The following is a 57,671-nucleotide window of genomic DNA, read 5'->3' on the forward strand; positions in this document are numbered from 1 at the left end:
TGATGATAGAAGGATCGCAGATTGATCACGGTGGTCATAGCAATAATTTGAAACAGGTAATTACCGAGAACAGCGATTTTGACCGGATGGTTGGCGATGCCCTGCGCTTTGCCGACGAAGATGGCGAAACACTGGTTATTGTTACTGCCGATCATGAAACGGGCGGTTTAACCCTGCTGGATGGCAATATCGGCAAAGGATACGTTTGGGGCGATTTTAGTACCAATGACCATACCGGAACACCTGTACCCATATTTGCCTACGGCCCGCACTCGCTTGATTTTAGAGGCGTTTTTAACAACACGGAAATTTTTAATAAGCTGAAGGCGTTGCTGAAATAGGGGATTGGTTACAAGAAAAAAGCCGCTGCATATGTTGTTATGCGGCGGCTTTTTTTATGGTTTAAAATTATTTTGCAAATGTTAAACAGTAGCTGTTTGCGTCTGGGTATCACTTTCATTAGTTTCCGCAACAACCTTAACCGGCGGTACTTCGCAATTGAAGCCAAATAAGCACCGGTTTTTTATCATGGCGGCTACCTCGTTAGGTACATATTCTTCCCATCCCGCAGAGCCTTGTTTTATGAGCTGGAGCACGTTGTCGGTATCAACATGCAGGTTACCTTCGTTATAGTGCCTGATATCTTCAATCTTGTTGTTGGCAATCAGGTAGCGGTACAAATCGATAAGATGTGGCGGCGGGTAAAATTTAAGGCAGTTCCAGATTACGCCATCTCGCAGGGTGGGGTATATGAACAGTTTTACCTTACGGCTAAATAGCGTAGCAAATGACTCAAGGATACCGCCCGGAAGATCCTTGTAATGTTCTTCCGAAAAGATGTACTCCAAATTAGGGAAGCCCAGCACCATCCCTATTTTTAACCGGGTGATTTTTGAAAGGTAAGCCACCAGTTTATAATACTCATGAAAATTACTAATCATAACCGTTTGCCCAAGCGAGCACAGGATATCTACCCGGTCAAGAAAGTCTTTTTCATCAATATCGGCATTCAGGTCGGCGTTTCGCTCTTTCAAAGCTTGTAGGGTAAGCTCGGTAACTACTACCACCTTGGTGTTATCAACATCGGGTTCCTGTAAAAATTGCTTAACGCCATTATTCAGCATATCCAAATGCACGTTAATAATTGGGCGGAAACGGCCGCGGATCACCACAATGTGCTTTTTATACAACGCTTCGGTAGGCTGCATGTTTTTGCCATCGGGCCCAAATACGGCAGCGTCAGAAAAACCATATTTTACCAGGTGCAGGCTCATCAGTCTGTTGTCAACTTTGGTAAAATCAGGCCCTTCAAAGCGGATCATGTCAATCTGAATCCTGTCTCTTGATAGGTTATCCATCAGCGACAACAAAAATACCGGCGGAATTTCGTTGTAGTAAAAGCAGGCATACATCAGGTTTACCCCCAAAATGCCCACAGCCTGCTGCTGCAGGTTAGTATCGTTATCCAGCAGTTTTACGTGAATAACCACATCATTAAACGCGCCGTTTGGCTGTAGCTGAAAGCGTACCCCCATCCAGCCGTGGCCGTCGTTGGTTTTATTGTAATTTAAAGCTGAAACGGTATCAGAGAAAGCAAAAAACGTTGTGGAATCGCCACGTTGTACGGCCAAACGTTCAATTAGCAGCCCGTATTCATGGTCAAGCATGGATATTAAGCGGGCTTCGCTTACATAGCGCCTTGATTGTTGTACGCCATAAATGGCATCGGAGAAAACCATATCATAAGCCGACATGGTTTTGGCTATAGTGCCCGATGATGCGCCGGCCTTAAAAAAGTTGGCTGCAACATCCTGTCCTGCGCCAATTTCGGCGAATGAACCGTATATTTTAGGATCAAGGTTAATGGCAAGTGCCTTTTGTTTGGTCCCTATATCCTTGTTGTGAATGGCATTCATACCCTTAGTTAATTATAGTTTATTGTTGCCAATATGATGATCTGAAAAGACGCCTTAAAAATACGGTTTTTTAATTTACTTAAGATCATGTATTAGTAAAAAGGCAAGGAAACCGCATTTGTTTTTTGATTTAGATAGTAAGCGTGGCGTAAGGTTTAATAAATTGTTAACAAATGCTAAATTCGCTCATTTGAAGATCATGATATTATTCCCGATGCTTTTTTCGTATTTTATGTTACATAAACGCATCCATCTGTTTTATTTTGGTTAGATACCGCGCCTGTCGAAAAATTGTCCGAAACAAGCGGCTTAAGGAAAATTATTTTACATGGGCTGTTGGCAGTTCCCCAAAAAAGATTGAAAAAGTGGTTCATTTCAGGAAGAAATGATTTTTGAAAAGGATTTATCCCTTTGTGTTGATAAACTGTGTGTACCGCTTCGGGGCGAGACAGGGTGAAACGCCCTGAAACACCCTGGTACGCCCTGAAACACCCTGGTACGGGGTGAAACACCCTGGTACGGGGTGGTACGCCTGGCAAATACTAATCCGGCAACTACTTTACTGGTTGGGCCTGTTTTAAAGCTAACCGGGCATATCCAAGCAATATCCCCAGTTTACCGTAAGTACCTGGAAATTTGATGGAGGCATTAATGGCCCGGGTAATTGTTTTATTGCCCGGTGTAAATTTTTCACACTTATTTCGCCTGCTTTTTATAACTTACAGCTTTGTAAATAAACCTCGATGCTTAATAAAGCAGTAACTTTTTGTGGCAAACCTTATTCATACCTTAAGCTAATCATAAAAGGCTTTTTCAGTACTGTAATTTTGTTTTTATTGCCGGCTGCAGGTTTATATGCCGAGGGCAGTAAAGAACTTACCGCCAATGGAGGATACCGTGCTTACCTGTTTTCGAGTACTGTAATTACCAATACATCCTTCCCGTTCCCCACTTTAGGTACTGTTAAGGTTTACGTTAAAGCCGGCGAAAGTATTTACGTAGGCTCAAGCGCCCAGGGGATTGCCGGCGGTACCATTAACCTTCGGGCGCCCGACGGTAACAATTATACCAGCGGTACAAATGCCAATACCGGTAATATTCATAGCCGCGCCCAGGAAGTTGCAGGCCCGTTGCCTAATGTAGGTGGATTTACGCCGTTTATTAAAACAGTAGGCGCAGGCCAGGATGGGGTTTGGGAAATTGATTTTGTGGCCGAAAACCCCGGAACGGTATTAAACGGTAATCCGCCTACCATTCCGGCCAATGCCAACTGGACACAGCCGCAAGCCGAATATATTACCGCCTTTGATGTATCGGTACGCAATGCTTCAAATTCGGGCTTTATAAATGGCAGGGTGTATACCCAGGTATTTTCGGGAATACTGGGTACGTTTAACGTGGGCTTTAACGCCATATTCCACATCCTGACAAAAGACGGATATCAATACATATTAAACAACAATGGCCAGGCCGGTAATGGCTTTACCTTTTTTGTAAATAACAAGGGCTTTAGGGGCGCGGATGGAAAGGCATCATACAAAAGTATCGACGGGCTTAGCGCCAGCGTTAACGTTCAGGACCCACGCGTGGCCGATACTCAAACCGATATAACCCAAAAAATATTTTTTAATATTCCGGCTACCGATATGCCGGCTGTAGCCAATACGCCGGGCGCGGCAACAACCTGGCTTTTAAATACTCCGGTAGTACCTGCAATAACTAACGTTACTTTCACAGGCGCCGAAGGAACTATTGGTAAAGCAGGAACCAATCCGCTGGGCGGCAATTTTAATTTTAATATAACGGGCAACGGTAATTATGTAATAGGGATTGATATAAACCAAAACGGTTTGTACACCGACGCTATCGACCGTAAATTAACCGGCCAGGCGACCACAGGAGGTAACCAGGTTTATTGGGATGGACTTGATGGCCTGGGCACCAAAGTAGCCGGCAACAGCAGCTTATCGTTGCAGGTAAATATAACTATAGCCACTACTGCCGGCGAAGTCCATTTTCCGTTTTTTGATGTGGAACGCAATGTAAACGGCCTTTTACTTACGCGCACAAATGGCACATACGCCCCGGACGATTCCTTGTATTGGGACGATACGCCTATCAGTATAGTAGGCACATCATCAAACCCGGTAAAGAACCTTACAGGATTAAGCAGCGCCATAAACGGGCACAAATGGGGTACCACTACCAGCATATCCACCAATGATGCCGATTTTGGCAACAATAAATCTATCGATACCTGGAGTTATATAAAAAGTAAACCGGTAACTACTTCGCTAAGCTTTGTAATGCAGGAAGCCGATCTTTCCGTTGAAAGTATAACGGCTGCGGCGGCTTGTTCAGGCCAGCCGGTTATATATAAAGTGGTGGTAAAAAATAACGGCCCCGACGATGTTAAGGGAGGCGGTTTCAGCTTTAGTTTTCCTAATGATATCAGCGGGGTGGTAGTAACAAGTGCTGCTACAACCGGCAGTTCGGCAACCTCAGGTGGTACTGTTGCAGCAAATGCCTACCATGCTAACCTCGATATAGCAAATGGGGCTGTGCGCACATTTACCATTGCAGGGAATGTAGCACTGGCAACAAACGGTAACCTTACGGTTGAGGCCGCTGTGTTAAGGCCGGCGGATGTAACAGACCCGGATGCCACTAATCCGGATGCTGCTGTACCTGCCGACCCAAATAACGAATGTGATGCTTCCCCATCCGGTGTAGGTTGTAATAATGTTAAAACCAACACGGTAAATATTACGCCGGGCCCAAATGCAGGTGCCGATCAAACCGTATTTGAGTATGCTCCGGCCACTGTGGCGGCAACCGGTACCGGTGTATTTACCCAGGTTGCCGGAGATCCGCTGCCGGCGACTATCACTACCCCCGCAAGCAATACAACTACCATAACCGGGTTGGATAAAGTTGGCTTATATCATTTTGTATTTACCAACGCTAATGGTTGTGCCGATACTGTGGTGTTGAAAGTGATCCCGGCCGATTTGCAAATCCCCAATGTAATAACACCCAACAATGACGGCAAAAACGATGCTTTTAAAATTGTTGGGTTAGAGAGCTATCCCGGTTCGCAGCTCAGGGTGTTTAACCGATGGGGCAACGAGGTTTACCGTTCTGATAATTACAAAAACGATTGGAGCGGCAGCGGCCTTGCCGAGGCTACCTATTTTTATGTATTGAACCGGAAGGAGCATACAGGTGAATTTACCCCGGTTAAAGGCTGGGTATTTTTAAAACTGAGTAAATGATGCGGGGCTTTAAACTATGTATCCTAACAGCCGGCCTGGTTTTACTCATCGTAAAATTGCAGGCCCAGCAAAGCATACAATTTAGCCAGTATATGTTCAATGGCCTGGCGGTAAACCCGGCCTATGCAGGCTATAAGCAGGACTGGACACTTAACTTAAGCAGCCGTATCCAATGGGTGGGTATTAATGATGCGCCTAAAACAGGCACAGTATCTGTTGATGGCCTAACCAACAGCACCAACCAGAATATGGGCTTAGGGTTGATAGCTACTTTTGATAAGCTTGGGCCCGAGAGTACATCATCGGTATATGTAAACTATGCCTATAGGCTAAGGCTTGATGAGGATGATACCAAACGTTTAAGCTTTGGCCTTGGCTTCGGCGCCATACAGTATCGCCTTGATGGCACTAAATTTAACGCTACTGATGATGGGGATGCCAATATACCCGCCGGAACGCAAAGCAACGTTACGCCCGATTTTCGTTTCGGGGTTTATTATTATTCGCCAACTGTATATGTTGGCGCATCAGTGTTTAACTTGCTTTCGGGTTTGGGTAACAGTATCGATCATTTGCAACAGTATAAGCAGGCCCGTACAGTTTACTTAACCGGCGGAGCAATGGTGCCATTAAATGAAGGCATGGATATTAAACCATCGTTTTTGATAAAAGAGGACTTTAAAGGCCCCACCAACCTTGATGTAAGCAATTACATAGTATTTAACAAAACCATTTGGGTAGGTGCATCATACCGGACCGGGATAAAGCTGTGGAAAAAAAGTAACCTGCAAAGCGGACTTGATAAAACTGACGCCGTAGCGGCGATGGTACAATTTTATGTAAGCGAAAACTTCAGGATTGGCTATTCATATGATTTTACTACAAGCAGGCTGGCAAGTTCGCAAAGTGGGTCGCATGAATTGTCGTTGAGTATAAGTTTTCCGGGCAAAAGCCCAAGAGTGGTTAGTCCGAGATATTTTTAGGCAGATGAAAAAGTTAATATTGATTGGTTTATTGATGACTTTGCTGGCAAAGATTACTTTGGCGCAGGAACAATTGTCGGTACAACAACGGGCCGATAAACTTTTCGATCAGTATGAATATTTCAAAAGCCTTAAATTTTACCTGAAACTGGTTGGCCACAAGCCCGATATTAAATTGGTTGAGCGTATTGCCACCTGTTACCGCTACATTAACCAATACCAGGATGCCGAAGATTGGTATGCCAAAGCCCTGAATGATCCCAAAGCCGCCAAACTCGATCATTATTTTTATGCCGAAGTGTTGTTTCGCAACCAAAAGTTTGACCAGGCCAGGCAACAGTACCAACTGTATTTTACCGATGATGCAGGCGCGTTAGCCCTAAAACTGGCCGATGTGGATTCGGCAATGGTGTGGATGAAGCAACCATCGCAGTTTAAGGTTAATAACGTTGGCGGCGTAAACACCCCGTCATCTGATTGGGGGGCCGCCTATGGTGGCCAGACAACTATTATATTCACATCCGACCGCGAAACCGAAGATGGCAAAAAAGATAACCGCACCGGCAACGGCTGGTTTAAGCTATACACCTACGATTTAAATACTAAAGAAACAAAACAACTGTTTTTAGATCCCGGTACCAGCAACGAGTTTAAAGATGCTTACCATGTAGGACCTATGGTGTTAAACAACAAAGGAGATACTGCCTATATTACCCTGACTACCGAAGTTGCTGCTAAAAACTTACCCATAGACCAACGTAGCGGCAAAAATAACACCCGGTTTTATACCCGCCGGCTGCAATTGGTTACTGCCGTAAAAAAAGATGGCGGGTGGGTTATTTCGGGTAGTTTTCCGTATAATAACGTGCAGCAGTATTCTGTAGGTAACGCAGCATTATCAAAAGATGGCAGGCTGATCTATTTCAGTTCGGATATGCAGGGCGGGCAGGGCAAAACAGATATCTGGTATTGCGAAAAACAAAGTAACGGAAGCTGGGGTAAACCGGTAAATTGTGGTAAAACCATCAATTCCAAGGAGGAAGAAAGCTTTCCGTTTGTAGATGAAAACGGTGTGTTATACTATGCTTCCAAAGGGATGCCTGGTATGGGAGGGTACGAAATTTATGTTGCCCATGGCCAAAAAAACAATTGGGATACCCCAAAAAACCTTAAGTATCCTATAAACTCCACCAGTGACGATTTTAACCTGGTAACACGCGATGGCCAAAGCGGCTACCTGTCGTCCAATCGCGATAACGGCCAGGGCAGTGACGATATTTATGCTTTTACCCGCATAAAAGATTCCATTTTTGTAAAACCAATAAGTGGTAGTCCGCAAACAATTATTGCAACCGGAAAACCGGGATCGCCAGATTCTTCCAACCCTCTTTCGGGGGCATCCCGTCCCGATTTCAATATCGGGCCTATTTATTATGATCTTGATAAATCATTCATACGGCCCGATGCAGCCATAGAACTGGATAGGCTGGCTGGTATTTTAAAGCAATATCCGGCGTTAAAAATAGCATTGGCATCCTATTGCGATTCAAGGGCATCGTATTTATACAACCTTGCACTATCTAAGCGCAGGGCCAAATCTGCCGCAACTTACCTGGTAAAAAAAGGCATAGCCCCAACCCGCATGGTAGCCAAAGGCTATAGCAAAAGTAACCCCGTAAATCAATGTGCCGATAAGGTTAAATGTTCAGAAGCTGACCATCAGCTAAACAGGAGAACAGAAATTAAAGTGCTGCCGGGCGGTAACTGATCAAACGTTTATATAGTTATGGCTGATTATGAAAATGTATAATCAGCCACAAGTGTATTTAAAAAGTGAGTTATGGCTGAGTATGTTATTGAGTGCTTGGCGCACCTACTACAAGTAAAGTTCTATCTACCCTGATTCACTTTGTTTTTCATTTTGATATTGCTACCCTTTCAAAATGATAGGTTTTTTAAATGCCTAAATGTGCCTGCGCAATCAAATTAGCCGGTTTAAAGTGTTTTTAACTGCTATAAAGCATTTTAAGCGTTTTTTGGCATGCCGATAGTGATCAAGGCTGTAATTGATATACACTAAAAAATTAAGTCATGACATCATTTTATATCGTACTGGAAGTAATAGCTTTTATTGCAGTAATTGTAATACCAGTTGCCGGCCCAAAAGCAAAGAAAAATTTACCTGTTGCAACTACCGGTAATCTGGCGGTTAACACCCAGGGGTTCCTGGAACCAATTCCTGCAAACCAACAAGATCATCATCCGGTGCATTAATTTAAAAAACCATTTTAATTAAAAATAAAAGCCTTTCATTTTGAGAGGCTTTTTTTATGCAGGTATGCAGCTTTACTTATTACCATAAAATGTTTATCTCTTTTCTGTTTATGGAATTTATAGGATAATATTGCCGGTGAATACTAAACAAGATTTGTATTCGCCGCTTATGATGAATTGGGAAACTTTACTATCGGCCAAGCGCTGGGGATACGAGGATAAATATATTGCAAGCCAGGTTGATGCCCGGTCGGAGTTTCAGCGGGATTATGACCGTATAATATTTTCGTCGCCCTTCAGGAGGCTGCAAAATAAAACCCAGGTATTCCCTTTGCCGGGGAGTATTTTTGTGCATAACAGGCTTACGCACAGTTTAGAGGTAGCCAGTGTTGGCAAATCATTAGGCCGCATCTTTTATAACAAGCTTAAGGAAGAAGACCCCGGGATTGATACCCGCCTGCCACTGATGAGTGATATCGACACCATCATTTCGGCGGCATGCCTTGCGCATGATCTTGGCAACCCGGCATTCGGCCATTCGGGCGAAGCCGCTATTTCACATTATTTTATTGAGGGTGATGGCGCCGGCTATCAAAAAAGTATACCCGCTGAGCAATGGGCCGATTTGATTAATTTTGAAGGTAATGCCAATGCTTTGCGCATCCTTACCCATTCTTATTCGGGCAAGGGGAACGGAAGTTTTGCGCTTACTTATGCAACTATAGCGGCTATTGCCAAATACCCCTGTGCTTCCATTATAGGCGGAAATAAAGCGAATATCCACACTAAAAAATACGGGTTCTTCCAATCGGAACAAGCGGGATTTAAGAAAATAGCCGACGAACTGGGACTAAACAAAGTGCAGGATAGTCCGCTGATTTACAAGCGTCATCCACTGGTTTACCTGGTAGAGGCTGCCGACGACATCTGCTATAATATTATTGACATTGAAGATGCCCATCGCCTCAAGATATTATCTTATGATGAAATTGAAGCCCTGCTGCTGCCCCTGTGTAACGATCCTAAAATGAAGGCGCGGCTGGATGATATTGACGATGATGACGCCAAGGTTGGTTACCTGCGTGCCCGCTCAATAAACACACTGATACAGCAATGCTCCAAACTGTTTTACAATCAGCAACAAACTATCCTTGCCGGAGATTTCAATACATCGCTGATAGATATGATAGATGAACCCTATCGCACTATCATGAAAAACATCGAAACCTTGTCGGTAAAAAAGATATACAATTATTCGTCGGTTGTGCAGATAGAAGTTGCCGGTTATAAAGTTATGGGCGGTATCCTGGAAGAATTTATCCCGGCGTACCTGCAAAACACATCCAAGTATCATAAAAAACTGGTAGAGCTTATCCCCAAGCAGTTTTTAACCAAAAACCAGGATGATTACTCCAAAATTCAAACCGTACTCGATTTTGTTTCGGGGATGACAGATTTATATGCGGTGGAGTTGTTCAGGAAGATCAAGGGGATTTCGTTCCCTACGTTGAGTTAGAAACCCGAAAATGATATTCTATATTTTAACGTACTAAACCCCAATTTTGATAATAATTAAATCAGATAAATGGCTTAATAACGGCTAATTATTACAATATTAGCGTAATAACAAAATTGATAATAGCCAAAACGGAAAAATACCCGGACAAGATTTATCCTGCTTCTGAAATTTCATCAGAATATAATTGTTAGTTAATCGATTTATTGCCAAGGCCAACCGGTTAAATTTTTAGTGTTATAAATACAATTAATTATATTGCCCTATATTTGAAATAATAAATAATATAAACGGGTGAGAAAAAAACTATCGATTGTTGATATCGCAAATGCTTTAAACGTATCAAAAACTACCATATCATTTATTTTAAACGGCCACGCACAGGATAAACGGATAAGTGCCGAAGTAATTGAAAAGGTGATGAAATATGTAGCCGAAGTAGGGTATAAGCCAAGCTCGCTGGCCAAAAGTTTACGTACCGGCAAATCAAATACCATAGGGCTCATGGTAGAAGATATTTCGAACCCTTTTTTTGCCAGTATAGCACGTTTAATTGAAGACCGGGCCTACAAAAACGGATATAAAATTATTTATTGCAGCACCGATAATGATACCAATAAAACGCGCGACCTCATTAGCATGTTTCGCGACAGGCATGTGGATGGTTACATTATGGCCCCACCGGAAGGAATTGAACAAGATATTGAATCGCTTAAAAGTGATGGCATGCCCGTGGTTTTGTTTGACCGGCATTTACCCAAGGTTAAAACAGACTATGTGGAGATAGATAATCTTTTCAGTGCTTATAATGCTACCCGGCATTTGGCCGAACAGGGATTTGTAAATATTGCTTTTGTTACTTTTTTATCGCCCCAAACACAGATGGTTGACCGGGTAAAAGGTTACCATGAGGCCATTAAAAATAGTAAACTTAATGGAATTGTTGAGGAGGTAGTATTTAGCCAGGATGATGAACTGATTATGCAGGCGCTGCGCGATTTTTTAACAAAACACACCAGTGTAGATGCCATACTTTTTGGTAATAACCACATAGCTACCTGCGGCTTAAAGGTAATGAGAGAATTTGGTTTAAAATTGCCTGGCGATATTGCTGTGGCGTCTTTTGATGATCATGATGTTTTTAAACTTCATACACCGCCGGTTACGGCCATAGCCCAACCCGTTGAGGATATTGCCGATAACGTGATTACTGTTTTGTTAGCGAAACTGAACGGTGGTTCATCGGCCACCAAACCGCAATCAATTATTTTGAAAACCGATCTGAAGATCCGGGATTCGTCGAAAAAAAGCAGTTGAGTTTTTTGCATGAGTCCAAAAACACATCTCTTTTTGTTTTGGGTGGAATACTTATCTTGCTTAAAATTTTAACAAACTAATGGGTACCTGGAATACTGCTATCGACGGCAATGATACTTTTCTCGATATCTATTCAAATTTTTTCGACTTATATAATCAGGGACAGAGTCCGATCTATATTTCTACTCAGCTTGTTAAAATATTTGTTGGCGAGTTTGAAGACGAGGATACCCGTAATAACGCGCTATTTGCCCTTGCTTTTGCACAATGGGAAACCAAGGCACAAGCCCCTGACTTATTAAAAAGCGTACAAGATATTATTGCTACCGGCAATGATCTTAATGTTTGTGCAAACCTTGGAGCTGATGAAGAAACACTTGCTCAAAGAGCAATCACTCTTGACGAATTTCTCAAAAAGATAGCAACACCTATAAGCAAAGCCAAAAGAAGGATTAAAGTAAAGTTTGATTTTAAACTTGTTCCCCTTATAAAAATAATAGCCCCAGATGGTTTAAAAGAGTTTACCGCGAGTGAAGAATATGTTAATGGTAAATATGTTCATACAAGCGCTATGTTGATGTGGCATTCTGGGGGTGGAGGCTCTGTTTGTTATTTTGCCGATCAAGGTAAGGCATTGCAGGCAAAGTGGATTGATAGGCAAACATTAGAATTGACGCATGAGAAAGATATTGTTTTTGCCAAAAAAGCGGTTGAATGTTACTACTATGGAGACGGCGTCAAAATTATTTACAAAGTAATGTAATCGACACCTCCCAACCTTATATTTCTCTACCCCGATCTGTGTCCTCACAAATCGCAATTCGTACGCGTACGACAAACCGATGGCTTACCAGGACTATGCCTGGGAGGACACAGTTATCGGGGACTTGTAATTTACTTACTATTATAATGTCCCATTGCAGATATCACAAAGACGGTGACAACATCTTCTTCTACTTTGTATATTAACCGGTCTTTTTGGTTAATCTTTCTCGACCAAAATCCAGAAAGCTCATATTTTAAAGCCTCTGGGTTTCCAATACCGTTATATGGCGTTTCTGTAAGCTCGATAAGTATTTTTTCGATCTTTTTTATACTTGCTTTGTCTCCGGATTTTAAGTGTCGCCTTATATGCGATTCAGCTAATTCCTCTATTTGGAGTTTAAACTGCCCCATATATCAGCCACATCAATAGTTTTATAATTACCTCGTTTTTCAGCGTCTTTTACCATCGCCACAAAATCAGGATCGTAAGGGCTTTTCTGAGTTTCAACAGTAATCTTCAAGGCTTTCGCAATAGCTTTTAAAGCCAATAGCTGTTCCTTATTCTTCGGGTGCATGATTAGCGTTTCCATAAACAAATTTATTAATTTATGCGCGAAATAAAGAGGTTACAAATTAATCCGCTAAAAATATATTATAAGTCTGTTAACCGTCCCCAAGTCTTTGACTCCTGATTCTTAACTCTTGATTCTTCTTAAGAATAATTCTAAATAACACAAACCACCTGTAATAAACATTATTAGCATTACGTTTTGTATTTTTGCAAAACGATTTTTATTTTATAAACCGCAGATGAAAAAAAGTTCAATTTTTGGTCTTGTTGTTATAGCTATAGCTATAGCGGTTATCATAAGTGTATACGCTAACACAAGCACATATGGTTCTTTTGGCGATGCCGAAAAAACCAGCAGCGAGCTGCATATTGTTGGTCACCTTAATAAAGCAAAAGAGTTATATTTTGATGCCACTAAGGATGCCAACTACTTTTCTTTTTACGCGAAGGACAATAACGGCTCGGAGCGCAAGGTAATATTGAAAGGCCCCAAGCCTGAAGATTTTGAGCGCAGCGAGCAGTTAGTGCTTACCGGTAAAATGGTTGGCAGCGAGTTCCATGCATCAAGTATCCTGATGAAATGCCCGTCCAAATACACGCAGGATAAGTTAGAAACTAAAGAAGTTAAGGCCAAATCAGCCAGCATATAAACCCATTTTAATGGATATTCAATTTAAAGGTGAACACCTTTTACCGGGCCAGATAGGCCAGTTCTTTATCGTCCTTTCGTTCGGTGCCGCGCTTTTATCATTTATCAGTTATTATTTTGCCACTACCGACGATGCCGGCAAGCAAAACAGTCTTTGGCAAAAATTGGGCCGCGCGGGCTTCCTGGTAAACTTAGCTTCTATTATAGGGATAGGCGTATGCCTGTTTACACTCATTTATAAGCATTATTTCGAATATCATTACGCCTGGGCTTATACCTCGCGCTCGTTGCCTATTTACTATATCCTTTCGGCCTTTTGGAACGGACAGGAGGGAGGCTTCTTGCTTTGGTTATTCTGGCAGGCTGTTTTAGGCACCTTCCTTATCTTCCGCTCCAAATCATGGGAGCGCCCGGTGATGACGGTTGTGGCCATGTCGCAGGTGGTATTAGCAGCTATGGTTTTAGGTGTCGAAGTTTTTGGTCAGCGGATAGGCAGTTCGCCGTTTTTGCTGTTAAGGCAATCAATGGAAGCGCCCATCTTCTCGAACCCCAATTACCTGGAGTTTATTAAAGACGGGCAGGGCATGGTGCCATCGCTTCAAAATTACTGGATGATTATTCACCCGCCAACCTTGTTCCTGGGCTTTGCATCAATGGTAGTGCCATTTGCTTACGCTGTAGCGGGGCTTTGGCAAAAAAAATATAAAGAGTGGGTAGCCCCTGCAATTCCTTACGCCCTGTTTGCCTGTATGATATTGGGCACCGGTGTGGTTATGGGATCTTTCTGGGCGTATGAGTCGCTTAACTTTGGCGGTTTCTGGGCCTGGGATCCGGTTGAGAATGCTTCTATCTTCCCCTGGATTGTACTTGTAGCAGGCCTGCACGTATTAATCGTATTTAAAAACACCGGCCATTCGTATTTTACAGCAACTTTTTTGGTGCTGTTAAGCAATGTGCTCACCTGGTACTCATCATTTCTGAACAGGAGCGGTATTTTGGGCGATACATCAGTACACTCCTTTACCGACCTGGGGATGTTTTGGCAATTGGTGATCAGTATTTTTATATTCCTGGGGATAACTATATGGTTGTTGGTATCCCGCTGGAAAGAGCTGCCTATCACCAAAAAAGATGAAGATACTTACAGCCGCGAATTTTGGATGTTTGTAGGGGCCGTATTCATGGGCCTGTCGTGCTTCCATCTGCTGGTGGTTACTTCGGTGCCGGTTTGGAATGCTATTTTCCATACCAAAATGGCGCCGCCATCTGATATTATTAAGCATTACAACGTTATCCAGTCGTCGTTTGTATTTGTTATCGTTTTAGTAACCGGCTTCAGCCAGTTTTTAAAATACAAAAAAACAGATGTTACCAAATTCTTTGTAATAACAGGTTCATACCTGCTTATCGCCGCCGCGCTCACAGCGCTGATTGCTTATACATCGGGTGTGTACAAACTCAATTTTGTGTTTGTGCTGGCTATGTGGGGTTCGGTTTATTCGGTATTGGTTAATGGCAAAGTTTTGGCCGATGCTTTCAAAGGCAAGTTTAAACTGGCCGGCTCGGCAGTGGCGCATATTGGTTTTGGTTTGCTGATGATAGGCGCGCTTATTTCGGCCGGTACCAGCAAAGTAATATCTATAAACAACACCGGCGAGGCTTATAACGCCGAATTTGCTAAAGAAGAAAACCCGCGCGAAAACGTAACGGTTTACCGCAACCAGCCAACAAAACTGGGCGATTATACCGTTACCTACATCGGCGACTCGATATCATCTCCAAACCACTGGTTTAAAATCAACTACAAAAAGATGGATGCCGGCGGTAAAATTACCGAGGAGTTTACATTGAAACCTAAGGTACAGGTAAGTAAAGGTACCATGTCGGCTTCGCCGGATACGCGCCATTACCTGTTTAGCGATATCTACACACACATTACGCTAACCAACGCTATTACGCCTACCGAAGCAGGTACCGAAAGCGCCGAGGCTGCCCACGATGCTGATAACGACGATAAAAATTACGATGCTCCGGTAAGCCACGAAGTAAAAACCGGCGACACCATCAGGTACCGCGATGGATATATTGTATTAAAGGGATTAAATAAGGAAGCTAAAGTGGAAAATATTCCGCTTACTGATAGTGACGTAGCTATTGGTGCACAGTTGGAAATTGTATCTAACGGTAATAAATACAGCGCCACACCGGTTTACATGATCAAAAACGGTAACGTGTTTGATTTTGCCCGAAAGGTTGATGACGCCGGTTTAAAACTGCGTTTCAGCAAGGTAATACCCGAGCATAAAACGGTAGAGATTGTTGTTTATCAGCAGCCCGAAAGCAAGAAGAAATTCGTGGTAATGAAGGCCATTCAGTTCCCTTTTATCAATTTCTTTTGGGCGGGTACTATCATTATGGTGATTGGTTTCTTTATGTCGATATTGCGCCGTAAAAGCGAATTAAAAACGGTTTAAACCCGGCCGGCTGTGGTAATAACACAACAGGACAATATTTTAAACGATGGTTTTGCCATTGTAAATGATATTTACACCCGGGCAGAGGTTAACAGCATTATAACTGCGATTGAAGCGGCCGATCAGTCGAACCCCGCCTTCCGTAAAACCGACGATCTGTTTGCCATCAGGCAATTTTTAAAGGAACTGGCGCAGGTGGTTCCTTTAATTTTTAACCCAAAGCTAAAGGAACTCATCCGGGAGTTGTTCGGCGATGGGTACTTTGTTACCAAATCCATTTACTTTGATAAACCCGAACTAAGCAACTGGTTTGTAGCCTGGCACCAGGATTTAACCATTGTGGTTGATAAGAGGACCGATACTCCCGGCTACGGCCCCTGGACGGTAAAACAAAACCAGTTTGGCGTACAGCCGCCCTTAACTATCCTGCAAAATAACTTCACCATGCGCATTCATCTCGACGATACCAACGGCGAAAACGGTGCGCTAAAGGTTGTACCCGCGTCGCATCAAAAAGGCGTGTATCGCCCCGAAACCATTAACTGGGACCTGGAAACTGAAACCACCTGCAATGTAAACGCCGGCAGCGTGATGATTATGCGCCCCTTGCTGCTCCATGCGTCAAACCGTACTACCAATAATAAAAGAAGACGAGTAGTACATATCGAGTTTAGCCGCGCTGAACTGGATGGTGGATTGAACTGGGCGGAGCGGCTTTCAGTTTAAAGGATTGATCGTCGTTCCACGTCATGCCTTTTTTTATGCCAAATCTGATGTTCAAGCTTTTAAAGTATCTTCTTAGGAGTTCATATTTTTGAGTACACTCGGCACCTACATCTAATTTGTCCGACTTTGAGGAATAGTGTTGGCAGGCAAAGCAAATTTCAAGGTAATCATAAATTTCACCCTTTTTATTAATAAATACAAACGCGTTGCGTGGTTCATAACACGATGCCCCTCCGGTTATGTTATTGCCGGTGTGTTTAAAGTTTATATTGAAAATGATGTTGGTTAGTTCGCTGATTTGTGGTTTGCTCAGGGTTTTGCATTCCAATATAGTTGACAGGTCAAGCGTATCCGCCCTGATTTTAAAGCCACCACGCAGCAATATATTTTTTGGCGACATGAAGCCAGGTGCTAAACTGTCATTTTTTTGGGGTGATGGTACCTCTAATGAATGATAAGAAATAGCTAATATTTTGGCCGCATTTGAAAAGGGATATTTTTGCAATCGTTTTTGTACGCTATATCGGTTTGTGAATGCGCAGTCGCTATACCAGGGTTTAAACATCCGCCTGGCTTCTTCGGGCGATTTTGGCGGTAATGGATACGACGATTTTTTTAATGAGGTTGCGCTATGTTTGGTGGTATCGATGCCCAACATGTTGTTACCCTCCGCAGAACAGTGTAAGGTAGTAAGGATCGACAGCAGCACTATCAACTTCAATTTCATGACGATTAGGTTTTGTTGCGATTAATCTGACGGTACTTTGTTATCCGCTCCATATCTTACTCCTGCTTTAATAAAAAACCGGGCAAGCATATCGAATTTTTGAGCACAGTTTGCCCCTATACTTAAATTCTTTGAAGTGGATTCATAATTGTTACAGTGGAAACAAATGTCAAGATGGTCAAATATTTTCTCGTTTTTATCAAAAAATAAAATCGAATTTCTTGGCTCAAAACACGCTGCAAAACCTGTAACTGTGTAGTTTTTCATACCGGCAAAGTCATAGTTGAAAACGATATTGGTAAGTTCTTCAACCTGTTTACGGTTTAAAACTTTTGTTTCTATCAGTGTCGAGTAATCCAATTTTTTATTCTTGATAACTAAGCCTAAGTAATGCTTGTCCTGCTTGTGAGCTGTTGGTATAGGAGCAGTGAAAGGCGAATCGATTTTAATATCCTGATTTGGTTGTCCGCCACCGTAATATGATACCAACATGATTTTAATTGCCGCCGAGTACGGGTATTTCTTTAGCCTGTTAGCTACAGTGTACTGGTTGGTAAAAATGCAATTATCAAAGCCCGGCCGATAACCTTTGATCGTTTCCCTGGTTATCGTTATGCGTTTTTTAGCCATTCTTCTTGCTTGTGCAATAGTATAGCTGGTATCTTTTTTTAAAGGAGGAGTGTTTGCATAACAACTAAAACTCAGCAATACAAAAAGGCACAGTAGTAATTTAGGTTTCATTGGCTCAAGTTAGTTAAAAGCGGAAGCTTTTTAGAGTCAGTAAAAATGATACGATTTAACTAACTATTGATACGTTGATATTCAATAGTTTCGCTGTAAATAAAGTTATTTGCTTGCTTATTAAGCAAACCATCAAGTGCGCTTATAAACACCAATTTATAAACAATAACTATCGCTTAACATCTTATTGAGTTAACCCGAATTTGTTCTGCAATGCGGATACCGGTCGTTTTCGCTTCTTTATAAAATGAGGGGGGGATGGTTTGGTGTGCCGGTAAAACGACGGTTTGGGTACCTGACGTTATGATGCGAAGCTGTATTGCATGAATGCTAACCAATAACCTATAATATGAAAAACAAGTTTCTGATCCTATCGGCCATCGCGTCGATGTTATTATTTAACAGTTGCCAAAAAACAAAAGCCAACTTAAAAAGAGCAGCGGCTGCCGATTCAAGTCAATCGTCGAAATCCAAAACCAACAGTTTGTCGGCCATTTTTACCAATGCGCTGCCCTCCATCGATAACGGCAGCTATTATGATCCATGGGTGATACGCGTTGGCAGCTATTACTATTACTGCGGATCGGATGGCGGCCGGCTTTGGGTAGCCAAATCATCAGCCCTGCAAAGCATCCTTCAGCAAACCAAAACCTATATTTTTACTCCGCCGGCGGGCACCAGCTATTCGAGCGATTTGTGGGCGCCCGAGCTGCATTTCCTGGGTGGGCGCTGGTACGTATACTTTGCGGCCGATGATGGTAATAACAACAACCATCGCATGCATGTGCTGGAGGGGGGCGCCGATGCCAATGATCCCCTGAACGGTGGGTACAACTACAAAGCCAAACTGGCTGCCACTACCGATAATTGGGCAATTGACGGCTCTCCGTTTGTGTATAACGGGGTAACTTATTTTATATGGTCGGGCTGGGAGGGCACTACCAATGTGTCGCAATACCTGTACATAGCTACCATGAGCAATCCTTATACCATCAATAGCCAAAGGGTCGAGATCTCGCGGCCCGATTATGCCTGGGAAAAGGTAGGCACGCCAACCGTAAACGAAGGCCCCGAAACACTGGTAAGCGGCACAACGGTAAGCGTTATCTATTCGGCAAGCGGCAGCTGGACTAACGATTATTGCCTTGGCCGCCTTACCTGTACTAACGGCAACTTAATGTCAAAAGCATCGTGGACAAAGCAGTCAACCCCGGCATTTGCCAAATTTGGTAATGTATTTGGTCCGGGGCACGCGTCGTTTGTAAAATCGCCCGATAATATCCAGTGGTGGATTGTGTACCATGCCGCTAATGCCGATGGCTCGGGCTGGGACAGGAGGATTATGACGCAACAATTTGCCTGGGATGGCGATGTACCCTTTTTTGGGTACCCTATTGAAAAAGGTATCCCAATTCCTGCGCCCGCTATTGGTACCAGCTATAGCATGCCTATCGCCAATGGCACCTATCGCATTAAATCAAAAGTTACCGGGCAATGCCTGGACGTGCCGGGCGGCTCGACTACACCCGGCACACAGTTACAGGAGTGGACAGATAACGGCAACATAGCGCAAAAATGGGTGTTTACCAGTTTAGGTAATGGTTATTATAAAATCAAATCGGCTGCAAGTAATTTGTGTTTGGATGATGCCGGCAACTCGTTAAGCGCGGGTAATATTTTGATAGAATGGAACGATGTGGGCGGCAATGCGCAGGAGTGGCGGGTTCAGGATATGGGCAGTGGCTATTTCAAGATCATTAGCCGCCGCAGCTTATTGGCGTTAAATGTGCCCAACAGCAACACGACCCCTGGTACTAAACTGGAGCAATGGTACGAAAATCAGTACGATGCCGAGTTGTGGAGCATAGTGCCTTAACGGTTATACTTCAATCATATGATATTAAAAGACCGGTTTTCGATATTGAAGCCGGTTTTTTAATGTTAAACTCACTCTATCGCGGGCTTTGCAACGCCAAACCAATTAACAATCACTATCCCTGTTTTAAAAACGAAACAATTTTTGGGTTTACCAAATCGGGTTTTTCTAAAAAAGGCAAATGCGCGGCATCGGTAACCGGGAAAAAGCTCACTTTCAAAATGTTGCGTATGGTGTCGCTGTAGCCGAAAGGTACGGTTTTATCGTCTTTGCCCCATATAAGTAAAACCGGTTTATTGGCGCCATTAAGGCAAACGTAACTTTGGCGGCCTTGGTTTTCATAATCATAAAGCGTTGAAATCAGCGCATTCCGGAAACCTTTGTACTGCATTTGCGGCAGGTATAATTTTTTCCACCCGGGGTGCTGTTTAGGATATTTAAAATCGGTAACCTGCCCGGCCGCCCGCTCGTCGGAGTTTACAGCTTCGTTATACATGGCTAAATATTTAGGCGCTTTTGGCCTCTGCTGTTCGTATACCGGGTCAATAAGTATAACTTTGTTCACTATATCAGGATGCTGGCAGGTAAAGTCGGTTACAATTTTGCCGCCGAATGATACGCCTGCAAGGTTTACTTTGCCGGCCTGTAACTTTAGCTGGCTTATCAGTTCCAGCAGTTGATTGGTATATAGTTCTTTATTATAAGTAACGTCAGGCCTGTCAGAATAGCCCCGGCCATAGGTATCATATCGTAATACTTTATAGCCTTTATTAATAAGATATTCATAAGTTCCGTCCCATATATAATATGGTACGCTAAAGCCGTGTACAAGCACAATAACTTCGCCATTTTCGGGACCTTTTAATTCATAATGGGTAACGCCCTGGCTTAATTTGATAAAACTGCCGGCAATGTTTTTACGGTCGGCATCGGTTAATATTTTTTTCTCTTTATTATTATATTTATAAAAACCATATAGTATTAAAGTAGCCGCACCGACCAGAAATATTATAATTATTATGCTTGCTTTGAGTATTTTCATGAGGTATTAGGATGATGATTACTAAAATACACAAATATTTAATCGGTAGTTAACCGATTTTTACATTAAATGTAAAATTTATATGCGCTTAACATTTATCGGATCGGGCAACGTAGCAACCCACATGGCTGCGGCATTTAAAAATGCCGGGCATCGTATAGTGCAGGTTTACAGTCCTAACATGCACAATGCGGCCCTGTTGGCTTACCATGTTGGGGCTGCAGCCATAAACCAGCTTACTGAGATCAGTTCCGAAACTGATATTTTTATTATTTCGATAAAGGATGATGCTATTGCCAAAATTGCCGAAGCATTGGCCGTACATCAAAAATTAATTGTACATACATCAGGCTCAACCAGCCTTGATGTTTTATTAAAATACACTAATAAGGCAGGTGTGCTTTATCCCCTGCAAACATTTAGCAAAATCCGCGAAGTTAATTTTTTAACTGTGCCCTTGTGTATTGAAGCCGCAAATGATAGCATATATGCTGATATTAAGGAACTTGCAGCCACCGTTAGCAATAGCATTTATAGCATTAACTCGGCCGGGCGCAAAATATTGCACCTGGCAGCAGTATTTGCCTGTAATTTTCCTAATTATTTATACGGTGTGGCACAACAGTTGCTTGCCGGCCATGACATGGACTTTAATTTGCTGAGACCCTTGATTTTAGAGACTGCTCAAAAGGTGCAACAACAACTCCCGGCCAGTGTACAAACCGGCCCCGCGGTACGTAACGACCAAACTACAATGGCCGCGCACCTGCAAATGCTTGAGGGGCAGCCGCATTTGCAGGCAATGTATACATTATTAAGTCAGGGTATTATCAAAAACAACAATGGTGGGCATGAGGATAAGTAATTTTGTTACTTTTGCCTAAATGAACATTTTTAAAGTAAAGATAAACTTCGAGGAGAAGGGGCACGAAACGGTTGAGCTGCCAATAGCCGAGGGAGAATCTGTTTTGGACGTATGCCTGGAGAACGGCATTGAACTACAGCACAATTGCGGCGGCGTTTGCGGATGCAGCACCTGCCATGTTTACGTAAACAAAGGGATGGATAACATCCAGGAAATATCAGATAAGGAAGAAGATTTTATCGACAGGGCTGTAAACCCGCGTATAACATCGCGCCTGGGCTGTCAGTGTGTGACCATTGATGGTGATATAGAAGTTACCATACCAGATCAATCGGCATTTATGGGGCATTGATGACCTTTAAAGTTTGTGAAGCTTTACGTGGGACGTTTTACGTTGTACGTGAAGAAGCCATGCAGATAATTATTAAACCAAATAAAAAACGTATCACGTAAAACGTATTACGTACAACCTATAAAAGATGAGCGATAATAAATTTGCCTTACCCATTCACTGGAACGATTACGAAGATATTGCCATGGAGCTTTACGAAAAATTTGGCGATGATTTTGGCGAATCAAAGATATACCGCATCCGCTTTACTGAGTTGCTGGAGTGGGTTTTAAGCCTGCCTAACTTTGCCGGTAAACGGGAAGAATCAAACGAAGGCCACCTGGAGCAAATTCAATCGGCCTGGGTATATGAATGGCGGGATAATCAATAGAGTGGTGAGTTGTGAGTAAAGAGTGGTTATATGTTTTTATCAGTAATCAGTTTACAATTCAACAATCAATCTAATCGGTGTAATCACCTAAAATCAGTGTAATCATAATAGATGGAATCGTTCCTGAATAAATTAAAAGATATAACCACGTTTATTTTTGATGTGGATGGTGTGCTTACTGATGGATCTGTTTTTGTAACGGATAGCGGCGAGCAAAGCCGTGCCTTTAATATTAAAGATGGTTATGCTTTACAGCTTGCCGTAAAATGTGGATATAATGTTTGCGCCATATCGGGCAGCCGTTCAAAAAGCGCTATTTACCGTTTAAATAGCCTGGGTATTAATGATGTTTATATGGGCACGCATACCAAATCGCAGCGGTTTAAAATTTACCTGGAGGAGAAGGCCATTATTGCTACCAACGTACTGTACATGGGCGATGATATTCCCGACCTGGAGGTAATGAAGCTTGCGGGCTTACCTGTTTGCCCTGCTGATGCTGTTGAAGAGATAAAAGCTTTAAGCGCCTACGTTTCGCCATACGGCGGCGGCAAGGGCTGTGCCCGTGATATTATTGAAAAAGTGCTTAAAGTACAAGACAGGTGGATGAGCGAAGAGGCGTATAGCTGGTAGTTTTTTAGTTCATGGATCATGGTTGATGGTTCATGGCTGTTTCAAACTGTCTTGAATTTTTAGTTCATGGATCATGGTTGATGGTTCATGGCAGCTTTAATCCTTAAGCGGTAATTTTACTATGAACCATCAACAATGAACTATTAACCATGAACAACAATCCCATTCCAAAAATCATTCTTGCATCCAAATCGCCGCGCAGGCAGGAGCTTTTGCGTTTGATGGATATGGAGTTTGAGGTGGTATTGAAGGATGTGGATGAATCGTACCCAGAAGGTTTAACACCGCCGGAGGTAGCCGTTTACATAGCCCGTAAAAAAGCCGAAGCTTTTGACCAAACCGTGCGGGATGAGGTGGTACTTACTGCCGATACCATTGTTTGTGTTGATGGATTGATATTAGGCAAACCCGAAACTCCGGCACATGCTGTGGAGATGCTGCAAATGTTATCAGGCAAAGTGCACCAGGTGATTACCGGGGTTTGCCTGCTGTATAAGCACCAATACAATGTTTTTTTTGATGTATCCGAAGTGTTTTTTCGTAAGCTTACTTTGGATGAGATAAGTGGTTATGTTACTCAATATAACCCCTTGGATAAGGCCGGTTCATATGGTATCCAGGAACGGATAGGCCTTATCGGCATCGAAAAACTAAGCGGATCTTACACCAATGTGGTTGGTTTACCTACCGAGAAGCTGTATGCCCAGTTAGTTAATTTAAATAAATAATATTTAAATTAAACCTTTCGTTTCTGGATTGTCTAACGGTAAATATATAAGGGAGCAATTTGTCATGAAAACAATTTTTAATACAGGGTTGGTACTGTTGCTGGTATCCGCCTTGTCTGCTTGCAGCAGTTACAATTATTACACCGCAGCAAAAAACAAAACTAATCTTACATCCTATCGTACCTTTGCCTGGTTGCCGCCAGATGCGCAGCTAAACAAGGCAGGTGGCGTAGTGAAAAAGGAAATTGCCGACGAGAAGGTTAAAGAAGCTACCATCGAGTCATTAACAGCCAAAGGGCTAAAATTACAGGAAACTGATCCGGATTTATTGGTAAGTTATTCAACCGTAACAGGTAGGGGCGTAAAAAATGAATTTTACCCCGCTTATTATGGTACGCTTTACTCTGGATGGGGTTGGGGTGGTTTTGGTTGGGGATACCGTCCGTTTTATGGGTACGGTGGCTTCGGCTATGGCTGGGGATATCCTTACTATGGTGGCGGCGGCGTTGTAGCCCGTGTGCCTTACAAAGAGGGTACCCTGATTATTGATATTATTGACCGTAACACCAGGCAACTGGTATGGCGTGGTTTTGGTGTTGGCGAATTACACAACCCAAAAACCACATTGAAAGAACTGCCAAAGGTAGTTAACGGGATACTACAACAACTTAATCTCAATTACACAGGTCATACACCGGTTGGCCTGGACACAAAAAAAGCTTAATAAAAAATTTATTTCACCTGCAAGCAATAAATTTAAAAATCCCTTCGGACCCATCAGGCCCGGAGGGATTTTTGTTTACGGTGCAAATGGACAACGGTAAATACCCCGGCTGCTGCTACCAACATAATTACCCAGGTATCCAACGGGCAGGCTGTATCAAAAGGGTCAGCGTCATTACATGGTAAATCGCCCTGGGCATCGCTAACAAAGGGCATCATCCATAATAAGAATAGTGCGGTTAACACTTTAGCGTTTAATCTGTACACACAAATCTTCATCTGTTTTAATTATATTATTTTTTTATAAATTTTGCTTTCCCCAATGAACTGCCGCCATTATCCTTTAATTCAACTACATAAATGCCAGGTTTAAATTGCGAAACGTTTTGGCTAAAGGCGTTGCTATCAGCTGTTTTTTGCAGCACTAATGAACCTGTTGCATCATAAACATTTAACTTATAGCCAGCAGACGTAGCATCCGATTTTCCGCTGGTAACATTAACGTTCAACGTTTCGGCTATAGGGTTGGGATAAACGCTAAACATATTGGCACCGCCGCTTTTATCGTAGTAAATACTAACAAGGCCCGAGTATGTGATGTTGCCAAACAGATCTACCTGTTTTAGGCGGTAAATATTATTGCCTGTATTTGGTGTTTTATCGGTGTACTTATAAATTGTGCCACCATTGCTTTGTATTTGATATAAAGAGGTATAATCGGTGCCATTTGCCTGTTGTTTTTCGAGTGTATAAAAATAATTATCTCCCTCGTTGTAAGCACGCCAGGTAACCAGCACTCCATCTGTCGCCTTTTGGGCCGTAAAACTTGCCAATTGATACCTGGCAGTTGGCAATTGCCGGATAGTTAGTTCAAACCGATTGGCGCCAAAAGAGTTGGTGTCACTTTTTAAGATATTGAAAGCGTAAGATTTATAACGCCCAATGTCTAATGAATCTTTTTTAAAGTGGTCAAGCAGGGTTATTTTGTAATTATTGGTATCAATGTTACGGATTCCTTCAATTTTTAAATTATATAAGCCATCTGTTTTACCATTGGCATAAAGTTTAATATTAATGCCTTTTTTATAATCGGGGAAGTGCTTTACAGCGGTATGCATTCCATCGGATGACAGGCTTGACAATAATACACTTGAACTGCTTACATCAAGGTCTAAGGCATCTAAATTTTCGTCAAATTTATCTTGCCAGTCGTTTCTAAAATACACGCCGCAGTAATCATATGCCAGGCTATCTTTTTCAATTTTTACATATAAACCGGTAAGTGGGTTGCGCTGCGCATCTACTTCTTTAACAGAAGTAGTTTGGAGCGAAGATATCATGTCGGCACTTTTAAAAGATTTACCGGTGCCATCTATTGTTAATGTTTGGGCTTTTGGTGCCGACATAAGGAGGTTGCTGCCGGTAAGCTGTTGGGTGGCAACTTTATCAGTTTCTTTAAATGTTAACGAGTTGCCCCCGCTTGTTGTACGTACCAGGAAACCCTCGCCGCTTAAGGCGTAACCAATACCGGGCGCCGATGTGCCGTTGGCTGTGTAGGCATAATAAGCCTGGCCGGGGCTATTGGTTTTATTTAGCAAATAAGCGGTACTTATGTTTGAGTTATGGCCCAGCACGGTGGCTATATTGATAGTGCTGGGGTAAGGATTGCCAACCATGTTATAACCGGCACCGCCGGTGAGCGTAGTTAGCGAATAGGATAGTTTACCCGTAGTTGAATTTGATGAGCCGTTTTTTGGGGTATACCATAACGCTACGGTAACATCGCCCTGGTTTACATATCCTACATTGGTAATATAACAATCCAATGGGTTGCCTGTAGTGCCATCGGTACGGCTATTGGGGCCAACATAATAAAGTAGATAGCCATTGCCTACTGGCATGCTTACCGCCCCGACGCCATTTAAGGTAACTGTACTGGCGCCGATAGAGGTAACCCCGACGTGTTTGCCCGAACTGAAACTGGTATTACTTACAGCCTTTGTTTCGTCATAAAAATAAATAATGGAGTTGCCATTGGGATTAATATAGCTAAACCCTGTTCCTCCCGATGGACCTGCAGTAAATGCGCCGGGATAGCTTGTATTGGCTGTTAAACTACTATAAACAGTATAACTGTTTTTTAACGTATTTAAAGTGATGTAATTATTATAAGTCGTACTGGTAGAGTAAGAGTTTGTAATATTGGTAGGCGAAGAAAAAATTCTGTACCCCCGGTTGGTCGCAAGGTTTCCGCCGCTTACAAAACGTTGAATATTATAGGTGCCTGCAATTGCTACTGTACCTGAACCATACCCGGTAGATGATATCTGATCAAAAGCGGCAGAGCCTAAAGCATCAGACATTAAGGTGAAAAACGAATATGCATTGTTGGTATTGGTTACAACAGGCTGATAACCTGACGAAAGATCGATGATGGAAGTTGAACCAAGGTTGAAATAGGCAGATTGTGATGAACTGCCGGTGTTGGTAATAAAACAAGCCTGTGCGCTTAATGTAATTGTACACGGAGAGCCCGAGGTGCCGGCATTGAAAACACCGGTATTGGTAAGTCCGGATTGGTAAGTGCCCAGGTTGATATATGACGTGGAATCGGCCGTAAAGGTGCCACTATTCGTCATGGACATGGTGCTGTTGGTTCCGTTAAAAGTTGCCCCCCTGGCAACTACTACAGCGCTTGAACCTGTGTTTTGAAAACTGGAATTATATCCCGACAGGTTGTAAGTAGACCCGTGATCATAATAATTAGCCGTGTTAAGCATATAGGCACTGCTTGTTGATACATTGAATACGCAACCGGTTTGTGTGATGAATGTACCGGAGTTTTTGATATAATTGCCATTGTTGAAATTAAACGTACAGGCGGTTGCTTTAAGAGTTGCCGAATTATCAGTATAAGCGCCAGATCCGGATAAGTTTATTATGCTGCTACTTGCCGAAAATACCCCCGAACCGGAGTTTTGTAGGTATTCGGAGCTATTACCGAACGTAAGCGTGCATGAGGATATAGTAAAAATATTTGTGTTTTTGATATATCCGCTGGTACCGCCCGATGTGAAGTTAATACTGCCGCCGGTACTGGTAAAGGAGCCTGAATTATTGATGAAGTTAGTAGAACCCTGTAATGTGAAAGTAGTACTTGTTGCTGTTACCGTACCCGAATTGGTAAAGGAACAATTGTTATTAAACGTTACGGTAGCGCTTGAATTAAACTTTAAAACTGCGCTGTTGGTTAATGTTGCGAGTTGACTAAGACTGGAAGATCCGCTGATAGATGCAGTACCCGAACCCGAAAGAGTGAGCGTTGTGGTGCTAAAAGAACCGATCGTTAAGCCCCCTGTCATGGTAAGTGTATAGCCCGAGCCTATATTTATTATGGAAGCATATCCATTGGTAACAGACGAAGCCCCCGTGATGGTTACGTTTACGTTATCGGTAAGTGTGCCTGTAAACCCAACATTAAAAGTAGCCCCTTTTAAAGTGGCAGAGCCCGTAATTGTAACCGGCCCGGTTATGTTGATAGAACCGGATACGGTTAAATTATTATTTATGGTTAAAGTAACAGTAGCACTGTTTGATAAATATAAGTTGGCGCAGGTAATTGCAGTATTAACATTGGGTTGCTGTGAGCCGGAGAAAACGTTAATACCTAATATAGAAACACCGATATAGGCATCGTCACTTGTGGAAGGTGAACCCGAAGTGAGGCCAAGGGTTGTGAGATTGTACCAATTACCAGAATTGTTCCAGTTGGTGTTTCCGCCGCTGCCTGTCCAATAGTATGAAGCGGCTGTTGCCGGTTTACTAAATAGTACAAAGAACAATAGTAAAACTCCTAAAAGTATGCGTGTTTTCAAATAATTTAATTAAAGGGCGTTAGAGGAATTTAATCGCATAAAACTATCAAAAATTTCAATAATTACATTATCTAAATAAAAAATCGATAAAAAAACGACTTCTTTTTGAAAAGTTTCAAAAAGCGTTGCTGGAATGCTCTTGTTATTTTCATTTAAGGAAAAGAATGTTTTCTGGTGCGGAAAGTGGCATTTGGAATTGTATCCTATAAGAAAAGAAAATCGTTTCAGTTACTAAATTAACCTATGAGTTAATTATTGAAATTGTTGAAAAATAATGAGTCTGATTTCCAAATCAAGGATAAAACGGATTGAAAAATATAGAAATGAAAGCGATTTGCTTATGTCTATATTAAATTTAATGGTAAATGGAAATTTCGCCCTTCAAATAAGTGATAGCATTACCGCTCATTAACACGCGGTCGCCTTTAAGTTCGCACCAAAGTTCGCCGCGGCGGGCCGAGATCTGGTAGGCGTGCAATTTGTTTTTACCTAATTTTTTTGCCCAGTAAGGGATCAGGTTGCAATGTGCCGATCCGGTAACCGGATCCTCGGCAATACCTGCACCGGGGGCGAAAAAGCGCGATACAAAATCGCTGTTATCGCCGGGCGCTGTAACTATCACGCCCACAGTATCCATTTTAGACAGGGCAAAAAAATCGGGCGTAATGTCTTTAATATCCTGTTCGTTTTCATAAACAAGAAAGTAATCCCTTGAGCGGAAAAAGGCCAGCGGCTGTTTTTCACCTAAAGCTTCGGCCAATCCGTACGGCGGTTCTATGGGGATGGGTGGCCTCGACGGAAAATCCATAGTATACTTGTCGCCATCGCGTTTAATATGTAAAGTACCCGCTTTTATGGTCTCAAAGTGTATTTCGTCGCCCCCGAAGCCCAGCTCAGTAAATAATATATGAGCGGCTGCCAGGGTGGCATGGCCGCAAAGGTCAATCTCATATTCGGGGGTAAACCAACGCAGCTTGTAGCCACCGACGGTTTTTACAAAAAAAGCGGTTTCGGCCAAGTTGTTTTCAATTGCTATCTTTTGCATGGTAGCATCGGGCAGCCATTCGGCAAGCGGGCAAATAGCTGCCGGGTTGCCGCCAAATAATTTATCAGTAAAGGCATCAGCCTGGTATATAGGAATAGTCATAACAAACGTTTCTGGTAAAGCTAATATACTGATGAGAATTCAAGAATAAGAATCAAGGCGTAAGAATCATAGTCAAGAGTTAAGAATCAAGAATTAAGACAGGAAAAGTACCGCTAAGAAACCTACGAAGTATAACCTTTTTGTACTCGTATAGTTCGCAAGATCCAACTATACTTTTTTCTTAAGTCTTGACTCCTGATTCTTGATTGTTAACTCTTTTCCTCACTCCACCCATAAAACAGAATTTCCCGTATTGTATTCGTTTTGCTCGTATAACTTGTTGGCGGGGTCAAGAATCCAGCTGCCGTCTATCAAAAACTTATACCGGTACTTCCCGGGTTTAAGGTAAAGGCTTATCACCCATTCGTCGGCATTGTGTGCCATGGTGAAGCCCGATGGGTCCCAATCATTAAAATTGCCTGCCAGGTGCACGCTTCCGGCGTTTGCGTGGCCCTTGAGCCTGAACGTGTAATTGGGTTTAACGGCAATAAAGGAATTGTTTACGCCGCCCTCAATAGCGTAAAGGTGGTTTTGGGGGTCGGTTATCCAATTTCCGTCAACAATAAATTTGTAGCCGTAGTTACCTGCCGGAATCATTAAAGCTATGGCCCAGCCGGTAGCCGTTTTCCGGAGGCTTATTTCATTGGGTTTCCAGTTATTAAAACTACCGGCAATGTAAACGGCTTTAGCGTCTTTATATCCATCAAGTTTAAAGCTAACCGCCTCGCCCTGGTTTAACACCGAATTAATGTGCCCTTCGTTATCTTTCACTTTCACCGGGTTTGCAGGGTCGGCGTACCATTGGCCATCAACCCAAAAGCGATAGGTATGGGTGCCATCGCGCAGGTAAAGTTTGGTTTCCCAGCCACCGTTCTTTTTTTGCAGCGGGATATTATCGGTATTCCAGTTATTAAAACTACCGGCTACCGTAACTTTATGGGCACCCGTAAAGCCATTAAGTCTGAAGGTGTTGTTAACGCGGTAGTAAACCGAGTTTACATCACTAAACCCATCCGGGCGTTGACGCAGGTTGCTTTTGTCGCGTTGCCAGCGGCCGTTTATAATGTATTTGTATTCATACCCACCCGGCGCCAGTTTTACATCACTTACCCAGCCGCTATCCGTTTTTGTCATTACGCCCTTCAGGGTACTCCAGTTGTTAAAATTACCAGATAATAATACGCGTTTTGCGTTTAAATAGCCAGGCAAATAAAAGCGGGTGAAACCCGATGGTAATTCAAATACGGTAACCTGTATAAACTTGTTTACACCGTATAGTTCATCGGGAGGGTAGCCCGGTAAACCTGCAGGAGCATCAATATTACCGTCGAGGTTGGTGGTTATCTGGTATGGTGGGTTTTGTGGGTTCAGGTTTAAATCGGTAAGCGATCTGTCAAACCTAACCATGTTTTTATCGCGTCTGCCAATGTTCCAGCCGTCTTTGGCCAATGACGAGAAATCGCCCTTTAAAATGGCAGCGCCATTTGGCTTTTTTATACCGGCAATTTTTAAAATACTATCCAGTTGTGTTTTTGACGAACGCAAATCGAGCAGCATAATCAAATGATCTTTACCTAACACAAGGGAATTGCGCGTTTGCGCCCTTGCCGCAATAGAGAAGCAGGTAAACAACAAAAAAATAATTAAAACCGATCTGCACTTTTTCATACTACTGGTTAGTGTAAATGTACATTTCAAATTCTTTTTTCACAAAGTTGATGCTAAAGATACCCCGGATAAAAAAATCAAAGCCGAGTATCCCATCAACAGTGTGCCCGTAGGCTTTGCCCATTTTATCAAGATTGGTTAACAGCACCCGGTTTTTCACAAACCGCCGGCCGCCAACCGTTAGGGTATCAAACCTTGCATAAATTACCTCGAATGATGAGCCGCCAATGCCGGTAGTTTTTGTGCGGTTAAGCACCTGCATGCCGGGCAGCATCTTGCGCACCCTGTCATAATCCATCAGGTTTGTTTCGGCGCCGGTATCAAATGCAAACCACAATGGTGTGTTATTGGCAACACCTTTTATAAATATTACATCGTTGGTGTTATTAAACGAGGTAAACATCCACGGTTCGTGAAATACTTTTTCATTTACAGGTATTTCACCGTCGTCATTCAGTTTGTGGATGTACAAGGTATTCCTGAACAAATCAACAGTAATGGCAAACTTTTTAAACAGCCGAGTGCCCAATAGACCGAGTATTTTAACGTTCCTGCCATTTTCAATAGCCGAAAGATCGGTTACATCGGCTGTAAGGCGGGGGTAATGCAAGTCGAGTATGCTGAAATTCCGCACTTCGGTCGTAAAAGCGCCAGGCGCGTTGCCATTTAAACCCGCCGATTCCTGGTCGGCTATAACGGGCATGTACCTGAAATAGGTAGCGTTTAAAACAAGGTAAGGCGCGCCGGTATCCAGCACAAAATTACCCGCGACAGAGTCTATCTGGGCTTCTACCAGGATGAGGTTGCCAGCCCGTTTTATGGGTACTATAAGTGTATTAAAATCGCCCGATGGGTCAGGGTCTGGTCCGCGTTTGGCGTTTTTGAAGCTGATGCTATTGATAGCGGTATTTGTGCTGCACCCGCCTTTTTGCCAGCAAGCAACAAATAACAAAACTATCAAATATACGTAAGGCCGGGGCATCGTGGTTGTTTAGGTAATAGACAGCGCCGGTTGCTTATATGTTACATGGGGTGGTGTTTAATTAATATGGCTCACATAACCATAAGTAACCAATTCATCCTTATTGCGGATTGGCCTTGTGTAGCCATCGGTAATCAGGATGGTCCTATCGCTTACATCCAGGATATTGTAATATTGGTGATCGGTTACTATGATGCCTTTTATTTTAGCGCATTTCCTGATAATTTCCTTAAAAGCCTCGGCCTGTATGGGCGATATGTGGGTGAAAGGCTCATCAAGCAAAATAAAGTCGGCCTTGCTGTAAATAACCATTAATGTTTCCAGTTGCCGCAGTTCTCCGCCCGATAAGTCGGCTATGGTTTTTTCGGCATATTTTTCATAGATGGGGTGGGCCGAAAAATCGACCCAAAAGCGCGCGTCGATAATGGTTGCTGCCAGCTTTTTTATTTTAATTCCTTTGGGCAGGTAATTGTGTTGGGGCAGGTAGGCCACGCGCATATTTTTGTAGCCCTTTTTAATGTACTCGCCGCTAATGCTTACGTGTTTGTAGGCAGGAGTGAGGGTGCCGAATATAATCCTTAATAAAGATGATTTGCCGCACCCGTTTCGGCCCAGGATGCCCAATACTTCGCCTTGTTTGCACTCGAGGTAAACATCCTGTAATATTTTGCGTCCGCCGAACTCCAGTTGTACGCTATCGGTTTTTAAGATGAGTGGCTCCAAATTTAGCGGATGGTTGAAAGGGATAAAAGGATAATGAAAGCTGTAAAATCACAGGCAAATACGGATAAGTAAAGCAGGTTGATATTATAGCCGGCATTGCGAAAATAGAAATAGGTTTGCACGGCATTAAAATTCAGATACCGTACGCCAAGAATGGCGGCGTAACTAACCAGTTTACATAGCACAACAAATGGTATATTCAATTGGTGCGACATGAGGTAGTATATACAAGCCAGCGAAGCCAGTATGCACCATACCATTATCGGTTTATAAAAGTACCATCCTATTTTTATTGATTTTACCATTGAGTTAACTATGACAAGTTAGCTATGTAACGGCAATTTGAACATTAAATTTTGTGGAGACTAAAATGTTGCAGGCTTGTAATTATGGGGTGCGATGGGATAGGGATGTATGTGATTCGCTTCGCCAAAAAAAAGCCAGGATTTGAGTAGTTTGCTCAATCCTGGCCTTATATTATCTTATATTTTTGATTCTTATCTCTTGACTCTGTACAATTAACCCAAGTACGATTTCAAAATTTTGCTCCTTGAAGTATGGCGCAAACGCTGCAGGGCTTTATCCTTTATCTGGCGAACGCGTTCGCGGGTAAGGTTAAATTTTTCGCCAATTTCCTCTAACGAAAGCGGGTGATTGGTGCCCAAACCAAAGAACAGCACAATGATTTCGCGCTCACGTTCTGTAAGCGTTGAAAGGGAACGTTTGATCTCTTCGGACAACGACTCGTTAATCAGGATCGAATCGGTATTGGGTTCCTGGTTTTCAAGTACATCTAATAAGGTATTCTCTTCGCCCTGTACAAACGGCGCATCCATAGATACATGGCGGCCCGAATTGCTTAAGGTGTCGGAAATTTTATCAACGGTGGTTTCCAAAATATCGGCAAGTTCTTCGGGCGATGGCTCACGCTCGTACTCCTGCTCCAGTTTGGAGAATGCTTTACTTATTTTACTTAACGAGCCTACCTGGTTTAATGGCAAACGTACAATGCGCGATTGCTCGGCAATGGCTTGCAAAATGGATTGACGGATCCACCATACGGCGTAAGAGATGAATTTGAAACCCTTGGTTTCATCAAAACGTTTGGCAGCCTTAATTAAACCAAGGTTGCCTTCGTTAATTAAATCGCCCAGTGTAAGGCCTTGGTTTTGGTATTGCTTGGCAACAGATACAACAAAGCGCAGGTTGGTTTTGGTTAAACGCTCCAATGCCGCCTGGTCGCCCTCACGGATTTTTTGGGCTAATATTACTTCTTCTTCGGCTGTTATCAGATCAACTTTACCAATCTCGTGCAGATACTTGTCAAGCGATTGCGACTCGCGATTGGTTATGGATTGCGTTATTTTGAGTTGTCTCATCTATTTATAAACCTCTCTGTACTTTTTATTTACTACAGAACGACCAAAGTTATAAAATTGTTGTAAAAGATTACAATTGTACAGTGTATTTTCAAAAAAAATAAGCTATAAGTATTTTTTTTAAAATATTGATTATCAGAATATTAAAATTTTAGTATCGACGGATTACGCAATTTTTGCATAAAAATACCGGAAAGGGGCAAGCGGTATGGTTTTTGTGGTGTTCGTAAAACACTATCTAAATTTAACAGGAAAAGATTAGTATCAAGTAGCGGTTATCAAGCATCAAGATTTTTTGATTGTTTAGCTTGAATTGACTGCAAGTACAATACATAATAGTATCAAGTATCAAGATTTTTTGATTGGTTAGCTTGAATTTCCGGCAAATGCAATATTAAAAAAATGCATAATTTCAAGCCTGACAGGCGTAGCTGTTATGATACTTCTACTTAATACGATACCTACAATTCACTTAACTTAAAAGTATCCTTTACCCTGATGCCTTTTTCTATTTGTTGCAGGGTGCAGCATTCATTTACCGGGTCGTGTTCAAAATAAAGTACGTAATCATGCTCCAGGGCCTCTGTAAGGAATAGCTTTTTCTCTTTAAGGGTAGTGAGCGGAAACATGTCATAAGCCATTACATAGGGCAGCGGAAGGTGACCTACTGATGGCAGCAGGTCGGCCATGTAGAGGACTTTTTTACCCTTGTAGTTAATAAGCGGCAACATCATAGCTTCAGTATGGCCGGATACAAAACGGATGTCAAAATCTTTGGTAAAGTTGATTCCGTCCCGGGTATCTACAAATTGCAGCTGGCCGCTTTCCTGTATGGGAAGTATATTCTCCTTTAAAAAGGACGCCTTTTCACGGTCGTTTGGGTTTGTAGCCCAATCCCAATGCTTGGGGTTGCTCCAGTACCTGGCGTTCCTGAAGGCAGGCAATAACTTTTCGCCGTCGCGCACTACTGCGCCACCTACGTGGTCAAAATGCAGGTGGGTTAAAAATACATCGGTAATATCATCGCGATGAAAACCAAGTGCAGCAAGCGAACCATCCAGCGTGGCATCACCATGTAAATAGTAATGGCTTAAAAACTTTTGGTCCTGCTTATCGCCAATGCCGGTGTCTATCAATATTAAACGGCCTTCATCTTCAACCAGCAAACAACGCATGGCCCAGGTGCACAGGTTATTGCTGTCGGCAGGGTTGGTTTTGTTCCAGATGGTTTTGGGCACCACCCCGAACATGGCTCCGCCATCTAATTTAAAAAAGCCGGTATCGATAGTGTGTAGTTTCATTGTTGGTCAATAGTCGATGGTCCATGGACCATGGTTGAAAAATAATAGCCACAAAAAAAAGCCGATAGCTCAAAGTTAAAAAAATAACTATGGACTATCGGCTATCGTCTATGGACTTGTTTTACAAGTGTATTACTTCATCATAAGCAGCGGCGGCAGCTTCCATTACAGCTTCGCTCATGGTTGGGTGCGGGTGAACCGATTTGATGATCTCGTGACCGGTAGCTTCCAGCTTGCGGGCGGTAACTACTTCGGCAATCATTTCGGTAACGTTATAGCCCAGCATGTGCGCGCCAAGGAACTCGCCGTATTTGGCATCAAATATTAATTTGACAAAGCCGTCTTTAGCGCCGGCCGCACTTGCCTTGCCCGATGCCGAGAAGGGGAATTTGCCCACTTTAATTTCGTAACCAGCTTCCTTAGCTGCCTTTTCGGTATAACCTACGGATGCTACTTCGGGCGAGCAATAGGTACAGCCCGGGATGTTATTATAATCTAAAGGATGCGGGTTTTGGCCTGCAATTTTTTCAACGCAGATAATACCTTCGGCCGATGCTACGTGGGCAAGAGCCTGGCCTTTTACAATATCGCCGATGGCGTATACACCATCAATGTTTGTTTTATAATAATCATCAACCAAAACTTTACCGCGTTCGGTTTTTACCCCAACTTCTTCCAGGCCTATGCCTTCAATGTTGGTAGAGATGCCTACTGCAGATAAAACTATTTCGGCTTCGATAACTTCCATACCTGTAGCGGTTTTCACGTTCACCTTGCAAAGTTCGCCGGTGCTGTCAACCGATTCCACGTTGGCACCGGTAAGTATGTTGATGCCTTGTTTTTTAAGGATACGCTGTAAGTTTCTTGAAATTTCTTCGTCCTCGAGCGGTACAATATTATCTAAATACTCAACAACGGTAACTTTGGTGCCAATCGAGTTATAAAAATAAGCAAACTCGATACCGATAGCGCCCGAACCTACTACAACCATCGACTTTGGTTGTTTTGGCAATATCATGGCCTGGCGGTAACCTATAACTTTAACACCATCCTGTTTTATATTTGGCAACTCGCGGCTGCGGCCACCGGTTGCAAGAATGATGCTTGTGGCGGTAATTTGTTTAGTGCTGCCATCATTTAATTTTACTTCAACAACGCCCTTTGATTTTAATTTACCAAAACCGTTAATTACTTCGATCTTGTTTTTTTTCATTAAAAACTGAACGCCTTTGCTCATACCATCAGCTACGCCGCGGCTGCGTTTTATAACAGCACCGAAATCAACTTCGCCTGTGCCGTTTATTTTGATACCATAGTCCTGCGAGTGGTTAAGGTATTCAAAAACCTGGGCGCTTTTTAATAAGGCTTTGGTTGGGATACAGCCCCAGTTAAGGCAAATGCCACCTAATGACTCTTTTTCGATAATGGCAGTTTTTAAACCGAGCTGAGAAGCGCGGATAGCTGCTACGTAGCCACCCGGGCCCGACCCTATAACAATTAAATCGTAGTCCATATTTTTATTGATATACTTTGATAACTAAATTTTTGTTTTGAACGGATTTATAGCCGGATGTGTGATGAACGCAGGGGGCTACATTTTAAAGGCGCAAAGCTAAGTAAAAAGGGGCGAAATGAGAAAAGTGTACATTTCATCGCCACGACAAAAAAAATATTTTTACCGGCGTATGGAAGTACAAGATTAAGTAACAAGATAATTACAAATATTACATTAAATCTACCTGTTTACTATGCATTTTGTATGATTTTATGACATAATGTTGAAAAATACTCAACGATTGTTAACATAAACTTAACATTGGCAATCAGGGGATTAGTTATCTTTGTCCACAATTAACTCAAAGTATAATTAAAAAAGCAATTTATGAGGAAGCATTTACTTCTTTTATTATTATTAACCGGTTTTACATTCCTTATAAACAGGAATGCGGCTGCCCAGGGTGTTACCACCGCAAGCATTAACGGTATCGTTACCGATGCAAAAGGTGCTATCCCGGGTGCAACTGTAACCATTACACACGTGCCAACCGGTACGGTGTATGCAACTGTTAGCCGTTCGGATGGCCGGTTTAACATCCCCAACTTAAGGGTTGGCGGTCCGTACACCTTTAAAGTAAGCTTTATTGGTTACAAAACTTTTCAGCAGGATAACATTACCTTGTCTATCGGCCAGGATCAAAAGCTTTCTGCAGCGCTTGAGGATAATACAGCTACTTTAGGCGAAGTAAAAGTAACAGCTTCGGGAAGTAAAGTAATTAACTCTTCACGTACCGGCGCCCGCGAAACTATTAGCCGCCAGCAAATTGAAAGCTTGCCTACCATTAACCGTTCATTATCTGATTTTACCAAACTTACACCATCTGCAAACGGTTTAAGTTTTGGCGGCCGTAGCAGCGGTTACAACAACATCACTGTTGATGGTGCGTTGTTTAATAACTCATTCGGTTTATCAGGTACTTTGGGTGGCCAAACAAGTTCACAGCCTATTTCATTAGATGCGATTGACCAAATCCAGGTTGATATTGCTCCTTATGACGTTCGCCAGGGTAACTTTACAGGTGCAGGTGTTAACACTGTAGTAAAATCGGGTACCAACGAATTTAAAGGTACTGTTTATGATTACATCCGCAGCACCGGTCTTACCGGTTACCATGCAGGTGTAACCGACATTGTTAAAACGCCTTTTAACTATCACCAGGATGGTTTAAGCATTGGTGGCCCAATCATAAAAAATAAATTGTTCTTCTTTTTATCAGGTGAGCAGGAAAGAATCAGCGCACCGGCTACCGCATACGTAGCTGCTGCCCCGGGCGTAAGTGGTGCAACTGTATCACAGGCTGATGCTGCAACGTTAAACTCTATCTCTGATTACCTGAAATCAAAATATAGCTATGATCCGGGTGCTTACCAGGGCTACAGTTATACCACCCACAGCGATAAAATAACTGTTAAACTGGATTGGAACATCAATAAAAATAACACTTTAAGTGCTAAATATTTTTATTTGAAATCGTACAAAGATCAGCCTGCAAGTAACTCAGGTATTGTTGGTATCAGCAATACAACCCGCGCTGCCGGTGTTACTACATTGCCTTTTTACGGATCAGGTTACCGTATCAACAACAACTTTAACATCGGTATTATCGAGTTAGATACCCGTATCAGCAATTCATTCTCAAACAGGTTAACTGCCGGCTACTCTGCACTGCGCGATTACCGTGCATCATTAGGCGGCGCTAAGATACCTTTGGTTGATATTGGTAACGGTGTTTATGATCCATCTACAGGTAAAGAAACTACCGCGTCGGCTGTTACAACCAGCTTTGGTTATGAGTTATTTACAGCAAATAACTTATTAAGCACAAACATACTTCAGTTTTCTGATGATTTAACTTACTATGCAGGTAAACACGAGTTTACCGTGGGTATTACAGGCCAGGCACAACGTTATACTAACGGTTTTGCTCCAAATTACAATGGCTTATATACTTATAACTCGGCTTACGATTTCCTGAATGGCTTACCGGCTACTCAGTATTCAACCCGTAACTCGGCATTGCCGGATGGTTCGTTTCCTTATGCCAAAATCAACGCTTCTATATATAGCGCTTACATACAGGATAAATGGCACGTTACTGATAACTTAAGGGTGACTTACGGCTTACGTGCTGATTATGACGTATTCCCAACAACCTTACAGCAAAATGCTAATGTACCTCCTTTAACATTCCAGGGCGGTATGCATGTTGATCCATCGGTATTGCCTAAAAACAGGGTGCAATTATCACCACGTTTAGGTTTTAACTATGATGTATTTGGCAATGGTACTACACAACTACGTGGCGGAACAGGTTTATTTGCCGGTACTGTTCCATTCGTATGGATATCTAACCAGGCATCAAACAATGGTGTATTATTTGGTTCATACTCTGTAACCAAAGCCGCCACTCCAACTGATCCACGTTTGATTTTCAACCCTAATGTGGATGCTTACCGCGCTCAGGCAGGTGCTGCAAATACATCTTACGAGTTGGATATTGCCGATCCTAAATTGAAATATCCTAAAATCTGGAGGTCAAACTTAGCTATCGATCAAAGACTGCCAGGTGGTATCATTGCTACATTAGAAGGTTCATATACAAAAGATGTTAATGCTATTTACCACCAAAACCTGGTACTATCTGATGGCTATTCAACATTAGCCGGTGCTGAAGGTCAAATCCGTTACGATTCAAAAAACACAACTCCTGCCGCTGCTGCTGCAACTGCTGCAAACCCATCTATCACCGGTTTGTATTACATGACCAATACCAGCAAAGGCTATTCATACTTTGTTACCGCTCAGTTACAAAAAAGCTTCAGCAATGGTTTATATGCTAACGTAGCTTACACTCACACTGGTTCAAAAGATGTTAACGATGGTGGTTCAACAGCATCAACTATCTGGAGCACCCGTTACGTGGCAGGTAATCCTAATGCCGATAACCTTTCAAATAGCTCATACGTACAGCCAAACAGGGTAATTGCTTCATTCTCATACAAGCATGAGTACTTTAAACACGCTGCAACAACCATCGGTTTAATATTTGAAGCTGCTAACAATGGTGCTGTATCATACATTACCTCGGGCGATCCAAACGGTGATGGCGCTACCAACGATTTAATGTTCATCCCTAAAAACAAAGGTGACATCACACTGGTGCCAAATGATGCAAAAGACTTGCGTACAGCAGATCAGCTTTGGAGCCAGTTAAATAACTTTATTAACCAGGATCCATACCTGAGCAAACACAGGGGCGAATATGCTCAAAGGAACGGTGCTATATTGCCAACCTTTAAAAGAGCCGATTTACACATTGCACAGGATTTCTTTGTAACTGCTGGTAAAGTAAAAAACACGATTGAAATATCTTTAGATATCATCAATATTGGAAATTTACTTAACCGTAACTGGGGCGTTTATCAAAACTCATTTACCGGTTTCAGCAACGGTTCATCAGCTGTTACCAAATACATGGGTACTATCACCAATGCAGCCGGTCAAAAACAAGCTACATACTCATTCCCGTATCTTGATGCAACTAACTTAGTTCCGTTGCAATCATCATACAAAGCCGATATCAGCCAGGCTTCACGCTGGCAGGCTCAGTTAGGTTTACGTTATATATTTAACTAATAACATCTAACTATAAAAACAAAAAACCCGGCCAATTTTGGCCGGGTTTTTTGTTTTTATAGCGTATTAAACTATTTGCTTATCCCTTATAAGTTTTAAACAACTTATCCCATATGGTGGTATAAAAGCCATAATTATAATGGATATTTAAATGATGGTTATGATGAAATGATGATGTGCCGAGGTATCGGAAAGGGATAGCTTTCCTGATAGCCGCGGGGATAGGCTCGATTCCTAAATGCCCCATAATGCCAAAAAAAACATTTACTGTAAGGTAGACCAAAATCGCATAAAAATTTAAATTAAACATGGCGATTATGATAAGCCATAATGAACCAAAACCGATAGTTTCTATAGGATGCAGCACAAAAAGATCAATGGGGATCGGATCGGCGTAATGATGATGGAAACGGTGGATAGCTTTGTAAATAACCGAATGATGGATAACGTAATGGAAACTAAACATGGCCAGATCCATCAGCATAAATAAAGCCACGAAATCAACCAGGATAAACCAATTGATTGCAAAGTTCATCGCAATATAACCATGCTGCCAAAGCCAAAAACCGGCATAGGTTATGGCTGTATTAATTAAATTGGTAAGCAGACAAATCAATACCTCGTTGCGTGATGCCGCTTTTACCGGCTTGCGGTTAAGTTTGAGTACAAGGTAACCAAAGGCTAGAGTCATTGCGGTAACCAGCAGGTTTTCGGTCAAAAATATGAGCCATAAGTTAAATGGTGGCTGTGCCGACAGAAACCTGAGCATAGGGAGATTTAACGGGCGCGGTGCGGGTTACCCGGCTCGCGATTTTGGTAATTTATTTGTGTATGATCATCGTGTTTACACGTGCAACAGCCCGTTCTAAGTCACCCGATCCCCGCAACCCGATCCTCGAGCCCGTTTACTCGTACTCAAACACCCCAAACTCCGATGTTACGGTTACCTTTTTAGTGTCGGCCTTTTCTACCCGGCCAATAACCTGTGCGTCAACGCCAAAACTTTTGGAGATGGCTATCAAATCATCAGCTACTTCTGAAGGCACATAAAGCTCCATCCGGTGGCCCATATTGAATACCTTGTACATTTCCTGCCAGCTGGTTTTTGATTCCTGCTGAATGAGTTTAAATAATGGAGGAACAGGGAAAAGGTTGTCTTTTATAATATGCAGCTCATCAATAAAGTGCAGCACTTTGGTTTGCGCACCGCCACTACAATGTACCATGCCGTTAATCTCACTTCGGTATTTATCAAGTATGGCTTTTATAATAGGTGCATAGGTGCGTGTGGCACTTAATACCAGTTTGCCTGCGGTAATGGTTTGGCCGTTGCCGATATCAACCAGGTCGGTAAGATTTTTACTACCGCTGAAGATGAGGTCATAGGGGATGGCTGGGTCATAACTTTCGGGATATTTATCGGCGATGGTTTTGTTAAATACATCATGACGGGCAGATGTAAGCCCGTTTGAGCCCATACCTCCGTTGTATTCTTTTTCGTAAGTGGCCTGGCCATATGATGCCAAACCCACAATAATATCGCCCGGTTGGATGCGGTGGTTTGAGATAACATCGGTACGCGGCATACGGCAGGTAACGGTAGAATCTACAATGATAGTGCGCACCAGGTCGCCTACATCGGCAGTTTCGCCACCGGTTGAGTAAATGCCTATACCGGCATCGCGCAGTTCGCTTAAAATTTCTTCGGTGCCGTTTATAATGGCGGCAATAACTTCGCCGGGTATCAGGTTTTTATTGCGGCCTATGGTAGATGATAGCAGAATGTTATCTGTAGCGCCCACACAAAGTAAATCATCAAGGTTCATGATAATTGCATCCTGTGCAATGCCGCGCCATACTGATATGTCGCCGGTCTCTTTCCAGTAAGTATACGCTAATGACGATTTTGTGCCCGCACCGTCAGCATGCATAATATTGCAATACGCGTCGTCGTTGGTTAATATATCGGGGACTATTTTGCAGAATGCTTTTGGAAATATGCCCTTATCAATGTTTTTAATGGCATTATGTACATCATCTTTAGAGGCAGATACACCCCTTTGATCATATCTTTGCGAAGAAATCATGGGCAAATATACGCACGAATTACGCGAATTTTATACACCAATTGCACGAATTGAATTGAACAGACACGAATTAATGAAGTCCGGATTTTATAAGTAGAATGAATTTTAACGAATGATTATCAAATTTTATAACTTGCAGTGTGTGGTGGAATTGGTGTTAATTCGACCTAATTGGTGAAATTCGTGTTAAAAACAATCTCCTATAAAATAAACCGCTGGCGCCTGAGGCGTAATAGCCAACGGAACTTTTTAATTTATTGTAGTGTGTTTGTCGGCTTTTTTGGCGGCCTTGCTGCCATTGTCTTAAAATTCCTGGTGCATTTTATAGAGGATGTAAGCCGTAATATTTCATCGCACCTTTATTATCACATAGCCTACGTTTTTTTGCCCGCGCTTGGCATCTTTTTAGCGGTAACCTGGCAGCATCTGGGCAATCGCGATAAAATTCAAAAGGGGATAGGTAGTATCCTGGCCAATATCAAAAAGAACCGGTCGAACATCAGGCTCAATAATATTTACTCACATATTGTAACCAGTTCGTTAACGGTAGGTTTTGGCGGCTCGGCGGGGTTAGAGGCGCCTATTGTAGCTACAGGCGCTGCCATAGGCTCAAACGTGGGCAAGTTTTTTAAGCTTACGCCTTATGAAAAAACAGTACTGCTGGCCGCTGGCGCATCGGCAGGTATCGCGGCGGTATTTAACAGCCCCATTGCGGGGGTGCTGTTTTCGTTAGAGATATTGATAGGCGAAATTACCATCCCAACTTTTATTCCTTTGCTCATTGCATCTGCAACGGGGGTTGTAGTGTCCAAGTTATTATACTCGGGGCAGTTATTCCACCTGGTTACCGAGGGTTGGGTAGTTACGGCTATTCCTTTTTACATTCTGCTGGGCCTGTTTAGCGGCTGGATGGCCATATATATTAATAAAGTTGGGGGTAAGCTGGAGGGCGGTATTCTTAAAAAACAAAACAGGTATGTGCGCGCGCTTTTAGGCGGTTTGTTCCTGGGCCTTATTATTTTGGTGTTTCCGCAATTATTCGGCGAAGGTTACCATTACCTACAGGCTATTTTAAATGGCAATATTGATGCGCTTAAAGACGAATCATTATTTGCGGGCTGGCTGTCAAACCAGTGGTTTATGCTCGTTTTTATCATCGCGCTGGTTTTTATGAAGATAATTGCCAGCGGTATAACCCTTGGCTCGGGCGGCAACGGGGGCTCGTTTGCGCCCACCATGTTTACCGGTGCATTTTTAGGGCTAACAATAGCTTATGGGGTAAATCTTACCGGGCTGATACATTTAAACACCGTTAATTTTATAGCAGTGGGCATGGCCGGCGCGTTAAGCGGCGTAATGCATGCCCCACTCACCGCCATATTTTTGATTGCCGAAATTACCGGGGGGTATGTATTATTTATTCCGCTGATGATTGTATCATCTATATCCTACATCATATCGCGCGTTTCTTCGCCTCACAATATTTACTGGCAACACCTCATTCACGAAAAAGATATCCACCCGGGCCAGGATTACAGCATGCTGAACGCGATATCACTTGATAGTATCATCAATAGGAAATATACCGCGGTTGACAAGCAAACTACCGTTAACGATTTTTATAAGATACTTGCGGTAACGGATGCCAATATATTCCCGGTACTTAAAGAGGACGGAAGATTGGAAGGAGTAGTATTGGTTGACGATATACGCCGCCGCCTGTTTAACCAGGAGATAGCAGACGAAACCATTGCCGATATTATGACGGTACCACCAACAATAATTGATTACGAACAACCCGTCAGCAGCGTGATGGAAACTTTTGATGCCATTGATGTATGGCAGCTGCCGGTAGCAAAGGATGGCTTATTCATTGGCTTTATATCCAAATCGGCCCTGCTAAGTAAATATCGGGAGGTTATTATTGCACAGCATAAGGCGAGTGATTTGTTTATCTGAAATATACCGGGATGTAAAATAATTGTTCCCGGCAAAATGAGCGCGATAAAGGAAATAGCACCGACAAAACATTTTTTTTCGGGGTATTAGGGCCTGGCGTTTTGCATTAACGAACTGTTGAACTTAACAATAAGTGCAAACAGCTCTTTGTATTTATTTAAGGGTAGCGTGGCGCTGATATCAAATACGTCATGATAAGCTTTTATGCCGCCCATGGTGTAAATAAAAAATGCCGGTACCCCTTTCTCGGTAAATAAATAATGATCGCTATTGGCAGCTTTGCCACGTTTGGCTACTTTAACAAAATAGTGGTTATCGTTATTTATCTGCTGCATGGCGGCAAATTCCTGCGGATAAACGGTGGCGTTTACCACGGTGATCCCTTCAATGCCGGTACCGTTCAAATCAAGGTTAATCAAAAAACGGATCTTCTTTAAATCTATCAGAGGGTTTTCGGTAAAATATTTTGAGCCCAGCAAGCCAGCCTCCTCACCCGAAAAAGCAATAAAGGCCATGGTATAGGGCTGTGGGTTTGCCGCGTAATATTTGGCCAGGCTTAGCATCTGCGTTAGGCCGCTGGCATTATCATTGGCTCCGGGGAAGTATGTATTGCTGCCCATGCCGCCTAAATGGTCGTAATGGGCGGTAATCACTATCATCGAATCGGGCTTAACCGTTCCCTTTACTATTCCACAAACATTGGCTGTTTTAAAATCGGGGATGAGTTTGTTTTCTATAGCTACAGTTAACGAAGAGGGTGCCTGTTTCAGCGCCTTTTTATCAACCTGTATCACTGTAAAATCCAACGCCTTGCCTTCAACCGACCAGGTAAGCTTATCCTCTAAAGATACAATGACACGGTTTTGTTTATCAACAAAATGAGTGCTATCGGTTTGTTCCAGCCTGCCTGTGCCTGTTACGCCACGGCTATCGGGGCTCACAATAAACTCTTTGCCGGGGATAAGCTCAACCCCGTTGATGGCCACATCCATTTTACCGGGGAAAATATTAACCGGGTAACTAAACTCCTGCAGGTAATTTTTGCCCGCCATTGGTTTTACCCCATAGCTTTTAAACTGTGCCGATATAAATGCCGCAGCCTTATGCACGCCATCATGGGTATAACCACGGCCCCAAAAATAGGGAGAAGTAAGGGTATCTACCAGTTTACGGGCAAACACGCTGTCCTGTGCAAATGTGGTGCCCGATATAAAAAGCAACAGCAGGGTAAGTTTAAATTTCATTTATAACGATGCAGGTAAATGTTATTGTGGCAGCAAATTATAGGAAATGCTACATAAAACTGTCAGCCTCCCTGTAAGCTTTTATCAAAGCCAGTTCCCCATCTTTTCCCTGCCCGGCGGTACCGTGTTCCATGCCTAAAACGCCGCGATAGCCCTTGTTATAAATGTGTTTGAATATATTTTTATAATTTACCTCGCCGGTGCCAGGTTCTTTGCGGCCGGGGTTATCGCCAATTTGGTAGTAGCCTATTTCGTCGTAAACCAAATCAAGGGTAGGGATAATGTTGCCCTGGTTGCGCTGTACGTGGTACATATCATACAATATTTTGCACGACGGGCTGCCCACGGCCTTGCAAATGGCGTAAGCCTGGTCGGGTGTACGCAGGAAAAGATCGGGGTTATCGCTTAACGGCTCAAGCACCATGATAACGCCGTGGGGCTCTAAAATGGCGGTGCCTTTTTTAATAGCTTCTATCACATTGCCGGTTTGTATTCCAATGGGCAGGTTGCGCACAAAATCGCCGGGTACAACAGTTACCAGTTTGCTGTTGATGCGTTTGGCTATTTCTACCGCCTGTTTGCACGATGCAATAAATTTCTCTACCTGGTCGGCCTTGCCGGATGCCAGCATGTTGCTATCATTGCCCAAACCTGGCTGAACAAATACGCCCATAGTCATGCCCAGTTTAGCCAGCGTATCGCCTATTTTTTTCTGCTCATCCTCGGTACGGTGGCTCATGCCATTATCTTCGATGGAGCGAAAGCCTTTATCGTATGCAAATTTTATCTGCTCAACAAAATTATCGCCGGCATGGTTTTTAAACATCCCATCGTGAATGCCATAATTAAGATTGAAAGGCTTATCGGCGGCGGTTGTTGCCACACCAGCCGGATCGGCACAGCCGGTAAGTGTAGCCGCATTTAATACACCGGTACTTAATAATGATGCGCCCGCAAGCATCGAGCTTTGCACAAAGTTTCTGCGTTTCATAGGCCTGAATTGGTTTGAGCAGGCAAGATAGTTTTATTGAAGGCAAAATTCAACAATAAAAAATCAAAAGTGGATGTATAGGCAATCAGGAAGACCAGCAGTTAAAAAAACGGATACGTTTTACAAATTTTATGAAAAAGATGTAAGTTGTAATCGACTAACATGATAAAAAATAAAAGAGGCTGCCCCGGGATAGGACAGCCTCTTTTATTTTTTTAGGCCTGTATTTATTTACCTGTTAAGGCAACGTTGAATTTGCCATCGGTGATAGCTTTAACTTTACCAGAACCTGCGGTAACATTACCTTTAAATGTACCCTGTATGTTAGTCGAGCTGATAGATGTTACAGTTACGGTTACTATTTTGGCGCTAATGCTATCGTCGTTTAAATAGTCGTCGGTATCGTTGGGCGCATATAAAAGTAAAGGCCTGTCGCTTACTGCTGCAGCTGTCGAGGTATACGTTTTACCTGCCGTGATGGTACCATTAAGCGTTATCGAAATAACCGCTTTATTTGATGCTGTACCTTGAACGTTGGTGAATTTTTCGCCGCCTACGGTACCGGTTATTGCAAACGCGTTGTTAAAAGTTGTGGCGGTTCCGTCGATGCTGGCAGTAATTGTTGTTGATATTACGGTATTGTCTTTATCCTTTGAGCAGGAGTTTAACGTAATTACGCCAATGGCAAGTGTTAATAAAAAAAGGCTCTTGATCTTTTTCATTTGTTGCAGGTTTAAGTTTAATTTTTAATATTTAATAACTCCGGCGAAGATATTTAATAATAATGGAAATAAATTACATTTTAAGTTAAATATTCGTGATGCTATTTGTTAGATAATAAATTATTGATTTGTCGAAATCTCAATGCCCTTCCCCCGGGTTTTTCCATCCATTGTTTGCCGCCTGGCTAACCAGGCATCAGTAAAAGCAAAAAAATATTCCCAATTCACCGGCTTTAATCCGTTGTTTACCGACGAAAACCGGGCTTACATCTAATTGGCCAAAAACAGCTGTAACGTATGGGAAATGGGGGCGTCTTATTGGTGTATTCAAAATAAACAAAACACAATTACTTGACAATCAAAATATTAATATCATGAAAACTACATTATTCACCATCGCTGCTTCATTGCTTTTAGTAGCTGGTTTATCAAATTCAACCTTTGCATCTACAAAAAATACCCAAACTGTTGCCACCGTATTAACCGATGTAAGCAACATCAACAAAATCGAAGTTCGCGGTAACGTTGAACTTTATGTATCGGCCGGCGCCACTGACCAGGTGAAGGTTTACAACAAGTACTACGCCGAGAGCGCCCTGGTACAAAGCTCAAAAGGCGTATTGCGTATTACATCATACAGCAACGAAAAATTAGTGGTTTGGGTAACAGCAAATGATCTGGCGGCTATCAGCGCTTATGACAATGCCGAAGTTAAATCATTCGGCAACCTGTCTGCCATCGAAATGGAAGTTAGCCTGCATAACAATGCTACCGCTAATTTGAAACTGGATGTTTATACTGCTACTGTAAACACAAGCGATAAATCAAAAATTGAATTATCGGGCACTGCCGAAGTTTATACTTTAAACCACAATACCCAATCAAGCGTAAACAATAACAAATTTATTGCCCAGGCCTATACCGATAAAGTAACCAACAGCCCCGCCAAACAAAACAACGACTTAGCGGGTATCTAAATCTCCTAAGACTTTGCAAAAGTCCATCATATACTACTACATGAAGCTATCATTTATATATGATGGCTTTTTTTGTTTTGAGGGGGACTAAGAATAGTATCGGGTATCAAGTCACAAGTATCAAGACAGCTGCAAGCCCAGGTGATCCCAAAATCTTGATACTTGCGACTTGATACTATCCTTGATACTTTAAAAATATTTCCTCCATTCACCGATGATTTCACCACGTTCGCCGATGAAAACCGGGTGTACATCTAATTCATCAAAAACGGCTGTAACGTTTTAAAAATGGCGGCGTCTTATTGGTGTATTTAAAAATAACACAATACAATTACTTGACAATCAAAATATTAATATCATGAAAACTACATTATTCACCATCGCCGCTTCATTAGTTTTAGTAGCTGGTTTAACAAACTCAACTTTTGCATCTACAAAAAATACTCAAACTGTTGCTACCGTATTAACCGATGTAAGCAACATCAACAAAATCGAAGTTCGCGGTAATGTTGAGCTTTATGTATCTGCCGGCACTGCCGATCAGGTTAAGGTTTACAACAAATATTACGCATCAGGCGCATTGGTACAAAGCTCAAAAGGTGTACTGCGCATTGCATCATACAGCAACGAAAAATTAGTGATTTGGGTTACTGCAAATGACCTGCGCGCCATCAGCGCTTATGATAACGCCGAAGTAAAATCATTTGGCAAACTATCTGCCATTGATCTGGATGTTAACCTGAGCAACAACGCTACTGCTAAATTAGATTTAGATACCTATAACACCAATGTAAACGTAAGCAACAATGCTAAAATTGAACTTGCAGGTACTACAGAAGTTTATACCCTTAACCATAACCTGCAATCAAGCGTTAATAACAACAACTTTACAGCCACCACTTATACCGATAAATTAACCGGTATCACATCTGCCAAAAACGAAAACGAGTTAGCCGGTTTGTAATTATATAAGCATCAGTAACTTTTGCAAAAGTCCATCATATATTCTGAAAAGCTATCATTTAAAATATGGTAGCTTTTTTTAATTTTGATGTAACATCTCTGTCCAAACCAACGTCAAAAAAAAATCAAAACACTATGAAAAAATTTAACCTGAATATTGCAGCTTTAGTTGCCATTGTTGTATCTATAAGTATATTTTCATCATGCCGCTTTCATTGCGTGCGTGGTTCTGGTAACATGACCACCGAAAACCGCCAGGCCGAAGAATTTACCAAGGTAGATATTGCAGGCGCTTTTAAAGTGATTTTAAAACAGGATAGTTCGCTAAAAATCAGCATCACCGGCGATGATAACCTACTTAAATACGTATCAACTTCTGTTGAAAACGGCGAGTTACGTATCAAATCAAAAAAATCTTTTTGCGACGATCATATCGAGATTACCGTTGGTGTTCATAACCTGAAAGAAATAGGCGCATCGGGCGCGGTTGAAGTATCATCAGACGGAAAAATAAATGCCGGTGATTTTAAATTCGATTTATCCGGCGCTACCAAGGTAAACCTTGATCTGAATGCAGCCAACGTAAAAACAGAAAGCAGCGGTATGAGCGAATTAAACCTGAAAGGGCAGGCGGCATCGCATAACGTAGAATCAAGCGGCGCCACCAAGATTAACGGCTTTGAATTTGTGGTTGGCGATTATGAAATTAATACTTCGGGTGTAAGCAACTGCAAAATCAATGTATTAAAAACGTTGAAGGTGCACTCCAGCGGCGCTTCCGAAATTGAGTATAAAGGTTCGCCCGCAACCGTAAATAACGATAAATCTGGTGCATCAAGCATAAAAAAAGTCGACTAATGTCAACATTAAATTGAAATACCTACCATTATCTTATCATGAAAAAGTTTTTAAAGTATACAGCTTACATAGTAATAGCTGTAGTTTTAATTGTTATTGCAGGCGTATCATACATTACGCTTGCGCTGCCCAATGTGGGCAAACCCGAAGACATTAAAGTAGAAGCCACGCCACAACGCATTGAGCGTGGCAAATACCTGGCAAATCATGTAGCCCTGTGTATGGATTGCCACTCTACCCGCGACTGGACAAAATTTGCCGGACCCATGCTGGAGGGCACCCAAGGCAAAGGCGGCGAAAAATTTACCGCCGCTGTTGGTTTCCCGGGTAATGTAGAAGTACCCAACATTACACCATATAATTTGGGCGGATGGACAGATGGCGAACTGTTTCGGGCTATCACCACGGGTGTAAAAAAAGACGGCTCGGCTATATTCCCGCTGATGCCCTGGCCTTATTATTCAAAAATGGATCGGGAGGATCTTTACAGTATCATAGCCTATATCCGCTCACTTAAACCAATAAAAGCAGATTATCCCAAAAGTACACTCGATTTCCCCTTGAATATTTTGGTACACACCATGCCGCAAAAGGCAAGTTTAGGCACGCGCCCAAATGAAAGGGATACCCTTAAATATGGCGAATACCTGGTTACCTCGGCAGCTTGTATGGAATGCCACAGCCAGGTAGATAAAGGTAAAATAATACCGGGTTTGGAATATGCCGGCGGGCGCGAATTTGTAATACCGGGTTATGGCGCCGTAAAATCGTCAAATATTACAGCCGATAAGGAAACAGGCCTGGGCAGCTGGACAAAAGAGCAATTTGTAAACCGATTTAAGGCTTATGCCGATAGTACCAAAGGCCCCATGGGTGTTAAACCACACGAATACCAATCTATTATGCCCTGGTACAAATACGCCGGCTTAAAAACAAGTGACCTGGAAGCTATTTACGCGTATGTTAAAACCATTAAACCGGTTAAAAACCAGTTTGTGAAGTTTGTGGCCAAGTAAGGGGGATTTAAGCGAAGCAAAGTTGCGCAACATATTCAGGCCGAAACGCCCCGCCACATACGGGTTTTTGTGCGGTGGTATACTGATGTTGTAGTTTGGATAAATAAAATAGCACAAATCAAGAATCGCTTTTGAGGATCAAAAGCTTTGCGGGCAGGAGTTTTAATTAAAAATAAATTCATACTTTTGCGCCTCGAAATTTGTATAGTCCGCAAGTTATTTTCGGTCTACATTTCAATGGATCAATTAAAATACCCGGTAAAAAGATGAATATTACACAGGAAAAAGTAGATGCCCTGAATGCAGTTGTTAAGATCAATATCGATCCTGCCGATTATCAGCCACGTGTTGATAAAGCGATAAAAGAAAACGCTAAAAAAGCAAAATTACCAGGTTTTCGCCCGGGCATGGTGCCAGCATCACATATAAAAAGAATGTACGGTAAAAGTATTTTGGTTGATGAGATCAATAACTTATTACAAGATACCTTAACCAAATATATTGAAGAACAGGACCTGCGCGTATTAGGCCAGCCTTTGCCAAAAACTGATAACGAAAAAGAATACAACTGGGATTTTGCCGACAATTTTGAGTTCAATTATGAATTGGGTTTAGCGCCTGAATTTAATATTGATTTTTCATCAACAGATAAAGTTACCCAATACGTAATTAAAGTTGACGACGAAACATTGGCTTCACGTATCAAAAATATTCGCCGTAGCTATGGCAAAATGACAAATCCTGACGTATCGGCAGACGATGACGTTCTTTACAGCGAATTAGTCCAGCTTTCTCCGGATGGTAGTGTTTTTGAGGGTGGTATAAACAATACAGCATCTGTACGTTTAGACCAAATTAAAGACGAAGCCATTAAAGCTTCATTAATTGGTTTAAAAAAGGGCGATGTATTGACGTTTGATATTCAAAAAGCTTATGATAACGACGCAGCCAAGGTTGCCGGTTTATTAAAGATAGAAGAAAACGAAGCGGCCGATTTAAAATCGAACTTCCAGCTAACTGTTAAAAACGTTAACCGTTTGGAAGAAGGCGATTTAAATCAGGAGTTCTTTGACAAATTATTTGGTGAAGGTGTAGTAACAACCGAGGCAGAATTTACAGCTAAAATTACCGAAGAACTTGAAACAATGATGGTGCAGGATAGCGAACGCAAATTGCAGGACGATATCTACAAAGCCGCTATTGCTAAAGTTGACTTTAATTTACCTGACGATTTCCTGAAACGCTGGTTGAAAGCTACCAACGAAAAACTAACTACAGAAGAGTTGGAAGGCGGTTATAATGATTTTGCTCAAAACCTTAAATGGACTTTGATTGAAAACAAAATAATTACCGATAACAAAATCGAAATTAAATACGATGAAGTTTTCGCGCTTGCAAAAGTAAGGTTAGATCAGCAGTTCAGAATGTACAGCCCACAGGCTATCCCTGAAGATCAATTAGCCCAGTACACTGTACAATACCTGCAAAACAAAGAGAATGCTAACAAAATATTCGAAGAAGTAAAAGCATTAAAGGTGTTTGATTATATCAAAAGCGTAATCACTTTAGATAAACAAGACATCCTGTTTACTGATTTTAATAAATTGGTTTCTGAAAAATAAGGAACACAATTTTGAAATATATTTTACCAAAAGCAACTCAAAAGGTTGCTTTTGGTGTATAGATAGAGTTGGAAGCTAGAAAGTCCGGAAGTCAGTAAAGTCTGGAAGTTATTGACTTGTCGGCCTGCTACAAAACAGCATACTTTCTTAACTTTCGGACTTTGCTGACTTTCGGACTTCCCGACTCCATTCACCACACAAATAATTTTTACTTTATACAAACTATCTTCCTAAAATTGTATTCAACTAAAAACTATATTTATCCGCAGGTAAAATGCCTGCATCTAAAAATAAAACATACACAAACACCATGAGTAATAATATCGATAAAAACGAATTCAGAAAATACGCTGTTAAACACCACCGGATAAACAGCCTCTTTGTAGATAAATATCTTGGAAATTTTGATAGCCGCCGCATGCCGCAAGGTATTGCTACCACGGTACCAACCGGCATGACGCCTTACATTATTGAAGAACGCCAGCTTAACGTTGCCCAGATGGACGTGTTCTCGCGTTTAATGATGGACCGCATTATTTTCCTTGGCGATGCGATTTATGAAAATATTGCAAACATTATTCAGGCTCAATTGCTATTCCTGCAATCGGCTGATGCTAAACGCGATATCCAGATTTATATCAATTCACCTGGTGGCTCGGTATATGCCGGTTTAGGTATTTATGATACCATGCAGTTCATTTCAAATGATGTGGCAACTATTTGTACAGGTATGGCCGCTTCAATGGGCGCTGTATTATTAGTAGCTGGTACCGAAGGAAAAAGGGCTGCATTGCCACATGCAAGGGTGATGATACACCAGCCATCGGGAGGTGCGCAGGGTCAGCAATCAGATATTGAGATTACTTACCATGAGATCACTAAACTGAAAAAAGAATTGTACCAGATAATTGCCGATCATAGCGGAGCCTCATTCGAAAAAGTTTGGGATGCATCAGACCGTGATTACTGGATGATTGCCGAAGAAGCCAAAGAATTTGGTATGGTAGATGAAATTTTAAGAGGAAATAAAGGGAAATAAGTCTGAAGACGGAAAGTCCGAAAGTCGGGAAAGTCCGGAAGTATTTAGTCGGGAAGTCCGAAAGTCTGAAAGTGAGTTTTTGCTTTCGGACTTCCCGACTTTTCCGACTTTCGGACTGCTCCTCTTTGTTTTCTCGCTCCAATTAACTAATTTTGATTAAGTAAACGAATCAGATGAATAAAAGCAGTAAGGAAATCAGGTGCTCATTTTGCGGCGCCGGTAAACAGGATTCCCTGATGTTGATTGCAGGGCTCGACGCTCATATCTGCGATAAGTGCGTTAACCAGGCTAATGAAATATTAGCTGAGGAGTTAAAGGTACGTAAAGTAAAGTCGTCGCCACTGGCGCCTGCCTTGCTTAAACCGTACGAAATCAAAACTCACCTCGATCAATATGTTATTGGTCAGGATGATGCCAAAAAGATACTATCAGTAGCCGTATATAACCATTACAAACGCCTTAACCAGCGTATTGATAAGGATGAGGTTGAGATTGAAAAATCAAACATCATTATGGTTGGCGAAACAGGTACAGGTAAAACATTGCTTGCCAAAACCATGGCGAAAATATTAAACGTTCCGTTTTGTATTTGCGATGCCACCGTGCTAACCGAAGCTGGTTACGTAGGCGAAGATGTGGAAAGCATCCTGACCCGTTTATTGCAGGCTGCCGATTATGATGTAACCCTGGCCGAAAAAGGCATTGTATACATTGATGAGGTAGATAAAATTGCCCGCAAAAGCGATAACGCTTCCATAACCCGCGATGTATCCGGCGAAGGTGTACAACAGGCCCTGTTGAAAATACTGGAAGGTACAATGGTTAACGTACCACCCCAGGGCGGCCGTAAACACCCCGATCAAAAAATGATCACGGTGAATACCAGCAACATCCTGTTTATATGTGGTGGCGCATTTGACGGTATAGACCGGAAGATAGCCAACCGCCTGCGTACCCAAACAGTTGGTTATAAATTAAAGCGCGATGATGGCGAGATAGATATGAAAAATCTGTACAAGTACATCACCCCGCAGGATTTAAAATCATTTGGCTTGATACCCGAGCTAATTGGCCGTTTGCCTATATTAACTTACCTGAACCCGCTTGACAGAGCCGCCCTGCGCAATATATTAACCGAACCTAAAAATTCGTTGTTAAAACAATATAAAAAGCTGTTTGAATACGAAGGGGTAAAACTGGACTTTGAAGACGAAGTGCTGGAATTTATTGTTGATAAGGCAATGGAATTTAAGTTGGGGGCAAGGGGACTGCGCTCAATTTGTGAAGCGATTATGATAGATGCGATGTTTGAGTTCCCATCAAAAAAAGATGTGAAACGCTTGCATATCACGCTGGATTACGCCCACGAGAAATTTGAAAAATCGGATCTGAAAAAATTAAAAGTAGCTTAACCTGCAGGTAAATCTCCGAAGCTATCTTTACTAAAATAACACAGACCCTGGTGAAACGCCGGGGTTTGTTGTATCTGACAGTTTGCAGTGGGCAGTTCTCAGTGGGCAGTTCACGGTTGGCAGTTTGCAGTAGGCATAGTTTTATATGTAACCGCAAACTGATAACTGTAAACTGCGATCTGCAAACTGGCAACTGCCCACCGCCAACTGCAAACTGATAACCTACTAAGGCAGCCCCAACAGGCTGCCATTGCTGGTTAAAACAAAAAATTATTTAATATGAACGAAGAATTAAATGCAAAAAAGAACCCTACCGATGCACCGGTAGTGAAAGAAGTGCAGTCGCCGGTAAAATCAGGACTGAAGACGAAAGAGGCCATTGTGGCCAACTGGCTGCCACGCTATACCGGCCGCCCGCTGGAGGCTTTTGGTGATTATATTATCCTAACCAATTTCTCAAAATACATTCAACTATTTAGCCAGTGGAATGATGACGCGCCAATAATGGGCCTCGAGAAACCCATGCAAAGCGTTACCGCCAATGGCATTACCATTATTAACTTTGGTATGGGCAGCTCTGTTGCGGCAACTGTAATGGATTTGCTTACCGCCATACATCCCAAAGCGGTTATATTTTTGGGCAAATGCGGTGGCCTTAAAAAGAAGAACAATGTAGGCGACCTGATACTGCCGATAGCTGCCATCCGCGGCGAAGGTACATCAAACGATTACCTGCCGCCCGAAGTGCCTGCATTGCCATCATTTGCCTTGCAAAAAGCCATATCAACCACCATTCGTGACTTTAGCCGCGATTACTGGACAGGTACCTGCTATACCACCAACCGCCGCGTTTGGGAGCACGATAAAGTATTTAAAAAATACCTGAAAGATTTACGCGCCATGGCCGTAGATATGGAAACCGCTACCATTTTTACCACCGGCTTTGCTAACAAGATACCTACTGGAGCACTGCTGCTGGTATCAGACCAGCCAATGATCCCCGAAGGTGTAAAAACAGCTGAAAGTGATTCTGTTGTAAGCGAGCAATATGTTGAAACCCATTTGAAAATTGGTATTGAATCGTTAAAGCAGTTAATTAATAATGGGTTAACGGTTAAGCACCTGAAGTTTTAGGATGGTTCATTAAAAAAGATCGTCATTGCGAGGTACGAAGCAATCCCGAACTATGTGGGACTTAGCATGTAGGGGATTGCTTCGTGCCTCGCAATGACGGGCGGAAGTCGGGTGTGCTTATTTACCCACAACTACCCGTTTCATCCCTTCCCTGCCATAAAACACCGGGAAATACATCATTTCGGCTTTAGCCGGGTTTAGCGTGTATTTGCCATCATAACGGGGGATAAGGTTTACGGTGAAAGTATATTTGCCCTGCTTAAGCTTGCGGCAAAATATGCTCACCTTTTCTTTAAAGTATTCCCTGTGAACTTCATTGTTACCCCATGGCTGGTCCTTACTTTCATAGGAGCATCCTGCCGGGATAGGAATCTCTATCATTACAAAATCGGCATCGCCTTTAGCGTTTACTTCGGCTTTTAGTTGTACAACGTCGCCGCCTTTCAGGCTGGTGACTTTTTGTTTTTTCCGCTCAAACCAGGTATCTACGATAAATTCCTTGCTTACCTTTTGGGGAGCGTTATTCCAGAATTTTTGCGAACCGGTGATGTACACGGGCAAGCTGCCGGTTTTGCTAACGCTGATGTTTTCCGGCTTAAAGGTGGCAGAGTAAGGGAAGGTATTGATGGTTTGCGTGGTAGCTCCCTTTATAGTGATGGCCGATGGCTTAACCTGTTTATCAGCAACTAACAAATCGGGCAGGATAGTTTCCAGTATCAGGGCCGATTCATAAGTATTGCGCCATTCGCCATGGCTGCGCTGCTCTAAAAAGTAGCCTTGTATTTTGCGCAGTTGCCCGGGGTGTTTGCCGTCCGCTTTGATGATACGATAGGCCAGTATGCTCAGTTGAACGGA

At 42.4% G+C, this 57,671-nt stretch carries 50 protein-coding genes (2 of these 50 cut by a window edge); 28 read left to right on the plus strand and 22 right to left on the minus strand.

Annotated elements, in window-relative coordinates; genetic code table 11:
• Nucleotides 1-341: the 3' portion of an alkaline phosphatase gene (locus ACFGVS_RS28340; protein ID WP_439696519.1), read on the plus strand. The gene continues 1,495 nt to the left of window position 1, outside the view; the window shows 341 of its 1,836 coding nt (coding positions 1,496-1,836); its start codon lies off the left edge, out of view; the stop codon is at nt 339-341.
• Between the two features lie 81 nt (nt 342-422).
• On the opposite strand, the gene ACFGVS_RS28345 is transcribed toward ACFGVS_RS28340, so the two are convergent.
• Entirely contained in the window at nt 423-1,916 is a 1,494-nt protein-coding gene (locus ACFGVS_RS28345) for a TonB-dependent receptor (RefSeq protein ID WP_439696520.1), read from the minus strand.
• A gap of 743 nt (nt 1,917-2,659) precedes the next feature.
• Between ACFGVS_RS28345 and ACFGVS_RS28350 the strand changes: the two genes are divergently transcribed.
• The 7 genes from ACFGVS_RS28350 (at nt 2,660) to ACFGVS_RS28380 (ending at nt 12,044) form a co-directional block, all read left to right on the plus strand.
• Entirely contained in the window at nt 2,660-5,191 is a 2,532-nt protein-coding gene (locus ACFGVS_RS28350; protein WP_439696521.1) for a gliding motility-associated C-terminal domain-containing protein, read from the plus strand.
• Nucleotides 5,188-6,174: a PorP/SprF family type IX secretion system membrane protein gene (locus tag ACFGVS_RS28355; protein WP_439696522.1), complete on the plus strand. Its 987-nt coding sequence runs from the start codon at nt 5,188-5,190 to the stop codon at nt 6,172-6,174. The genes ACFGVS_RS28350 and ACFGVS_RS28355 overlap by 4 nt, the downstream gene beginning before the upstream one ends.
• Nucleotides 6,175-6,178: 4 nt before the next feature.
• The gene (locus ACFGVS_RS28360; RefSeq protein WP_439696523.1) at nt 6,179-7,942 is read left to right on the plus strand and encodes an OmpA family protein; all 1,764 of its coding nucleotides are present in this window, start codon (nt 6,179-6,181) and stop codon (nt 7,940-7,942) included.
• Nucleotides 7,943-8,265: 323 nt separating this feature from the next.
• Nucleotides 8,266-8,448, plus strand: a complete 183-nt coding sequence (locus ACFGVS_RS28365; protein WP_439696524.1) for a hypothetical protein — start codon at nt 8,266-8,268, stop codon at nt 8,446-8,448.
• 172 nt (nt 8,449-8,620) lie between these two features.
• Nucleotides 8,621-9,964 carry a deoxyguanosinetriphosphate triphosphohydrolase gene (locus ACFGVS_RS28370; protein WP_439699269.1) on the plus strand — a complete coding sequence of 448 codons (1,344 nt, stop codon included), beginning with the start codon at nt 8,621-8,623 and terminating at the stop codon, nt 9,962-9,964.
• Between the two features lie 294 nt (nt 9,965-10,258).
• Entirely contained in the window at nt 10,259-11,281 is a 1,023-nt protein-coding gene (locus tag ACFGVS_RS28375) for a LacI family DNA-binding transcriptional regulator (protein WP_439696525.1), read from the plus strand.
• A 79-nt stretch (nt 11,282-11,360) separates the two neighbouring features.
• Complete coding sequence (locus tag ACFGVS_RS28380; RefSeq protein WP_439696526.1) at nt 11,361-12,044, plus strand: hypothetical protein; 684 nt, start codon at nt 11,361-11,363, stop codon at nt 12,042-12,044.
• Nucleotides 12,045-12,175: 131 nt separating this feature from the next.
• Here ACFGVS_RS28380 and ACFGVS_RS28385 read toward each other — a convergent pair whose 3' ends face one another.
• Together ACFGVS_RS28385 and ACFGVS_RS28390 are read right to left on the minus strand one after the other, a co-directional pair.
• Nucleotides 12,176-12,457 carry a Txe/YoeB family addiction module toxin gene (locus ACFGVS_RS28385; protein WP_439696527.1) on the minus strand — a complete coding sequence of 94 codons (282 nt, stop codon included), beginning with the start codon at nt 12,455-12,457 and terminating at the stop codon, nt 12,176-12,178.
• A complete protein-coding gene (locus ACFGVS_RS28390; protein ID WP_439696528.1) occupies nt 12,433-12,636 on the minus strand; it encodes a DUF2683 family protein in 204 nt (67 codons plus the stop codon). Before ACFGVS_RS28390 ends, ACFGVS_RS28385 begins: the two co-directional genes overlap by 25 nt.
• Nucleotides 12,637-12,856: 220 nt before the next feature.
• Between ACFGVS_RS28390 and ACFGVS_RS28395 the strand changes: the two genes are divergently transcribed.
• Genes ACFGVS_RS28395 through ACFGVS_RS28405 form a run of 3 tightly spaced genes read left to right on the plus strand, consistent with a single transcriptional unit; the run spans nt 12,857 to nt 16,466 of the window.
• Entirely contained in the window at nt 12,857-13,267 is a 411-nt protein-coding gene (locus ACFGVS_RS28395; protein WP_274209213.1) for a cytochrome c maturation protein CcmE domain-containing protein, read from the plus strand.
• 10 nt (nt 13,268-13,277) lie between these two features.
• Nucleotides 13,278-15,740 (plus strand): cytochrome c biogenesis protein CcsA, encoded by a 2,463-nt coding sequence (gene ccsA, locus ACFGVS_RS28400; RefSeq protein WP_439696529.1) that lies wholly within the window; start codon nt 13,278-13,280, stop codon nt 15,738-15,740.
• Between the two features lie 12 nt (nt 15,741-15,752).
• On the plus strand, nt 15,753-16,466 hold the full coding sequence (locus tag ACFGVS_RS28405; protein ID WP_439696530.1) for a phytanoyl-CoA dioxygenase family protein: 714 nt from the start codon (nt 15,753-15,755) through the stop codon (nt 16,464-16,466).
• Here the strand turns inward: ACFGVS_RS28405 and ACFGVS_RS28410 are convergent.
• Together ACFGVS_RS28410 and ACFGVS_RS28415 are read right to left on the minus strand one after the other, a co-directional pair.
• The gene (locus tag ACFGVS_RS28410; RefSeq protein WP_439696531.1) at nt 16,411-17,193 is read right to left on the minus strand and encodes a hypothetical protein; all 783 of its coding nucleotides are present in this window, start codon (nt 17,191-17,193) and stop codon (nt 16,411-16,413) included. The genes ACFGVS_RS28405 and ACFGVS_RS28410 overlap by 56 nt on opposite strands.
• Nucleotides 17,194-17,214: 21 nt before the next feature.
• Nucleotides 17,215-17,685 (minus strand): hypothetical protein, encoded by a 471-nt coding sequence (locus ACFGVS_RS28415; protein ID WP_439696532.1) that lies wholly within the window; start codon nt 17,683-17,685, stop codon nt 17,215-17,217.
• Nucleotides 17,686-18,283: 598 nt separating this feature from the next.
• Here ACFGVS_RS28415 and ACFGVS_RS28420 point away from each other — a divergent pair.
• Complete coding sequence (locus ACFGVS_RS28420; RefSeq protein WP_439696533.1) at nt 18,284-19,810, plus strand: family 43 glycosylhydrolase; 1,527 nt, start codon at nt 18,284-18,286, stop codon at nt 19,808-19,810.
• A gap of 115 nt (nt 19,811-19,925) precedes the next feature.
• Here ACFGVS_RS28420 and ACFGVS_RS28425 read toward each other — a convergent pair whose 3' ends face one another.
• A complete protein-coding gene (locus ACFGVS_RS28425) occupies nt 19,926-20,852 on the minus strand; it encodes an alpha/beta fold hydrolase (protein WP_090648354.1) in 927 nt (308 codons plus the stop codon).
• An 82-nt stretch (nt 20,853-20,934) separates the two neighbouring features.
• Between ACFGVS_RS28425 and ACFGVS_RS28430 the strand changes: the two genes are divergently transcribed.
• The 6 genes from ACFGVS_RS28430 (at nt 20,935) to ACFGVS_RS28455 (ending at nt 24,524) form a co-directional block, all read left to right on the plus strand.
• Nucleotides 20,935-21,717, plus strand: coding sequence for a Rossmann-like and DUF2520 domain-containing protein (locus tag ACFGVS_RS28430; protein WP_439696534.1), 783 nt, complete (start codon nt 20,935-20,937; stop codon nt 21,715-21,717).
• 19 nt (nt 21,718-21,736) lie between these two features.
• On the plus strand, nt 21,737-22,069 hold the full coding sequence (locus ACFGVS_RS28435; protein ID WP_439696535.1) for a 2Fe-2S iron-sulfur cluster-binding protein: 333 nt from the start codon (nt 21,737-21,739) through the stop codon (nt 22,067-22,069).
• Between the two features lie 127 nt (nt 22,070-22,196).
• Nucleotides 22,197-22,439, plus strand: coding sequence for a Fe-S cluster assembly protein IscX (gene iscX, locus ACFGVS_RS28440; RefSeq protein WP_090648366.1), 243 nt, complete (start codon nt 22,197-22,199; stop codon nt 22,437-22,439).
• Between the two features lie 111 nt (nt 22,440-22,550).
• Nucleotides 22,551-23,072 carry a KdsC family phosphatase gene (locus tag ACFGVS_RS28445; RefSeq protein WP_090648371.1) on the plus strand — a complete coding sequence of 174 codons (522 nt, stop codon included), beginning with the start codon at nt 22,551-22,553 and terminating at the stop codon, nt 23,070-23,072.
• Nucleotides 23,073-23,221: 149 nt separating this feature from the next.
• Nucleotides 23,222-23,800: a Maf family protein gene (locus tag ACFGVS_RS28450; RefSeq protein WP_439696536.1), complete on the plus strand. Its 579-nt coding sequence runs from the start codon at nt 23,222-23,224 to the stop codon at nt 23,798-23,800.
• Nucleotides 23,801-23,864: 64 nt separating this feature from the next.
• Nucleotides 23,865-24,524, plus strand: coding sequence for a DUF4136 domain-containing protein (locus ACFGVS_RS28455; protein ID WP_439696537.1), 660 nt, complete (start codon nt 23,865-23,867; stop codon nt 24,522-24,524).
• A gap of 53 nt (nt 24,525-24,577) precedes the next feature.
• Here ACFGVS_RS28455 and ACFGVS_RS28460 read toward each other — a convergent pair whose 3' ends face one another.
• The 10 genes from ACFGVS_RS28460 to lpdA all read right to left on the minus strand — a co-directional run bounded on the left by ACFGVS_RS28460 (nt 24,578) and on the right by lpdA (nt 37,111).
• Nucleotides 24,578-24,790, minus strand: a complete 213-nt coding sequence (locus ACFGVS_RS28460) for a hypothetical protein (protein WP_439696538.1) — start codon at nt 24,788-24,790, stop codon at nt 24,578-24,580.
• 26 nt (nt 24,791-24,816) lie between these two features.
• Nucleotides 24,817-28,398, minus strand: a complete 3,582-nt coding sequence (locus ACFGVS_RS28465) for a T9SS type A sorting domain-containing protein (RefSeq protein WP_439696539.1) — start codon at nt 28,396-28,398, stop codon at nt 24,817-24,819.
• A gap of 355 nt (nt 28,399-28,753) precedes the next feature.
• Nucleotides 28,754-29,545, minus strand: a complete 792-nt coding sequence (locus ACFGVS_RS28470; RefSeq protein ID WP_439696540.1) for a PhzF family phenazine biosynthesis protein — start codon at nt 29,543-29,545, stop codon at nt 28,754-28,756.
• Nucleotides 29,546-29,767: 222 nt separating this feature from the next.
• Nucleotides 29,768-31,213 (minus strand): hypothetical protein, encoded by a 1,446-nt coding sequence (locus tag ACFGVS_RS28475; RefSeq protein WP_439696541.1) that lies wholly within the window; start codon nt 31,211-31,213, stop codon nt 29,768-29,770.
• A gap of 1 nt (nt 31,214) precedes the next feature.
• Complete coding sequence (locus ACFGVS_RS28480) at nt 31,215-32,195, minus strand: aspartyl protease family protein (protein WP_439696542.1); 981 nt, start codon at nt 32,193-32,195, stop codon at nt 31,215-31,217.
• Nucleotides 32,196-32,252: 57 nt separating this feature from the next.
• Nucleotides 32,253-32,918 carry an ATP-binding cassette domain-containing protein gene (locus tag ACFGVS_RS28485; protein WP_439696543.1) on the minus strand — a complete coding sequence of 222 codons (666 nt, stop codon included), beginning with the start codon at nt 32,916-32,918 and terminating at the stop codon, nt 32,253-32,255.
• 2 nt (nt 32,919-32,920) lie between these two features.
• A complete protein-coding gene (locus ACFGVS_RS28490; protein WP_274209194.1) occupies nt 32,921-33,223 on the minus strand; it encodes a hypothetical protein in 303 nt (100 codons plus the stop codon).
• Nucleotides 33,224-33,436: 213 nt separating this feature from the next.
• Nucleotides 33,437-34,297 (minus strand): sigma-70 family RNA polymerase sigma factor, encoded by an 861-nt coding sequence (locus ACFGVS_RS28495; RefSeq protein WP_090466905.1) that lies wholly within the window; start codon nt 34,295-34,297, stop codon nt 33,437-33,439.
• 461 nt (nt 34,298-34,758) lie between these two features.
• Nucleotides 34,759-35,598 carry an MBL fold metallo-hydrolase gene (locus tag ACFGVS_RS28500; RefSeq protein ID WP_439696544.1) on the minus strand — a complete coding sequence of 280 codons (840 nt, stop codon included), beginning with the start codon at nt 35,596-35,598 and terminating at the stop codon, nt 34,759-34,761.
• A gap of 121 nt (nt 35,599-35,719) precedes the next feature.
• Nucleotides 35,720-37,111: a dihydrolipoyl dehydrogenase gene (gene lpdA, locus ACFGVS_RS28505; RefSeq protein WP_090648416.1), complete on the minus strand. Its 1,392-nt coding sequence runs from the start codon at nt 37,109-37,111 to the stop codon at nt 35,720-35,722.
• Nucleotides 37,112-37,480: 369 nt separating this feature from the next.
• Here lpdA and ACFGVS_RS28510 point away from each other — a divergent pair, with 369 nt between their 5' ends.
• Entirely contained in the window at nt 37,481-40,792 is a 3,312-nt protein-coding gene (locus tag ACFGVS_RS28510) for a TonB-dependent receptor (protein WP_439696545.1), read from the plus strand.
• A gap of 79 nt (nt 40,793-40,871) precedes the next feature.
• On the opposite strand, the gene ACFGVS_RS28515 is transcribed toward ACFGVS_RS28510, so the two are convergent.
• Together ACFGVS_RS28515 and ACFGVS_RS28520 are read right to left on the minus strand one after the other, a co-directional pair.
• Nucleotides 40,872-41,561, minus strand: coding sequence for a sterol desaturase family protein (locus ACFGVS_RS28515; RefSeq protein ID WP_439696546.1), 690 nt, complete (start codon nt 41,559-41,561; stop codon nt 40,872-40,874).
• Nucleotides 41,562-41,697: 136 nt separating this feature from the next.
• Nucleotides 41,698-42,879: an AIR synthase related protein gene (locus ACFGVS_RS28520; protein ID WP_439696547.1), complete on the minus strand. Its 1,182-nt coding sequence runs from the start codon at nt 42,877-42,879 to the stop codon at nt 41,698-41,700.
• Nucleotides 42,880-43,143: 264 nt separating this feature from the next.
• On the opposite strand from ACFGVS_RS28520, the gene ACFGVS_RS28525 reads away from it, so the two are divergent.
• The gene (locus ACFGVS_RS28525) at nt 43,144-44,838 is read left to right on the plus strand and encodes a chloride channel protein (protein ID WP_177183806.1); all 1,695 of its coding nucleotides are present in this window, start codon (nt 43,144-43,146) and stop codon (nt 44,836-44,838) included.
• A gap of 86 nt (nt 44,839-44,924) precedes the next feature.
• Here ACFGVS_RS28525 and ACFGVS_RS28530 read toward each other — a convergent pair whose 3' ends face one another.
• From ACFGVS_RS28530 to ACFGVS_RS28540, 3 genes are all read right to left on the minus strand, one after another.
• Nucleotides 44,925-46,082, minus strand: coding sequence for a M28 family metallopeptidase (locus ACFGVS_RS28530; protein WP_439696548.1), 1,158 nt, complete (start codon nt 46,080-46,082; stop codon nt 44,925-44,927).
• A gap of 49 nt (nt 46,083-46,131) precedes the next feature.
• Nucleotides 46,132-47,073: a hydroxypyruvate isomerase family protein gene (locus ACFGVS_RS28535; protein WP_090648444.1), complete on the minus strand. Its 942-nt coding sequence runs from the start codon at nt 47,071-47,073 to the stop codon at nt 46,132-46,134.
• A gap of 227 nt (nt 47,074-47,300) precedes the next feature.
• Nucleotides 47,301-47,795, minus strand: coding sequence for a hypothetical protein (locus ACFGVS_RS28540; protein ID WP_439696549.1), 495 nt, complete (start codon nt 47,793-47,795; stop codon nt 47,301-47,303).
• Between the two features lie 374 nt (nt 47,796-48,169).
• On the opposite strand from ACFGVS_RS28540, the gene ACFGVS_RS28545 reads away from it, so the two are divergent.
• From ACFGVS_RS28545 to ACFGVS_RS28580, 8 genes are all read left to right on the plus strand, one after another.
• Nucleotides 48,170-48,772, plus strand: a complete 603-nt coding sequence (locus ACFGVS_RS28545; RefSeq protein ID WP_439696550.1) for a GIN domain-containing protein — start codon at nt 48,170-48,172, stop codon at nt 48,770-48,772.
• Nucleotides 48,773-49,130: 358 nt separating this feature from the next.
• Nucleotides 49,131-49,736: a GIN domain-containing protein gene (locus tag ACFGVS_RS28550; RefSeq protein ID WP_439696551.1), complete on the plus strand. Its 606-nt coding sequence runs from the start codon at nt 49,131-49,133 to the stop codon at nt 49,734-49,736.
• 134 nt (nt 49,737-49,870) lie between these two features.
• Nucleotides 49,871-50,593, plus strand: a complete 723-nt coding sequence (locus ACFGVS_RS28555) for a head GIN domain-containing protein (protein WP_439696552.1) — start codon at nt 49,871-49,873, stop codon at nt 50,591-50,593.
• Nucleotides 50,594-50,631: 38 nt separating this feature from the next.
• The gene (locus tag ACFGVS_RS28560; RefSeq protein ID WP_274209183.1) at nt 50,632-51,609 is read left to right on the plus strand and encodes a c-type cytochrome; all 978 of its coding nucleotides are present in this window, start codon (nt 50,632-50,634) and stop codon (nt 51,607-51,609) included.
• Between the two features lie 266 nt (nt 51,610-51,875).
• The gene (gene tig, locus ACFGVS_RS28565; RefSeq protein ID WP_274209182.1) at nt 51,876-53,231 is read left to right on the plus strand and encodes a trigger factor; all 1,356 of its coding nucleotides are present in this window, start codon (nt 51,876-51,878) and stop codon (nt 53,229-53,231) included.
• 310 nt (nt 53,232-53,541) lie between these two features.
• Nucleotides 53,542-54,270 carry an ATP-dependent Clp protease proteolytic subunit gene (locus tag ACFGVS_RS28570; RefSeq protein WP_090649479.1) on the plus strand — a complete coding sequence of 243 codons (729 nt, stop codon included), beginning with the start codon at nt 53,542-53,544 and terminating at the stop codon, nt 54,268-54,270.
• A 173-nt stretch (nt 54,271-54,443) separates the two neighbouring features.
• Nucleotides 54,444-55,682 carry an ATP-dependent Clp protease ATP-binding subunit ClpX gene (gene clpX / locus ACFGVS_RS28575; RefSeq protein ID WP_090648477.1) on the plus strand — a complete coding sequence of 413 codons (1,239 nt, stop codon included), beginning with the start codon at nt 54,444-54,446 and terminating at the stop codon, nt 55,680-55,682.
• A 279-nt stretch (nt 55,683-55,961) separates the two neighbouring features.
• The gene (locus ACFGVS_RS28580) at nt 55,962-56,816 is read left to right on the plus strand and encodes an AMP nucleosidase (RefSeq protein WP_274209181.1); all 855 of its coding nucleotides are present in this window, start codon (nt 55,962-55,964) and stop codon (nt 56,814-56,816) included.
• 117 nt (nt 56,817-56,933) lie between these two features.
• Here the strand turns inward: ACFGVS_RS28580 and ACFGVS_RS28585 are convergent, their stop codons facing one another.
• Nucleotides 56,934-57,671, minus strand: partial view of an alpha-2-macroglobulin family protein gene (locus tag ACFGVS_RS28585; RefSeq protein ID WP_439699270.1) — the 3' portion only. 1,134 nt of this gene lie beyond the right edge of the window; only the last 738 of its 1,872 coding nucleotides appear in the window; its start codon lies beyond the right edge, outside the window; the stop codon is at nt 56,934-56,936.

The sequence above is a fragment of the Mucilaginibacter sediminis genome, assembly GCF_051903035.1.
Taxonomy (GTDB): domain Bacteria; phylum Bacteroidota; class Bacteroidia; order Sphingobacteriales; family Sphingobacteriaceae; genus Mucilaginibacter.

Coding starts and splice junctions, on each gene's coding strand:
- ACFGVS_RS28345 (WP_439696520.1), bottom strand. CDS start 1,916: ATGAATGCCATTCACAACAAGGATATAGGGACCAAACAAAAGGCACTT.
- tig (WP_274209182.1), top strand. CDS start 51,876: ATGAATATTACACAGGAAAAAGTAGATGCCCTGAATGCAGTTGTTAAG.
- ACFGVS_RS28425 (WP_090648354.1), bottom strand. CDS start 20,852: ATGAAAATACTCAAAGCAAGCATAATAATTATAATATTTCTGGTCGGT.
- ACFGVS_RS28355 (WP_439696522.1), top strand. CDS start 5,188: ATGATGCGGGGCTTTAAACTATGTATCCTAACAGCCGGCCTGGTTTTA.
- ACFGVS_RS28455 (WP_439696537.1), top strand. CDS start 23,865: ATGAAAACAATTTTTAATACAGGGTTGGTACTGTTGCTGGTATCCGCC.
- ccsA (WP_439696529.1), top strand. CDS start 13,278: ATGGATATTCAATTTAAAGGTGAACACCTTTTACCGGGCCAGATAGGC.
- ACFGVS_RS28545 (WP_439696550.1), top strand. CDS start 48,170: ATGAAAACTACATTATTCACCATCGCTGCTTCATTGCTTTTAGTAGCT.
- ACFGVS_RS28420 (WP_439696533.1), top strand. CDS start 18,284: ATGAAAAACAAGTTTCTGATCCTATCGGCCATCGCGTCGATGTTATTA.
- ACFGVS_RS28500 (WP_439696544.1), bottom strand. CDS start 35,598: ATGAAACTACACACTATCGATACCGGCTTTTTTAAATTAGATGGCGGA.
- ACFGVS_RS28520 (WP_439696547.1), bottom strand. CDS start 42,879: ATGATTTCTTCGCAAAGATATGATCAAAGGGGTGTATCTGCCTCTAAA.
- ACFGVS_RS28580 (WP_274209181.1), top strand. CDS start 55,962: ATGAACGAAGAATTAAATGCAAAAAAGAACCCTACCGATGCACCGGTA.
- ACFGVS_RS28415 (WP_439696532.1), bottom strand. CDS start 17,685: ATGTTGGTATCATATTACGGTGGCGGACAACCAAATCAGGATATTAAA.
- ACFGVS_RS28515 (WP_439696546.1), bottom strand. CDS start 41,561: ATGCTCAGGTTTCTGTCGGCACAGCCACCATTTAACTTATGGCTCATA.
- ACFGVS_RS28385 (WP_439696527.1), bottom strand. CDS start 12,457: ATGGGGCAGTTTAAACTCCAAATAGAGGAATTAGCTGAATCGCATATA.
- ACFGVS_RS28445 (WP_090648371.1), top strand. CDS start 22,551: ATGGAATCGTTCCTGAATAAATTAAAAGATATAACCACGTTTATTTTT.
- ACFGVS_RS28435 (WP_439696535.1), top strand. CDS start 21,737: ATGAACATTTTTAAAGTAAAGATAAACTTCGAGGAGAAGGGGCACGAA.
- iscX (WP_090648366.1), top strand. CDS start 22,197: ATGAGCGATAATAAATTTGCCTTACCCATTCACTGGAACGATTACGAA.
- ACFGVS_RS28480 (WP_439696542.1), bottom strand. CDS start 32,195: ATGCCCCGGCCTTACGTATATTTGATAGTTTTGTTATTTGTTGCTTGC.
- ACFGVS_RS28510 (WP_439696545.1), top strand. CDS start 37,481: ATGAGGAAGCATTTACTTCTTTTATTATTATTAACCGGTTTTACATTC.
- ACFGVS_RS28430 (WP_439696534.1), top strand. CDS start 20,935: ATGCGCTTAACATTTATCGGATCGGGCAACGTAGCAACCCACATGGCT.
- ACFGVS_RS28535 (WP_090648444.1), bottom strand. CDS start 47,073: ATGAAACGCAGAAACTTTGTGCAAAGCTCGATGCTTGCGGGCGCATCA.
- ACFGVS_RS28540 (WP_439696549.1), bottom strand. CDS start 47,795: ATGAAAAAGATCAAGAGCCTTTTTTTATTAACACTTGCCATTGGCGTA.
- ACFGVS_RS28470 (WP_439696540.1), bottom strand. CDS start 29,545: ATGACTATTCCTATATACCAGGCTGATGCCTTTACTGATAAATTATTT.
- ACFGVS_RS28380 (WP_439696526.1), top strand. CDS start 11,361: ATGGGTACCTGGAATACTGCTATCGACGGCAATGATACTTTTCTCGAT.
- ACFGVS_RS28395 (WP_274209213.1), top strand. CDS start 12,857: ATGAAAAAAAGTTCAATTTTTGGTCTTGTTGTTATAGCTATAGCTATA.
- ACFGVS_RS28550 (WP_439696551.1), top strand. CDS start 49,131: ATGAAAACTACATTATTCACCATCGCCGCTTCATTAGTTTTAGTAGCT.
- ACFGVS_RS28560 (WP_274209183.1), top strand. CDS start 50,632: ATGAAAAAGTTTTTAAAGTATACAGCTTACATAGTAATAGCTGTAGTT.
- ACFGVS_RS28495 (WP_090466905.1), bottom strand. CDS start 34,297: ATGAGACAACTCAAAATAACGCAATCCATAACCAATCGCGAGTCGCAA.
- ACFGVS_RS28450 (WP_439696536.1), top strand. CDS start 23,222: ATGAACAACAATCCCATTCCAAAAATCATTCTTGCATCCAAATCGCCG.
- ACFGVS_RS28490 (WP_274209194.1), bottom strand. CDS start 33,223: ATGGTAAAATCAATAAAAATAGGATGGTACTTTTATAAACCGATAATG.
- ACFGVS_RS28390 (WP_439696528.1), bottom strand. CDS start 12,636: ATGGAAACGCTAATCATGCACCCGAAGAATAAGGAACAGCTATTGGCT.
- ACFGVS_RS28350 (WP_439696521.1), top strand. CDS start 2,660: ATGCTTAATAAAGCAGTAACTTTTTGTGGCAAACCTTATTCATACCTT.
- ACFGVS_RS28370 (WP_439699269.1), top strand. CDS start 8,621: ATGAATTGGGAAACTTTACTATCGGCCAAGCGCTGGGGATACGAGGAT.
- ACFGVS_RS28360 (WP_439696523.1), top strand. CDS start 6,179: ATGAAAAAGTTAATATTGATTGGTTTATTGATGACTTTGCTGGCAAAG.
- ACFGVS_RS28365 (WP_439696524.1), top strand. CDS start 8,266: ATGACATCATTTTATATCGTACTGGAAGTAATAGCTTTTATTGCAGTA.
- clpX (WP_090648477.1), top strand. CDS start 54,444: ATGAATAAAAGCAGTAAGGAAATCAGGTGCTCATTTTGCGGCGCCGGT.
- ACFGVS_RS28555 (WP_439696552.1), top strand. CDS start 49,871: ATGAAAAAATTTAACCTGAATATTGCAGCTTTAGTTGCCATTGTTGTA.
- ACFGVS_RS28475 (WP_439696541.1), bottom strand. CDS start 31,213: ATGAAAAAGTGCAGATCGGTTTTAATTATTTTTTTGTTGTTTACCTGC.
- ACFGVS_RS28410 (WP_439696531.1), bottom strand. CDS start 17,193: ATGAAATTGAAGTTGATAGTGCTGCTGTCGATCCTTACTACCTTACAC.
- ACFGVS_RS28570 (WP_090649479.1), top strand. CDS start 53,542: ATGAGTAATAATATCGATAAAAACGAATTCAGAAAATACGCTGTTAAA.
- ACFGVS_RS28530 (WP_439696548.1), bottom strand. CDS start 46,082: ATGAAATTTAAACTTACCCTGCTGTTGCTTTTTATATCGGGCACCACA.
- lpdA (WP_090648416.1), bottom strand. CDS start 37,111: ATGGACTACGATTTAATTGTTATAGGGTCGGGCCCGGGTGGCTACGTA.